This is a genomic window from Kribbella sp. C-35, assembly GCF_046549195.1.
In the GTDB taxonomy this organism is placed as follows: domain Bacteria; phylum Actinomycetota; class Actinomycetes; order Propionibacteriales; family Kribbellaceae; genus Kribbella.
Genome location: NZ_JAJPWG010000002.1, coordinates 1,428,001 through 1,483,545 on the forward strand (window position 1 = coordinate 1,428,001; position 55,545 = coordinate 1,483,545).

General features: G+C 68.0%; 57 protein-coding genes and 2 tRNA genes (2 of these 59 cut by a window edge). 34 read left to right on the forward strand and 25 right to left on the reverse strand.

The genetic code is table 11. The features are described 5' to 3' along the window. Positions 1-146, forward strand: the 3' portion of a protein-coding gene (locus ACLJOO_RS19360; protein WP_410788564.1) for a TetR/AcrR family transcriptional regulator. 454 nt of this gene lie to the left of the window's left edge; the window shows 146 of its 600 coding nt (coding positions 455-600); its start codon lies beyond the left edge, outside the window; its stop codon occupies positions 144-146. A 47-nt stretch (positions 147-193) separates the two neighbouring features. Here the strand turns inward: ACLJOO_RS19360 and ACLJOO_RS19365 are convergent, their stop codons facing one another. After that, complete coding sequence (locus ACLJOO_RS19365; protein WP_410788565.1) at positions 194-763, reverse strand: YceI family protein; 570 nt, start codon at positions 761-763, stop codon at positions 194-196. A gap of 150 nt (positions 764-913) precedes the next feature. On the opposite strand from ACLJOO_RS19365, the gene ACLJOO_RS19370 reads away from it, so the two are divergent. Further along, positions 914-1,372: a MarR family winged helix-turn-helix transcriptional regulator gene (locus ACLJOO_RS19370; protein WP_410788694.1), complete on the forward strand. Its 459-nt coding sequence runs from the start codon at positions 914-916 to the stop codon at positions 1,370-1,372. Here ACLJOO_RS19370 and ACLJOO_RS19375 read toward each other — a convergent pair whose 3' ends face one another. After that, entirely contained in the window at positions 1,373-2,737 is a 1,365-nt protein-coding gene (locus ACLJOO_RS19375) for an FAD-dependent oxidoreductase (protein WP_410788566.1), read from the reverse strand. 83 nt (positions 2,738-2,820) lie between these two features. On the opposite strand from ACLJOO_RS19375, the gene ACLJOO_RS19380 reads away from it, so the two are divergent. The 3 genes from ACLJOO_RS19380 to ACLJOO_RS19390 are packed head-to-tail and all read left to right on the forward strand — an operon-like array spanning position 2,821 to position 4,961. Beyond that, positions 2,821-3,261 (forward strand): MarR family winged helix-turn-helix transcriptional regulator, encoded by a 441-nt coding sequence (locus tag ACLJOO_RS19380; protein ID WP_410788567.1) that lies wholly within the window; start codon positions 2,821-2,823, stop codon positions 3,259-3,261. A gap of 41 nt (positions 3,262-3,302) precedes the next feature. Further along, complete coding sequence (locus ACLJOO_RS19385) at positions 3,303-4,175, forward strand: aminoglycoside phosphotransferase family protein (protein ID WP_410788568.1); 873 nt, start codon at positions 3,303-3,305, stop codon at positions 4,173-4,175. Between the two features lie 39 nt (positions 4,176-4,214). Beyond that, positions 4,215-4,961 carry a hypothetical protein gene (locus ACLJOO_RS19390; protein ID WP_410788569.1) on the forward strand — a complete coding sequence of 249 codons (747 nt, stop codon included), beginning with the start codon at positions 4,215-4,217 and terminating at the stop codon, positions 4,959-4,961. Position 4,962: 1 nt separating this feature from the next. Here ACLJOO_RS19390 and ACLJOO_RS19395 read toward each other — a convergent pair whose 3' ends face one another. The 4 genes from ACLJOO_RS19395 to ettA all read right to left on the reverse strand — a co-directional run bounded on the left by ACLJOO_RS19395 (position 4,963) and on the right by ettA (position 8,194). Next, positions 4,963-5,583, reverse strand: a complete 621-nt coding sequence (locus ACLJOO_RS19395; RefSeq protein ID WP_410788570.1) for a dihydrofolate reductase family protein — start codon at positions 5,581-5,583, stop codon at positions 4,963-4,965. Then, the gene (locus ACLJOO_RS19400) at positions 5,580-6,059 is read right to left on the reverse strand and encodes an SRPBCC domain-containing protein (protein ID WP_410788571.1); all 480 of its coding nucleotides are present in this window, start codon (positions 6,057-6,059) and stop codon (positions 5,580-5,582) included. Before ACLJOO_RS19400 ends, ACLJOO_RS19395 begins: the two co-directional genes overlap by 4 nt. Next, on the reverse strand, positions 6,056-6,397 hold the full coding sequence (locus ACLJOO_RS19405) for an ArsR/SmtB family transcription factor (RefSeq protein ID WP_410788572.1): 342 nt from the start codon (positions 6,395-6,397) through the stop codon (positions 6,056-6,058). The genes ACLJOO_RS19400 and ACLJOO_RS19405 overlap by 4 nt, the downstream gene beginning before the upstream one ends. 114 nt (positions 6,398-6,511) lie before the next feature. Continuing rightward, positions 6,512-8,194, reverse strand: a complete 1,683-nt coding sequence (ettA, locus tag ACLJOO_RS19410; RefSeq protein ID WP_410788573.1) for an energy-dependent translational throttle protein EttA — start codon at positions 8,192-8,194, stop codon at positions 6,512-6,514. Positions 8,195-8,342: 148 nt separating this feature from the next. On the opposite strand from ettA, the gene ACLJOO_RS19415 reads away from it, so the two are divergent. Both ACLJOO_RS19415 and ACLJOO_RS19420 read left to right on the forward strand, forming a co-directional pair. Continuing rightward, complete coding sequence (locus tag ACLJOO_RS19415) at positions 8,343-8,837, forward strand: single-stranded DNA-binding protein (RefSeq protein WP_410788574.1); 495 nt, start codon at positions 8,343-8,345, stop codon at positions 8,835-8,837. 81 nt (positions 8,838-8,918) lie between these two features. Next, positions 8,919-9,536: an SRPBCC family protein gene (locus ACLJOO_RS19420; protein WP_410788575.1), complete on the forward strand. Its 618-nt coding sequence runs from the start codon at positions 8,919-8,921 to the stop codon at positions 9,534-9,536. Between the two features lie 50 nt (positions 9,537-9,586). Here the strand turns inward: ACLJOO_RS19420 and ACLJOO_RS19425 are convergent, their stop codons facing one another. The 3 genes from ACLJOO_RS19425 to ACLJOO_RS19435 all read right to left on the reverse strand — a co-directional run bounded on the left by ACLJOO_RS19425 (position 9,587) and on the right by ACLJOO_RS19435 (position 16,308). Next, complete coding sequence (locus ACLJOO_RS19425) at positions 9,587-11,266, reverse strand: GTPase (RefSeq protein WP_410788576.1); 1,680 nt, start codon at positions 11,264-11,266, stop codon at positions 9,587-9,589. Beyond that, positions 11,263-14,661 (reverse strand): AAA family ATPase, encoded by a 3,399-nt coding sequence (locus ACLJOO_RS19430; RefSeq protein WP_410788577.1) that lies wholly within the window; start codon positions 14,659-14,661, stop codon positions 11,263-11,265. Before ACLJOO_RS19430 ends, ACLJOO_RS19425 begins: the two co-directional genes overlap by 4 nt. Before the next feature lie 90 nt (positions 14,662-14,751). Continuing rightward, positions 14,752-16,308, reverse strand: a complete 1,557-nt coding sequence (locus tag ACLJOO_RS19435) for a PrsW family intramembrane metalloprotease (RefSeq protein WP_410788578.1) — start codon at positions 16,306-16,308, stop codon at positions 14,752-14,754. Between the two features lie 162 nt (positions 16,309-16,470). Between ACLJOO_RS19435 and ACLJOO_RS19440 the strand changes: the two genes are divergently transcribed. The 7 genes from ACLJOO_RS19440 to ACLJOO_RS19470 all read left to right on the forward strand — a co-directional run bounded on the left by ACLJOO_RS19440 (position 16,471) and on the right by ACLJOO_RS19470 (position 21,988). After that, a tRNA-Arg gene (locus ACLJOO_RS19440) sits at positions 16,471-16,544 on the forward strand. Between the two features lie 143 nt (positions 16,545-16,687). Further along, positions 16,688-17,302 carry an AAA family ATPase gene (locus ACLJOO_RS19445; RefSeq protein WP_410788579.1) on the forward strand — a complete coding sequence of 205 codons (615 nt, stop codon included), beginning with the start codon at positions 16,688-16,690 and terminating at the stop codon, positions 17,300-17,302. A gap of 72 nt (positions 17,303-17,374) precedes the next feature. Then, positions 17,375-18,217, forward strand: coding sequence for a S1 family peptidase (locus tag ACLJOO_RS19450; RefSeq protein ID WP_410788580.1), 843 nt, complete (start codon positions 17,375-17,377; stop codon positions 18,215-18,217). 109 nt (positions 18,218-18,326) lie between these two features. Further along, complete coding sequence (dnaN, locus tag ACLJOO_RS19455; protein WP_410788581.1) at positions 18,327-19,460, forward strand: DNA polymerase III subunit beta; 1,134 nt, start codon at positions 18,327-18,329, stop codon at positions 19,458-19,460. A gap of 59 nt (positions 19,461-19,519) precedes the next feature. Further along, positions 19,520-20,293: a maleylpyruvate isomerase family mycothiol-dependent enzyme gene (locus tag ACLJOO_RS19460; protein WP_410788582.1), complete on the forward strand. Its 774-nt coding sequence runs from the start codon at positions 19,520-19,522 to the stop codon at positions 20,291-20,293. A 4-nt stretch (positions 20,294-20,297) separates the two neighbouring features. After that, a complete protein-coding gene (locus ACLJOO_RS19465; RefSeq protein WP_410788583.1) occupies positions 20,298-20,996 on the forward strand; it encodes a YdcF family protein in 699 nt (232 codons plus the stop codon). Then, positions 20,969-21,988 carry an acyltransferase family protein gene (locus ACLJOO_RS19470; RefSeq protein WP_410788584.1) on the forward strand — a complete coding sequence of 340 codons (1,020 nt, stop codon included), beginning with the start codon at positions 20,969-20,971 and terminating at the stop codon, positions 21,986-21,988. Before ACLJOO_RS19465 ends, ACLJOO_RS19470 begins: the two co-directional genes overlap by 28 nt. On the opposite strand, the gene ACLJOO_RS19475 is transcribed toward ACLJOO_RS19470, so the two are convergent. After that, complete coding sequence (locus tag ACLJOO_RS19475; RefSeq protein ID WP_410788585.1) at positions 21,970-22,737, reverse strand: alpha/beta fold hydrolase; 768 nt, start codon at positions 22,735-22,737, stop codon at positions 21,970-21,972. The two genes, ACLJOO_RS19470 and ACLJOO_RS19475, sit on opposite strands and share 19 nt — an antisense overlap. Before the next feature lie 125 nt (positions 22,738-22,862). On the opposite strand from ACLJOO_RS19475, the gene ACLJOO_RS19480 reads away from it, so the two are divergent. The 4 genes from ACLJOO_RS19480 (at position 22,863) to ACLJOO_RS19495 (ending at position 26,217) form a co-directional block, all read left to right on the forward strand. Next, positions 22,863-23,879, forward strand: coding sequence for a LysR substrate-binding domain-containing protein (locus ACLJOO_RS19480; RefSeq protein ID WP_410788586.1), 1,017 nt, complete (start codon positions 22,863-22,865; stop codon positions 23,877-23,879). A 44-nt stretch (positions 23,880-23,923) separates the two neighbouring features. Then, positions 23,924-25,075, forward strand: coding sequence for an NAD-dependent formate dehydrogenase (locus ACLJOO_RS19485; protein ID WP_410788587.1), 1,152 nt, complete (start codon positions 23,924-23,926; stop codon positions 25,073-25,075). Between the two features lie 105 nt (positions 25,076-25,180). Further along, entirely contained in the window at positions 25,181-25,360 is a 180-nt protein-coding gene (locus ACLJOO_RS19490) for a hypothetical protein (RefSeq protein WP_410788588.1), read from the forward strand. Positions 25,361-25,461: 101 nt separating this feature from the next. Beyond that, entirely contained in the window at positions 25,462-26,217 is a 756-nt protein-coding gene (locus ACLJOO_RS19495) for a GntR family transcriptional regulator (RefSeq protein ID WP_410788589.1), read from the forward strand. Here the strand turns inward: ACLJOO_RS19495 and ACLJOO_RS19500 are convergent. From ACLJOO_RS19500 to ACLJOO_RS19525, 6 genes are all read right to left on the reverse strand, one after another. Then, the gene (locus ACLJOO_RS19500; RefSeq protein ID WP_410788590.1) at positions 26,210-27,040 is read right to left on the reverse strand and encodes a GNAT family N-acetyltransferase; all 831 of its coding nucleotides are present in this window, start codon (positions 27,038-27,040) and stop codon (positions 26,210-26,212) included. The two genes, ACLJOO_RS19495 and ACLJOO_RS19500, sit on opposite strands and share 8 nt — an antisense overlap. 376 nt (positions 27,041-27,416) lie before the next feature. Next, positions 27,417-27,935 carry a hypothetical protein gene (locus ACLJOO_RS19505; RefSeq protein WP_410788591.1) on the reverse strand — a complete coding sequence of 173 codons (519 nt, stop codon included), beginning with the start codon at positions 27,933-27,935 and terminating at the stop codon, positions 27,417-27,419. Position 27,936: 1 nt separating this feature from the next. Beyond that, a complete protein-coding gene (locus ACLJOO_RS19510) occupies positions 27,937-29,436 on the reverse strand; it encodes an Nramp family divalent metal transporter (RefSeq protein ID WP_410788592.1) in 1,500 nt (499 codons plus the stop codon). A 63-nt stretch (positions 29,437-29,499) separates the two neighbouring features. Next, a complete protein-coding gene (locus ACLJOO_RS19515; protein ID WP_410788593.1) occupies positions 29,500-31,647 on the reverse strand; it encodes an acetate--CoA ligase family protein in 2,148 nt (715 codons plus the stop codon). A 25-nt stretch (positions 31,648-31,672) separates the two neighbouring features. After that, positions 31,673-32,899, reverse strand: a complete 1,227-nt coding sequence (frc, locus tag ACLJOO_RS19520) for a formyl-CoA transferase (RefSeq protein WP_410788594.1) — start codon at positions 32,897-32,899, stop codon at positions 31,673-31,675. A 10-nt stretch (positions 32,900-32,909) separates the two neighbouring features. Next, positions 32,910-34,619, reverse strand: a complete 1,710-nt coding sequence (locus ACLJOO_RS19525) for a thiamine pyrophosphate-binding protein (protein WP_410788595.1) — start codon at positions 34,617-34,619, stop codon at positions 32,910-32,912. 138 nt (positions 34,620-34,757) lie between these two features. On the opposite strand from ACLJOO_RS19525, the gene ACLJOO_RS19530 reads away from it, so the two are divergent. After that, entirely contained in the window at positions 34,758-35,015 is a 258-nt protein-coding gene (locus tag ACLJOO_RS19530) for a hypothetical protein (protein WP_410788596.1), read from the forward strand. Here the strand turns inward: ACLJOO_RS19530 and ACLJOO_RS19535 are convergent. Then, positions 34,967-35,533, reverse strand: a complete 567-nt coding sequence (locus ACLJOO_RS19535; RefSeq protein ID WP_410788597.1) for a hypothetical protein — start codon at positions 35,531-35,533, stop codon at positions 34,967-34,969. The two genes, ACLJOO_RS19530 and ACLJOO_RS19535, sit on opposite strands and share 49 nt — an antisense overlap. Next, a complete protein-coding gene (locus ACLJOO_RS19540; RefSeq protein WP_410788598.1) occupies positions 35,530-36,879 on the reverse strand; it encodes an MFS transporter in 1,350 nt (449 codons plus the stop codon). The genes ACLJOO_RS19535 and ACLJOO_RS19540 overlap by 4 nt, the downstream gene beginning before the upstream one ends. Before the next feature lie 144 nt (positions 36,880-37,023). On the opposite strand from ACLJOO_RS19540, the gene sucC reads away from it, so the two are divergent. Both sucC and sucD read left to right on the forward strand, forming a co-directional pair. Next, complete coding sequence (gene sucC, locus ACLJOO_RS19545; RefSeq protein ID WP_410788599.1) at positions 37,024-38,169, forward strand: ADP-forming succinate--CoA ligase subunit beta; 1,146 nt, start codon at positions 37,024-37,026, stop codon at positions 38,167-38,169. Positions 38,170-38,184: 15 nt separating this feature from the next. Further along, a complete protein-coding gene (gene sucD, locus ACLJOO_RS19550) occupies positions 38,185-39,072 on the forward strand; it encodes a succinate--CoA ligase subunit alpha (protein ID WP_410788600.1) in 888 nt (295 codons plus the stop codon). A 1-nt stretch (position 39,073) separates the two neighbouring features. Here the strand turns inward: sucD and ACLJOO_RS19555 are convergent, their stop codons facing one another. After that, positions 39,074-40,108 carry a LacI family DNA-binding transcriptional regulator gene (locus tag ACLJOO_RS19555; RefSeq protein WP_410788601.1) on the reverse strand — a complete coding sequence of 345 codons (1,035 nt, stop codon included), beginning with the start codon at positions 40,106-40,108 and terminating at the stop codon, positions 39,074-39,076. A 133-nt stretch (positions 40,109-40,241) separates the two neighbouring features. Here ACLJOO_RS19555 and ACLJOO_RS19560 point away from each other — a divergent pair, with 133 nt between their 5' ends. The 3 genes from ACLJOO_RS19560 to ACLJOO_RS19570 are packed head-to-tail and all read left to right on the forward strand — an operon-like array spanning position 40,242 to position 43,413. Beyond that, complete coding sequence (locus ACLJOO_RS19560) at positions 40,242-41,174, forward strand: carbohydrate ABC transporter permease (RefSeq protein ID WP_410788602.1); 933 nt, start codon at positions 40,242-40,244, stop codon at positions 41,172-41,174. Then, positions 41,171-42,034 (forward strand): carbohydrate ABC transporter permease, encoded by an 864-nt coding sequence (locus ACLJOO_RS19565; RefSeq protein ID WP_410788603.1) that lies wholly within the window; start codon positions 41,171-41,173, stop codon positions 42,032-42,034. Before ACLJOO_RS19560 ends, ACLJOO_RS19565 begins: the two co-directional genes overlap by 4 nt. A gap of 26 nt (positions 42,035-42,060) precedes the next feature. Beyond that, positions 42,061-43,413, forward strand: a complete 1,353-nt coding sequence (locus ACLJOO_RS19570) for an ABC transporter substrate-binding protein (protein ID WP_410788604.1) — start codon at positions 42,061-42,063, stop codon at positions 43,411-43,413. 48 nt (positions 43,414-43,461) lie between these two features. Here ACLJOO_RS19570 and ACLJOO_RS19575 read toward each other — a convergent pair whose 3' ends face one another. Further along, positions 43,462-44,433, reverse strand: a complete 972-nt coding sequence (locus tag ACLJOO_RS19575; RefSeq protein ID WP_410788605.1) for a 2-dehydropantoate 2-reductase — start codon at positions 44,431-44,433, stop codon at positions 43,462-43,464. A 177-nt stretch (positions 44,434-44,610) separates the two neighbouring features. Between ACLJOO_RS19575 and ACLJOO_RS19580 the strand changes: the two genes are divergently transcribed. Beyond that, on the forward strand, positions 44,611-45,165 hold the full coding sequence (locus tag ACLJOO_RS19580) for a dihydrofolate reductase family protein (protein ID WP_410788606.1): 555 nt from the start codon (positions 44,611-44,613) through the stop codon (positions 45,163-45,165). Positions 45,166-45,352: 187 nt separating this feature from the next. Next, positions 45,353-45,556, forward strand: a complete 204-nt coding sequence (locus ACLJOO_RS19585; protein WP_130381366.1) for a cold-shock protein — start codon at positions 45,353-45,355, stop codon at positions 45,554-45,556. A 22-nt stretch (positions 45,557-45,578) separates the two neighbouring features. Here ACLJOO_RS19585 and ACLJOO_RS19590 read toward each other — a convergent pair whose 3' ends face one another. Beyond that, entirely contained in the window at positions 45,579-46,058 is a 480-nt protein-coding gene (locus ACLJOO_RS19590) for a GNAT family N-acetyltransferase (RefSeq protein WP_410788607.1), read from the reverse strand. A gap of 77 nt (positions 46,059-46,135) precedes the next feature. Between ACLJOO_RS19590 and ACLJOO_RS19595 the strand changes: the two genes are divergently transcribed. The 5 genes from ACLJOO_RS19595 (at position 46,136) to ACLJOO_RS19615 (ending at position 49,516) form a co-directional block, all read left to right on the forward strand. Further along, positions 46,136-47,047: a class I SAM-dependent methyltransferase gene (locus ACLJOO_RS19595; protein ID WP_410788608.1), complete on the forward strand. Its 912-nt coding sequence runs from the start codon at positions 46,136-46,138 to the stop codon at positions 47,045-47,047. A gap of 51 nt (positions 47,048-47,098) precedes the next feature. Then, positions 47,099-47,719 (forward strand): oligoribonuclease, encoded by a 621-nt coding sequence (gene orn, locus ACLJOO_RS19600; protein ID WP_410788609.1) that lies wholly within the window; start codon positions 47,099-47,101, stop codon positions 47,717-47,719. A gap of 79 nt (positions 47,720-47,798) precedes the next feature. Further along, positions 47,799-47,871, forward strand: a tRNA-His gene (locus tag ACLJOO_RS19605). 381 nt (positions 47,872-48,252) lie between these two features. Continuing rightward, on the forward strand, positions 48,253-48,741 hold the full coding sequence (locus ACLJOO_RS19610) for a SigE family RNA polymerase sigma factor (protein WP_410788610.1): 489 nt from the start codon (positions 48,253-48,255) through the stop codon (positions 48,739-48,741). 13 nt (positions 48,742-48,754) lie between these two features. Then, positions 48,755-49,516, forward strand: a complete 762-nt coding sequence (locus ACLJOO_RS19615) for a hypothetical protein (protein ID WP_410788611.1) — start codon at positions 48,755-48,757, stop codon at positions 49,514-49,516. A 50-nt stretch (positions 49,517-49,566) separates the two neighbouring features. Here ACLJOO_RS19615 and ACLJOO_RS19620 read toward each other — a convergent pair whose 3' ends face one another. Further along, a complete protein-coding gene (locus ACLJOO_RS19620) occupies positions 49,567-50,178 on the reverse strand; it encodes a MarC family protein (protein ID WP_410788612.1) in 612 nt (203 codons plus the stop codon). Between the two features lie 35 nt (positions 50,179-50,213). On the opposite strand from ACLJOO_RS19620, the gene ACLJOO_RS19625 reads away from it, so the two are divergent. Further along, a complete protein-coding gene (locus tag ACLJOO_RS19625; RefSeq protein ID WP_410788613.1) occupies positions 50,214-50,564 on the forward strand; it encodes a thioesterase family protein in 351 nt (116 codons plus the stop codon). On the opposite strand, the gene ACLJOO_RS19630 is transcribed toward ACLJOO_RS19625, so the two are convergent. Genes ACLJOO_RS19630 through ACLJOO_RS19640 form a run of 3 tightly spaced genes read right to left on the reverse strand, consistent with a single transcriptional unit; the run spans position 50,561 to position 53,386 of the window. After that, positions 50,561-51,553, reverse strand: coding sequence for a cation diffusion facilitator family transporter (locus ACLJOO_RS19630; RefSeq protein ID WP_410788614.1), 993 nt, complete (start codon positions 51,551-51,553; stop codon positions 50,561-50,563). The genes ACLJOO_RS19625 and ACLJOO_RS19630 overlap by 4 nt on opposite strands. Positions 51,554-51,566: 13 nt before the next feature. Next, positions 51,567-52,187, reverse strand: a complete 621-nt coding sequence (locus tag ACLJOO_RS19635) for a response regulator (protein ID WP_410788615.1) — start codon at positions 52,185-52,187, stop codon at positions 51,567-51,569. Then, positions 52,184-53,386: a sensor histidine kinase gene (locus tag ACLJOO_RS19640; protein WP_410788616.1), complete on the reverse strand. Its 1,203-nt coding sequence runs from the start codon at positions 53,384-53,386 to the stop codon at positions 52,184-52,186. Before ACLJOO_RS19640 ends, ACLJOO_RS19635 begins: the two co-directional genes overlap by 4 nt. Before the next feature lie 143 nt (positions 53,387-53,529). Here ACLJOO_RS19640 and ACLJOO_RS19645 point away from each other — a divergent pair, with 143 nt between their 5' ends. Both ACLJOO_RS19645 and ACLJOO_RS19650 read left to right on the forward strand, forming a co-directional pair. Beyond that, positions 53,530-54,483, forward strand: coding sequence for an SMP-30/gluconolactonase/LRE family protein (locus ACLJOO_RS19645; protein ID WP_410788617.1), 954 nt, complete (start codon positions 53,530-53,532; stop codon positions 54,481-54,483). A 119-nt stretch (positions 54,484-54,602) separates the two neighbouring features. Next, a protein-coding gene (locus ACLJOO_RS19650) for an ankyrin repeat domain-containing protein (protein ID WP_410788618.1) crosses the window boundary here: on the forward strand, positions 54,603-55,545 show its 5' portion. It continues 167 nt past the right edge of the window; only the first 943 of its 1,110 coding nucleotides appear in the window; its start codon is at positions 54,603-54,605; the stop codon falls past the right edge of the window.

Genomic DNA, 55,545 nt, shown 5'->3' on the forward strand with positions numbered 1-55,545 from the left:
TCGCGGTCGACGACCTCCCCGGTACGACGCTCGCCGTACTGTCACTGTCCATCGACGTCGCTCGCTGGTACACACCACACCGCGGCGACCCGGCGGCCCTGGGCAAGCTCTACGCGGACCTCGCCGAGCGCATGGTGCAGGCATAGCAAAGACCCCGCACCACCTGGGTGCGGGGTCTTTCGGTTGCTGGAGATCAGGCCTGCAGTGCGGCCTGGACGTCGAGGTGGATGTCCACCTTGTCGCCGATCAGCAGCTTGCCGCCCTCGAGCGGCACGTTGAAGTCGATGCCCCACTCCTTGCGGCTGATCGACGCGGAGGCCTCGAAACCGATGATGGTCTGGCCGTACGCGTTCTGGTCGACACCGAGGAACTCGACCGCGAGCTCGATCGGCTTGGTGACGTTCTTGATGGTCAGCTCGCCGGCCAGGACGTAGTCGTCGCCCTCGGGCTTGATCGCGGTGCTGACGAAGGTCATCTTCGGGCTGTTCTCGGCGTCGAAGAAGTCGCCGGAGCGCAGGTGCCCGTCGCGCTGCTCGCTGCGGGTGTGCACCGACGCCAGCTCGATCGCGACGTTGGTGGTGGACTCCTCGATCGAGTCCTTGACGACGATCTCGCCGCCGAACTCCTGGAAGGTACCGCGGACCTTGGTCATCAGGTGCCGGACGGTGAAGCCGACCTCGCTGTGCGCGGTGTCGAGGGCGTACGTGCCGGTGACCAGGCCGGGGATGGTGCTGGTCGGGGTGCCGGTGGTGGTGTCGCTCATGGGGTCCTCTCGGGAAGGGGGGTCGTACTGGTCGGGGGCGACGCAGCCGTTATAGTTAAAACTTCAACCGATGACTACGACAGTAGGCATCAACGGTTTAAATGTCAACTACATTCCCGCTACACTGTTCCCGTGACGATGGAGACTGAGATGGACCGGGGGACTCGGTGGCTCAACGCCGAGCAGCAGGTCGCGTGGCGTGCGTACCTGCTGGGCACCGCACGCCTGATGGCCAAACTCGACGACGACCTGCGCCAGTTCGGCCTCGGTATCAACGACTACGAGATCCTGGTCCGGCTCTCCGAGGCGCCTGACCGGCGACTCCGGATGGCCGACCTGGCCGACCGGCTGCACCAGAGCAGGTCCCGTCTGACGCACACCGTCGGCCGCCTCGAGGCCGCCGAACTGGTCCGCCGTACGTCGTGCACGAGCGACAAGCGCGGCGTCTGGGCCGAGCTGACCGACGCCGGCTTCACGCTGCTCGAGCAGGCCGCGCCGTACCACGTCGACGGCGTCCGGGAGAACCTGGTCGACCTCGCGAGCCCCGAGGACTTCGCCGCGGTCGGGCGCGTGTTCGACTCCGTGTCCGAACACATCGGCCAGCGCTAGTCAGCGCTGCCGGGCGGGTGTGATCTCCAGAGTCAGCTCATCGCGGTTGGCGCCGCGGTAGGCCATCATCTGGTCGCGCATCCGCCGCTTGGCCGGCGGCAGGTGATTGACCGTGCGCATCGCCGTACGCATGCCTGCCAGCGCCAGCCGGCCGATGCCCGGCTTGTGCACCGAACCGTCGGACGTCATCTGCGCGCGCGACTTGAGCACCGCGTCGAAGCCGTACTCGATCATCCGGGCCTCGTAGTCGCGCACGGCCGGAACGAGTTCCTGCTTGCCGTCACGGACGTCGATCAGCTTCCGGCAGAGGTTCACCGCGTCGCGCAGGGCAGTGTTCGCGCCGACGCCACGACCCGGCGTCATGGTGTGGATCGCGTCACCGAGCAGCGTGACGTTACTGCTCTGCCAGGGGTCGAGCGGGACCGAGGTCCAGATGTTCACCGGGAAGCAGGTGCCCGGATCGGTCAGCTCGAACAGCCGGCGCAGGTTCGGATGCCAACCGGGCGTCACATCCAGCGCCGTCTTGACCAGATCCGCGCCGCGGAGCTCCATGATGTTCGCGGGCAGCTTGTCCTTGGCCGCCGACAGTCCCCAGTTGATGTAGTCGCGGGTGTTGTCGAACTGCAGCCCCGGCCAGCGCCGAATCAGTTCCTCGGTGTTGCCGCCGATCCCTTCCTTCAGGTTCCCGTCGTGGTCCCACTGGAACTCCATCACGTGGATGATGCAGCCGAACCCGCGCGGCGCGTTGACCAGCGAGATCCCCTCGAACACCTTCGGCGGCACGAGTTTCGCGCTCTCCGCGGTGATCGGGAGCTTGCCGGCGATCGCCACGATCCCGGTCTCCTCGGTCTTCGCCTGCGGCAGGTACTGACGGCGTACCCGGGATCCCGAACCGTCGGCAGCGACCAGGAGATCGCCGGTGGCACTCGTACCGTCGGCGAAGTACGCCGTCACGTGGTCGTCGTACTGCTCGAAGCGGGTGAACTCCTTGCCGAACTCCACGACGCCGTCCAGGCCGGTCAACAACACCTGACGCAGGGTCATCCGGCTGATCGACTTCTCGCTCTCGACCGGGTCGGTGGACTCCGGCAGCTCCAGCGAGAGCAGCTCCTTCAGATCCTCGGTCAGCATGTTGAAGTACTTCGGGTCGCGCGCCTTCGTGGCCACGAACGTGTCGTAGAGCTCCTTCGGCAGCAGCGCATGCAGCGCCCGGCTGCCGTCCGGGTCGATACCGACCCGGTAGCCGTGCAGACCGTCCGTCCGCAGCGCGTCGCGCTCGAACACGGACACCTCGATCCCGGCTCGCCGCAGGCCGTGCGCCAACGCGAGTCCGCCGGTCCCGCCGCCGATTACCAGCACCTTCATGATCCCTCGCCTCTTCAAGTATCTTGGTAGTCCGAGTATCTTGGAGATCCGAGAGAAATGCAAGCCCTATGCTGAGGCGGACCATGACCAGTACTCGTGAAGAGCTCACCGGCGAGATCCAGCAGCGGCTGATCCGATTCATCGCCGAGGTGGTGCTGTACAACCACGCCGTCTCGGGGCAGGTCGGACTCGGCGCGAGCGACTCCCAGTTCATGACCCTCCTGCAGACCTACGGCCCGCTGACGCCGCGCCAACTCGCCGAACACACCGGCCTGACGTCGGGCACGGTCACCGGCGTCATCGACCGGCTCGAGTCGCACGGCTTCGTCACCCGCCGGCCCGATCCCCGGGACCGGCGCAAGGTGGTCGTCACGCCGTCGATGGAAGCGATCCAGGACAAGCTCGTCCCGCTGTACGCCGAACAGGGCGAGCGGATGCACGCCGTACTGGCGACCCGCTCCGTCGAGGAGCTGAAGACGATCTCGGCGTTCCTCGCCGACTCGGTCGCTGAAGCCGGCGGCTAAAGCGTTTGAAGCCGCGGCCGCGCTCCGGGAACCTTCTGGGCGTGACGGATTTTCACCAGGACGGCCGGGCCGGCATCGACGCAGATCTGGTCCGGCGATTGATCGCACAGCAGTTCCCGCAGTGGGCCGACCTGCCGGTGACGCCGGTCAAGATCGACGGCTGGGACAACCGGACGTACCGGCTCGGCTCCGGGCTGACCGCGCGACTGCCGACGCATTCGAACTACGTGGCCGCTGTCGACAAGGAACACCAGTGGCTGCCGGTTCTCGGCCCGCACCTGCCGGTCGAGATTCCCGAGGCGGTGGCCAAGGGCGCGCCCGGTGAGGGGTATCCGCATCCGTGGGCGATCCGGCGGTGGATCCCGGGTCAGACCGCGTCGGCCGAAACCATCGCCGATCTGGACGAGTTCGCGCGGTCGATCGCGGCGTTCATCCTGGCCTTGCAGGACGTCGACGCGACCGGTGGACCACTCGCCGGTGCGCACAGCTTCCATCGCGGCGCGCCACCGGAGTACTACCACGACGAGACGCTCGAGGCCCTCGCCGTACTCAAGGGCCGGATCGACACCGATCTCGCGCGTGAGGTGTGGGACGCGGCGCTGGCGACGTCCTGGGATCGGCCGCCGGTGTGGTTCCACGGCGACATCGCCAACGGTAACCTCCTGGTCCAGGACGGTCACCTGTCCGCCGTGATCGACTTCGGTACGTCGGGTGTCGGCGACCCCGCCTGCGACCTGGTCATCGCCTACACGTTCTTCTCCGGCTCGTCCCGCGCCGCGTTCCGGGAGGCTGTCGATCACGACCCGGGCACATGGGCACGCGCCCGCGGGTGGGCCCTCTGGAAGGCCCTCATCACCGAGGACCTCCGAGTCGTCGACAACGTTTTGACCGACTACCAGACTCATACGGGCTAGCACGCTGACGAGGGCGCTCGTCGGCGCTACCGTCGGAAGATGTGGTGGTTGCTGACCGCCTTGGGGGGCGGAGGGCTGGCACTCGCGGGCAGGTACCTCTGGGACCGGCGAGCCGCACAGCGCGGTGAAGCCGAGGAACTGGAGGAGATCCGCAAGCTGGCCGACGAGGACGTGACGCTGCTCGGCGAGGAGCTGCGGCGGCTGGACACGCAGGTCGCAGGACACCCGCTCGATCCGGACGCGCGGTCGGACTACCAGGTCGCGCTCGACGCGTACGAGGCTGCGCAGCGGGCCGTCAATGGCATCCGAAAGGCCGACGGGATCAGCTCGGTCACCGACACCTTGGCGACCGGGCGCTACGCGATCACCTGCGTCCAGGCGCGCCTGCAGGGCGTACCCGTGCCGGAGCGGCGGGTGCCGTGCTTCTTCAACCCGCAGCACGGGCCGTCGGCGATCGACATCGTCTGGACCCAGCCGAAGGTCGGCACCCGGACCGTACCGGCGTGTGCACAGGACGCCGCCCGCATCCGCGCCGGTGACCAGCCGGAGGTCCGGTACGTCCGGTACGGCAGCCGCCGCGTCCCGTACTGGGAGGCCGGCGCCGCGATCACGCCGTACGGCATGGGGTACTTCGCCGCCGGCGCGGGCGCGAGCTACATCGCGCTCGCCAGTTTCCAGGCGCAGAGTGGCACGTGGGGAGACAGCGGCGGACACGGCTTCGGTGGCTTCGACGGGGGCGGTTTCGACGGGGGTGGCTTCGACGGCGGAGGGGGCGGCGACGGCTGACTCAGAGGTACGCCGTCACGCCTTCGTACTCCGCCACCGGTGCAGCGCCGACCGTCTCGTACTCGAGCAGTAGCAGACCGCTCGGTGTCGCCTCCTGCGTCGTGAGCCGCAGACCCGTCGCGTCACCGGGATGCTCGAACAACCGCCTCCCGCTGCCGACCACGGTCGGCGCGACGACCAAGCGCACCAGGTCGACCACGCCTGCCTTCAGCAGTGCATTGCCGAGTCGCGCACTGCCGTGGATCTGCAGCTCACCGTCCGCCTGTCGCTTCAGCTCCTCGACATCGTCGACGCTGCGCAGGACGGTCGTCGGATGCCACGTGCCTGCAGTGAGCGTGCTGCTCACCACATACTTCGGCAGCGAGTTCATCCGCTCGGTGTACGGGTCGTCGGGGTCGGTGATCTGCGGCCAGTCCCGCGCGAAGGCGTCATACGTGCGTCGCCCGAGGAGCAGGCCGTCGGCGCGTTCCAGCCACTCGGCGGTCCGCCGTACGAACAGGTCGTCGATGTGCGGCACGAGCCAGCCGCCGCGGGTGAAACCGTCGCTCGTGTCCTCGGTCGGCGAGCCTGGACCCTGGCTGACGCCGTCGAGGCTGACGAACTCCGTCAGCACGAGCCTCATCGCTCGACCACCGCAGCGAGCTGCTCGATGACGGTGCCCCAACCGTCGGCGAACCCGAGCTCCGCGTGCCGTTTGCGACTCGTGGGATCGCCGTGCCGGGCCACCATCCGGTACGCCGTACCGTCGGGGTGATCGCCCAGGAACACGTCGCCGGTCACCGCGATCGGCTGCGGATCCGCCGGACGCCACGTGCTGTCGATCGCGTTCGTGAACGCGATCCGCTCGAGCTCGTCGGCCACCAGGATCGCCGCATCGAGATGCGGGACGAACTCGCCGCCGTCCTCGCTGAGCCGCGTGACGATCGCCCCGCCCGGCCGCACGTCCAGCCGCTCGACGCGGCAGACCGCCGGCGCCGGCACCCACCACTGCTCGAACCGCTTCGGATCGGTCCACGCCCGCCACACGGCCTCCCGGGGCGCACGGATCACCCGCTCCACCAGCAGGTCCAGCTCCGGATCGAACTGCTGACCACTCACGATTCCTCCACCGGTTCCTCCGTTGTGACGAAATGCTCCAGCCGGTCGGTGCGCTCCTCCCAGATCCGCCGCTGTTCGGCGAGCCAGTCGTCCACCAGATCCAGCCGCTCACGGTTGAGCACACAGGTCCGCACCCGCCCGGTCTTCACCGTGCGGATCAGGCCGTTCGACTCGAGCGTCCGGACGTGCTTCATGAACGACGGCAACGTGATCGGGAACTCGGCCGCGAGCTCCCCCACGCTCGTCGGTCCCCGTCCCAGCTGCCGGATCACGCTCCGCCGCGTCGGGTCGGCCAGCGCCACGAACACACCGTCGACCTCCGCCGAATACTGTGCCATGAGGCTAAGTATTGTCATGACTCGATAGTTAGCGCAAGGGCTAAGTGTCGGATAGCACGAAGGACCCCGGCTCCTGGGTGGAGGCGGGGTCCTTGTACGGCGTGCTCAGAAGGCTCAGTCGCGTGTGAGCTTGCGGTACGTGACGCGGTGCGGGCGCGCCGCCTCCGGGCCGAGGCGCTCGACCTTGTTCGCCTCGTACGACGCGAAGTTGCCCTCGAACCAGAACCACTTCGCCGGTTCGTCGGCGGTGCCCTCCCAGGCCAGGATGTGGGTCGCCACGCGGTCCAGGAACCACCGGTCGTGGGACACGACTACCGCACAGCCCGGGAACTCCAGCAAGGCGTCCTCGAGCGACTGCAGAGTCTCGACGTCCAGGTCGTTGGTCGGCTCATCGAGGAGCAGCAGGTTGCCGCCCATCTTCAGCGTCAGCGCCAGGTTCAGCCGGTTCCGCTCACCGCCGGACAGGACGCCGGTCGGCTTCTGCTGGTCCGGCCCCTTGAAGCCGAAGGAGGCGACGTACGCCCGGCTCGGCATCTCGAAGTTCGCGACCTTGATGTAGTCGAGCTCGTCGGACACCTGCTGCCAGACGGTCTTCTTCGGGTCCAGGCCGCCGCGCGACTGGTCGACGTACGAGATCTTGACCGTCTCGCCGAGCTTCAGCGAGCCCGCGTCCGGCTGCTCCTCGCCGACGATCATCCGGAACAGCGTCGACTTGCCGACGCCGTTCGGGCCGACGATGCCGACGATGCCGGCCCGCGGCAGGCTGAAGCTCAGGCCGTCGATCAGCGTGCGGTCGCCGAAACCCTTCTCCAGCTTCGAGACCTCGAGCACGGTGCTGCCCAGTCGCGGACCCCCCGGGATGTTGATCTCGTCGATGTCCAGCTTCCGGGACCGCTCGGCCTCGGCCGCGAGCTCCTCGTAGCGGGCCAGCCGGGACTTGCTCTTGGTCTGCCGGGCCTTCGCGTTCGACCGGACCCACTCGAGCTCGCGCTCCAGGATCTTCTGCCGCTTGGCGTCCTTCTGCCCCTCGACGACCAGCCGCTGCTGCTTGGTCTCCAGGTACTTCGAGTAGTTGCCCTCGTAGCCGTACGTCCGGCCGCGGTCGAGCTCGAGGATCCACTCGGCGACGTTGTCCAGGAAGTACCGGTCGTGGGTGATCGCCATGACGGCGCCGGGGTACTTCTGCAGGTGCTGCTCGAGCCACAGCACGGACTCGGCGTCCAGGTGGTTGGTGGGCTCGTCGAGCAGCAGCAGGTCGGGCTGCTGCAGCAGCAACTTGCACAGCGCGACCCGGCGGCGCTCACCACCGGACAGGTTGTCCACCAGTACGTCGGCCGGCGGGCAGCGCAGCGCGTCCATCGCCTGCTCCAGCTGGGCGTCGACATCCCAGGCGTTGCGGTGGTCCAGCTCAGTCTGCAGGTCACCCATCTCGGCCAGCAGCGTGTCGTAGTCGGCGTCCGGATCGGCCAACTCGGCGGAGATCTCGTTGAAACGGTCCAGCTTCTGCTTGGTGTCGCCGACCCCTTCCTCGACGTTCTCCAGCACGGTCTTACCCTCGGTCAGCGGCGGTTCCTGCAGCAGGATCCCGACCGTCGCACCCTCGGCCAGCCGAGCCTCGCCGTTGGAGGGCTGATCGAGCCCCGCCATGATCTTGAACAGCGAGGACTTACCGGTGCCGTTCGGCCCGACCACGCCGATCTTCGCGCCGGTGAGGAAGTTCAGCGTGACATTGTCGAGAACGACCTTGTCGCCGTGCGCCTTCCGGACGTTGCGAAGCGTGTAGATGAATTCCGCCATACCCCAGAGCCTATGTGCTCGGGTGGCCCGTTTCCCAACCAGCCCTTCGCGCCCGTCCACAGGCTGGAAGTTCATCCGCCCGGTCCGGTGCGGATCGGTGCACCTTCTCCGGTGACCGCACACCCCTCCGGACGGAAGGCACCCCACCATGAGCCTCGGCGACACCTATCTCACAGTTCTGGGCTGGATCGGCAGCGACCCCGATTTCAAGGAGATCCGCCAGACCCCGCAAACAAGCTTCCGCCTCGGCTCGACCCCCCGCCAGTTCGACAAGGCTCTGAACACCTACGTCGACAAACCCACGACTTGGTACACCGTCCAGTGCTGGCGAGGCCTGGCCCAGAACGCCTTCGAATCCATCCGTATCGGCCAGCCCGTCATCGTCACCGGCCGACTCCGCACCCACGAATGGACCGACGACTCCGGCGAACAACACAGCCGCGTCATCCTCGAAGCCTTCTCCCTGGGCCACGACCTCAGCCGCGGTACGACGACCTTCGCGAAGAACGCGCCGCGCGCGGACTCGGTCCGCACGCCTGTCGAGTCCGCGGACCGCCCGACCGAGACGACCGCGGCGCCGTACCCGCCGGACGAGTACTCCGTCACACCCCTCCCGCTGTCCGCGACGGCGGAGGCGGCATGACCACATCAGTCTTGACTTATATAAGCCCTGACCGGCATTCTGAGGAACATCTCAGCAGCCGAGCAGGAGAGGGAACCATCCGTGATCGACATTCTCGAGCACATCAACGCGGTCCAGCGCGAGGTCAGCCGCACCGGCGAGACCGTGACAGTGCTGATGCGCCGCTCCTACCAAGCCGAGCCGGCGGAGGTGTGGGACGCCCTGACGGACCCGGAGCGGATGCGGCGCTGGTTCATGCCGGTCACCGGGGACCTCAAGGTCGGCGGCTCGTTCCAGCTGGAGGGCAACGCCGGCGGCGACATCCTGGAGTGCGACCCGCCGAAGAGCTTCAAGGTGACCTTCGGCGGCCCGAACAGCCTGCTCGAGCTGCGGCTGCTGCCCGGCGCGGGGTCCTCCACCGAGCTCGAACTCGAACACTCGATGGGCGAGGCCCCGGCCCCCGGTGGCTCCGGCGCGCTGTGGGTCGGTCCGGGTTGGGACGGCGCCCTGCTCGGCCTGGCCCTGTACGTCACCGGCGAACTCCCGGCCGACGCCGACCCGGTGCAGATGGCCGACTCCCCCGAGGTCATCGACTACAACGAGCAGTCCGTCCGCGCCTGGATCGAAGCCATCCGGGCGTCCGGCACCACCACGGAGGAGGACCTCCTCAGCGCCGCCAAGATCTCCCTGTCGCAGTACGCGCCAGACGCCGAGCTCTGAGTCTCACCTGGGACGTGCGGCGGTCGAGTGTCGCCTGCCCGCCGGTAGGACTACTGGCGGGCAGTGGCGACGCTGTCGCGGCACTTGGTGTAGGCCGCAAGCTCCTCGCGGGCCGGTGCAACCACGTGGCTGTCGGCGACGTTCACCAGCTCGGCCCGCAGCGCCGTCGCCACCTGCCGGGAGCGCCGCACCGCTCCGTTCGTGGCGGCCAGCCGGCAGACGAAGGACAGCGCCAGGCCCAGGACGCCACCACCGACCAGCATGATCCAGGCGTAGGGGATGCCGTTCCACTCCGGCAGCGGCGGATCGTTCAGATCAGCGATCCGCGCCACCAGCAAGGCGATCAGCCAGGCGGCGCCGCCGAGCGTCACGAGGAACAGCAACCACTGCACCACCCGGGCGAAACCCCACCATCCGGGATTGCTGGACACACCGAGGTCCGTCCGCGCGACGGCCTGGTCGAGCTCGTCGCCGAGCGACTCCTCGCGCCGCCGGATCGCCGACCGCACCGAGTCCGCCCACGGACGCGACAGCCCTTCGGCGGCCTTGTTCGTGATCGTGCGGACCGCGGCATCCATCCGCGCCCGCTGCACCGGAGTTGCCGCAGGCAACGAAGAGCGGGCGATCGCCACCTCGCTCGCCGCGGACTTGCGCAACGCCTTGCCTTGCTCGCGCGACACCTGGTCGCCATGCAGCCGCCGCAACGGATCCGGACGGAACCGCCCCAGCCACTTGGTCAGCGGCCATCCCGTCGCCGCCCGGGCGCGCTGCAGGTAGGACCGCCGTACGGCGTCCGACACCACGGTCAACCCACTCGCGTCCGCGAGCGAGTCGACGAGTTCGGTGACATCGGCCTCGGCGATCTCCGGCGTCTTGGCGTTGCCGCACTGGCTCGCCATCCGGTCCGCGACCCGGTCGACATCTGCCGCGAGCCGCACGCGCGCAGAGCGCTTGTTGCTGACCCGCTTGACGAGCAGCGAGCGAACCTCTTCCAGGCCGTCTCCGCTGACCGCGGACGTGGCAACGACCGTCGGCGACTTGAGACCGTCCGACTTGAGCAGCTTGTCCAGGTCGTCGAGGCAGCTCTTCCGCTGCTCCGGAGTCAGCTTGTCCATGTGGTTCAGCGCGAACACCATCACCCCGGAATGCGAGGCGAACGGCTTGATGTACCGATTGTGCAGTGCCGCATCGGCGTACTTCTGCGGATCCACCACCCACACCAGCATGTCGACCAGCTCCACCAGCCGGTCGACGATCAAGCGGTGCTCCACCTCGGTCGAGTCATGGTCGGGCAGGTCCAGCAGGACCAGACCGTCCAGGTCCTCGGACCGGGCGTCCTCGAGCGAGCTGCGGTGCTGCACCTGGTGCCGGCGCGGGATGCCCAGCCAGGTCAGCACCTCACCGGCCGGTTCGTCACCCCAGACACAGGCGAGCGGCATCGAGCTGGTCGGCCGGCGCGTTCCGATCGCGGCCAGGTCGAGCCCGGTCAGCGCGTTGAACAGCGACGACTTCCCCGAGCCCGTCGCGCCCGCGAGCGCGACCACCGTCAGGTCACCCGACATCCGCAGGCGCTGCCCGGCACGGTCGACGATCTGCGTGGCCTCGGTCAGCACCACCGGGTCCAGCCGGCCGTCGCCGGCCTCCGCGGCCGCCTTGAGCGCGTCGATCTTCTTCAGGACATCGGTCTCGGCCCGCGTCGGGGTCTCGACCGTATCCACTGTTTCCGTCACGTGCAGTCCTCCACCGCGCGCGCGGCCTCCGTCAGTTGCCTGGCCGTCTCGGCGTCGACCGGATGCTGGTCAAGGACAGCCAGATAGCGGGCGAATTCGGCATCCATCAGGGCATGAACCTTACCGTCAAGATCCTCGCGTGCCCTATCGACCATGCCCTGAACTGGCTTGTCGCCGAAAACTGCTTCCAGCAGCCGCTTCCCGACGACCGCACTGCCCGCTCCGGCACTGGCCTGAGCACCCTTCGGGATGCCGGCCCCACTGGCGAACACCACCACCATGAGCGAGAGGCCGAGCCCGTTGACGCCGTACTCCAGAATGCGTGCCGTCGACTTCTTGTCCGCGCCTTCGCTGCGGACCAGGTCGAGGACGAATGTCTGCCATTCCCGCACCGTGCGGCTCGCCGCGGCCGGGAACTCTTCCGACATCGCACCGAGCGACCGTCCGTCGTTGCCCTCGGCACCGTTAGCGGCCTGGTCGGCCTCAGCGGAGGCCAAGAGCTGGCGCCCCGGAGCGGTTGCCTGCCACACCTTCTCGGCGCGCTCCGCGGCAGCAGCCGCGTGCTCACGCAGCAGCGACTCCAAGCCGGACTGGATCGCGTCGCTGACGTCGCGCGTCTCCGCCGGCTTGTTGCCGAGCGAGGTCTTCAAACGATCCCGCAACCGGCCCGCGTTGGACTGCAGCCCCTTCAGCAGTTCGCCGGTCCCGACGAACTCCTGCCACCGCGCCAGCACCTCGCCGCGCAGAAGCGTCCCGTCCTGGCACGCCTTCGCAATGTCCTTGACGCCCTGGTCGTACGCCGACTCCACCGACGTCCGCAGCTCGATAGCAGTCTCGGCCTGCGCCTTGACCGCGGCCGCGAACGGCGGGGCCTTCTTCACCATCGCGCTGACCGCGCCCTGCAGGGTACGGCGGACGACGGACGCCCGCGCCTCCGCGTCAGCAGCCAGGTCGATCAGCCAGTCCTTGATCGAGGCAACGGACTGCTGCGGCAGCATTCCGTTGCCGTCGACAACCGTCTCCTGGATCGAGAACAGCGGCGAGTCGCCGAGCCCGCGCTCGAGCAGCATCTGCGCGAGGTGCCCGGTGATGTCGTCGATCGTCTCGCTCGGCGCCCGGTCGAGCACCACCGCGACCGCCGTACTGCGATCTGAGGCACTCTGCAGGAACTCCCACGGCACTGCGTCGGAGTACCTGGCCGCCGTCGTCACGAACAGCCAGAGATCGGCCGCCGCGAGCAGTTGGGTCGCAAGATCACGGTTCGCCTCGACGACGGAGTCGATGTCCGGCGCATCCAGAATCGCCAGCCCGCGCGGAACACTGTCGGCCGCAACCAGCCGCAACTGTCCCGCGTCCTCCATCCCACCAGGCTCGTCCGAACTCGTCCGCGCCATCCCCGGCAGCACCCGGTCCCCCACGAACCAGTCGGCATCCGCCGGATGATGGATCAGCACCGGGGACCGCGTCGTCGGCCGCAGTACACCCGGCTCGCTCACGACCTTGCCGATCACCGTATTGACCAGTGTCGACTTCCCAGCCCCGGTAGACCCACCGACGACAGCCAGAATCGGCGCCTCAAGCTGCACCAACCGAGGCAGCAGGTAGTCGTCGAGCTGGTCCAGCATCGCCTTCTGCTGCTGCCGAGCCTCGTCAGCCCCCACAACCTCCAACGGCAACTGGCTCCCCGCCAGCACCCCCCGCAACTTCATCAAAGCAGTAATCAAAGCCATAGCAGCCTGCTCAGCCGCCAACCGCTCCGCCAACTGCTCCGCCGTCAACTCCGGCTCATCCGCAGCTGCTTCTCCCGCCGAGTCCTCGCCGGAACCATCCACTGCAGCGTCACCCGGCGACTCCTCGCCAGCCTCATCAGCCGACACATCCGCAGCACCATCAGCCTGGCCTACAGTCCCGCCGACATCCTCAGCCTCGTCAGCACTGTCGCCCGCTCCAGTACCCTCGCCGCCGTCCGCCGCCTCGTCCGCACCAGCACCCTCAGCGTCGCCCTCGGCCCCACCCACCGAGTCGTTGCCCGCAGCACCATCCGCGGCCGGGCTTTCGTCAGCAACACCCACCGCAGCCCCACCCGGGTCGTCCCCGGCAGCGTCCTCCTCCGTGCCACCCACTGAAGCGTCCCCAGCCGCCTCAGCAGCCGACTCACCCGCAGCCTCCGCCGCACCACCCTCCGCGGCCTCACCTGCTCCAGCACCCTCAGCATCGCCCTCGGCCCCACCCACCGAGTCGTTGCCCGCAGCACCCGCCGCAGCCTCCTCGTCAGCAGCGTCACCCGCGCCCTGGTTCTCGTCAGCGGCGTCCGACCCAGCAGATTCATCCGCCGACTCATCCACAGCCGCGCCCTCGTCCGCGCCCGCGTCGCCTGCTACTGCGGCTTCAGCATCCGCGCCGGTGTCGCCATCCGTCGCCGAATCAGTTGCCGACTCAGCCGAGACATCCTCTCCGTCCGCGGAATCTGCCTCTTCGGAATCTGCCTCTTGGGAATCCGCGTCTGCGGAATCCGCCTCTGCGAGATCCGCGTCCGCCGTGTTGTCCTGGGTCTGATCAGCCGCCTCGACAGCACTCTCGTCAGACGCCTCGGCCGACTCGTCCGCCGTCTGAGCGGACTCGCTTCCGTCCGTCACGTCCGAACCGTCGACCGCGTCGACCGGGTCGGCCGATGCTCCGGACTTCTCCGGCTGCTTGGGAAGACCGACGATGATGTTGCCGTACTCGAGAGGAAAGCCATCAGGAGACTCGTCAGGCTCGTACACGACGCCAACAGCTGACGGCGGCCGATCGCCCGGGTCCTTCGAAGGCGCGCCGCCGCGCTCAACCTCCGACGTACCAGTCGAGCCCTCAGCCTGACCGTCTGCCCCAGCACCCTCGCTCGAGGAACTGTCGGTCTCGTTGCCCGCCGGCTCAGAGGTCGCCGCCGCAGAAGAGTCACCCGCACCCGACTCACCCGAAGAACCGTCCTCCGCCGCACCACCCTGCCCGGGACCATCCTCGGCCGCGCTCTCGTCCGCAGCCGTCTCCACAGCACTGTCCCCAGCCGGAGCACCTGCCCCACCTTCACCTGCCCCGGTAACTGAACCCTCGTCGCCTGTGGCGGAGGCGTCGGCCGAGCTGGTGCCTGCGTTCGCCGTCGCCTCAGTGGATGCGGGCGCCTCCTCGACCGAGGTGTCCGCGTCCTCTGACTCGGCGGCGTCCGCAGGCGGGGGCGTGGGCTGGCTGGCCGGGGCTGGTTCTTCGGGGGTGGACTTGCGGCGCCGGCGGCGCCAGAAGCCTCGGGGCTTGGGGGTCGACTGGGCGATGAGGTTCGCCAGCTCCTGGGCAGGCTGATCCTGGTTCGGAACCCGCGGTTCCGAGCCTTCACCAGCTGCTGACCTGATGTCAGCCACGGTGTCCGCCCACGAGCACAGAGTGCCCGGTCGGACAGCGCAGAAGCAAAGTCATCGTCATCCCCGTTTGGCGGCGTGGACGGGTGGCAGTCACTGCGGTGGTGGATACGGACCGTATCCTCCCGGCGGTCCTTGTTGACCAGGGGGTCCCGGTGGGTAACTGGGCTGACCGGCTGCGTGACCGGGTTGCCCAGAGGGATACCCGGGCTGAGGGGCCGGATAACCATCCTGAGGCCGCGGATACGGCCCCTGCCCACCAGGTCCCGGCACCGCCCCGCCGGCTGTCGGCCCACCCGGCGCCAGCGGCACCCCGGGCCCACCCGGTACGCCCGGTGCACCCGGCCCGAACGGCACGCCGCCCGGTGCGCCCGGTACGGGCATCCCGGCGTACTGCGGGGCAGCCTGGGCGAACGCCGGCATCGGGGGGAACGGGACGCTCGCGCGCCGTTCCCGGAGCTCGTCGAGGAGCGCCTTCTCGGTCTCCAGCGCCTCGGGCCCGATCACCTGGCGGACGATCTTGTCTCGCAGGTACGCCAGCTCGGTGGCGTTGTGCTGGAACGCCTTCGCGGCCACCTCCGCCTGGGAGCCGTACCGCCGCGCGTTCTGCCGCAGCGCCTTGCGCCCGCGGAGCGTCGCGATCAGCGGTACGTCCTGCGGCACCAGCCAGCCGAACCGCACATAGTCGTACAGCCGGGACGCGATCATCTGCCCCTCCCGGGACCGCATCACCAGCGCGAAGACCACGAGGCAGATGAAGAGCGGCACCATCAGGCACAGGTACGCGAGGATGAAGCCTCCGCCGCCGGCCCAGCTCGCGGACGCGTTCCACGCCGCATGCGCCAGTACCGCGGCCAGATACCCGACCACCGGGGCCAGATACCGTACGACGGTACTTCGGTGCCGGATCGCGACGCCGATGCCGATCGCGGTGAACGACGTGAAGAGTGGATGCGCGAATGGCGAGATCACGCCGCGGATGATGAACAGTGCGAACGCGCCGCGCAGACCGGCGTCGCTGCCGGCCTCCTCGGAGAGCGTGTTGAAGACGCGGCCGTAGTACAGGATGTTCTCGGTGAAGGCGAAGCCGACGCCTACCATCCCGGCGTACACGAGGCCGTCGATGATGCCGTCGAACTCCTTGCGCCGGACGAGCGCCAGCAGCAGGATCACGGAGCCCTTGGCGAACTCCTCCACGGGTGGCGCGACGAACACGGCGGACCGGTCGCCGCCGACGCCGGTCTCGGCCAGCCGGTGCGACACCTCGGTGTTGATGAAGATCGCGGCCAGTGTGGCGATGAAGGCGCCCCAGCAGAGCGCGAAGACGATGTACTTCGTCGGCTCGGGCTCGTACCGGTCCAGCCAGAGGTAGAGCGCGATCACCGGGATGACCGGGACGAACGCGAACACCAGGCCCCAGGTGAAGCCGCCGGCGCCGGTGGACTTGGCCACGATTCCGAAGATCACCAGGCCCGCGATCGCGAAGACCACCGCGATCACGATGCCGATCAGCACGCCGCGGTTCCGGCGCTGCCCGGGCACGGGATGTTTCCCGAGCACGTTGGGCTGCGGGTACGGTCCGCCGGGCGAGTACGCCGACCCCGCCGCGGGTTGCGGCGCGCCGGACTGGCCTGGTGAGGGGTAACTCATGCCCCGCAGCCTAGTTGGGGTGCAGATCCAGCGGCAGGACCACCCACTCAGCGTTACCGGGATGGAACGACAGCCCTGTACTTCGCCGCACCCGGAACCATCACGATCGGGAACCCAGAGGCGAGATCGCCCGGGGATCTGAGAGACTCTTCCCTGCTATACGCCCCCGTAGCTCAGCTGGATAGAGCGTCGGACTTCTAATCCGTTGGTCGCAGGTTCGAGTCCTGCCGGGGGCGCCGTCTGCAGCCGCGCTTGTGATCGCCATCACATGAAGCCAGGCCTGAGGCTCTCAGGGAGTTCCTAGCGACTTCTCAGTCCCTTCTCGGGGCGATTCGCGCGCTCCGTTCGTCCTACCAGTACGCGTGGGAAGGATGGACTGATGCATGCAGGAGTCATCGAAGGAGTACTACGGGGCCGGGAGCTGCGGTACGCCGTTGACGCTGTCGTCGTACTGGCCGGCATACCCGGTGCCGGAAAGAGCACGTTCCTCCGCCGGGTGTTCGCCGACGCTGACAACAACACGGTGCGAGTGCTCGACTCCGCACACATCCGCGAGCGCTGGATGCCAGTCCTCGGAGCGATCCCGTACGCCCTGTGGCGACCACTAGTCCATCTCGTGTACTACGTGACCCTCCTGAACGCGATGCGCCCCGGCCGCGGTCCCCTGGTGATCCACGACTGCGCAACCCGCCCCTGGGCACGACACCTCATCGGCTGGCGTGCCCGCCAAGCAGGCCTACCGCTGCACCTCATCCTCCTCGACGTACCAGGAGACGTAGCCCGCTCCGGCCAGTGGGCCCGCGGACGGGTCGTGCGGTCGACCAGCATGGAGACCCACTGCAGACGGTGGCCGGACGTGGTCGCGAAGGCCGCGAATGACCCGGGCAGCGTAGTCCCGGGGGCACTGTCGGCGGTCGTCCTGTCACGGCGCGAAGCCGATCAGGTGGAACAGGTCGCGTTCGGTGACCACCACGCGATGTCCGATTGCCACTGACGCCACGCGGGAACATGTTTGGGTGTCCAGGGACCCCGCCCACTCGGTCCCGTGATGCCTCAGGAGGAACCCGTGAGGATCGAACGTACGTCACGCGTGCGCCGTACTGCGCAACTCCTTGCCGTCGTCAGTGCGGTCGCAGCATCGCTGTACGCCGTACCGGCCGAGGCGAGGGCTCCCTCTCCGGCTGCGCAACTGTCCGCGGCGCAGTCCGCTGTGGAGCAGTCCGCAGTACGAGGGGTCGCCTGGTACACCGACGCGGCCGCGGGCAAGGTTGTCGTGACAGCCGACAGCACTGTGTCTGCCAAAGACCTTTCGTCGCTGCAGCGCGACGGTGTGCAGGTGAAGCGCACCAACGGTGTCTTCAAGCCACTCCTGGCAGCTGGTGACGCGATCTACGGCGGGCAGTACCGCTGCTCGCTCGGCTTCAACGTGCAGAAGGGCGGCAGCTACTACTTCCTGACCGCCGGCCACTGCGGCAAGGTCGCCAAGACCTGGTACACCAACTCCAACCACAGCACGCTGATCGGCCCGACCTCCGGCTACAGCTTCCCTGGCAACGACTACGCGCTGGTGCAGTACACGAACACCTCGCTGAGCCACCCGGGCGGCTACACGGCGGCGAACGCCTTTGTCGGTGAGACCGTCACCCGCAAGGGCTCGACGACCGGCGTCCACAGCGGCAAGGTGACAGCCCTCAACGTCACGGTGCGGTACTCCGGCGGCGGCAAGGTCGGCGGCCTGATCCAGACCACCGTGTGCGCCGAGCCGGGCGACTCCGGCGGTCCGCTGTACGACGGCTCGAAGGCGCTCGGTATCACGTCGGGCGGCAGCGGCAACTGCAGCAGCGGAGGTACGACGTTCTTCCAGCCCGTCACCGAAGCCGCGTCGGCGTACGGCGTGACTGTCTACTGACGTTCACTCGTTGACGATCCGGCCGCGCCTGGTGCGGCCGGATCGTTCGCGTTCAGAAACTGTCGGTGGCGGCTGATTGGGTTGGGCCTGTCGATGGGGAGGAGCTGGGATGAAGGTTCGGGTCGCGCGTGAGGTGCTGGCCGAGGCTGTCGGGTGGGTTGCGCGTGGGCTGCCGAGCCGGCCGAGTGTGCCGATTCTGGCCGGGATGGTGGTCGAGGCGGCGGACGGGCAGGTGACGTTGTCCGGGTTCGACTACGAGAGCTCGGGGCAGGTCAGTGTGCCGGCCGAAGTGGCCGACGAGGGGCGGGTGCTGGTGTCCGGACGGTTGCTCTCGGACATCTGCCGGAGTATGCCCCGGGACTCGGTGGATCTGAGCGGTGAGGCGGCTCGGGTCCAGGTGAGCAGCGGGGCCGCCCGATTCGTCCTCCACACCTTGCCGATCGACGAGTATCCGGCGTTGCCGGAGATGCCCGCGGTGAGTGGTGTGGTCGACGGAGACGTCTTCGCGCACGCAGTCGCGCAGGTCGCGAGCGCGGCGGGCAGGGACGACACGCTCCCGGTCTTCACCGGGATCCGGCTGGAGCTCCGCGGGTCGGCCATTTCACTGCTCGCCACCGACCGGTACCGGCTGGCCGTCCGGACGTTCCCGTGGGAGCCGGCCGACCCCGGCGTCGAGGCGAACGTGCTGGTTCCGGCCAAACTGCTCGCGAACGTCGCGAAGGCGATGTCCGGTCACGACCTGACGCTTGCGCTCGGTTCGACCCGCACTGGGGACGGGTTGATCGGGTTCGAGGGTGGTGGCCGCCGGGCGACGAGCCGGCTGATCGACGGCGAGTTCCCGAAGGTTCGCGGCCTGATCCCGGCCGAGAGCGCGATCACCAGCACCGTCACCGTCGAGACGGCCGCGCTGGTCGAGGTCGTCAAGCGCGTGGCACTGGTGGCGGAGCGGTCGGCGCCGGTGCGACTCACGTTCGCAGACGGTACGGCGACGCTCGACGCGGGTAGCGGTGAAGAGGCCCAGGCCTCGGAGGCCGTCGAGGTCAAGCTCACCGGCGACCCGGTCGTGACCGGCTTCAACGCCGGCTACCTGCTCGATGGCCTGGCGTCGCTGGGCACCCCGATCGCGCATTTCGCCTTCACCCAACCCACCAAACCGGCCAACCTGACCGGCCTGCAGTCCCCCGACGACGCACCGACGGCAGACTCCGCCTACATCCTGATGCCGATGCGCCTGCCGACCTGATGTCAAGCTGCCGGCTACGGCTCCGACCAGAAGGCAAAGACCTAACGGAGGAGTAGCAGATGGAGTTCGAGCGGCACTGCGCACTGATCGTCGAGCAGGCCGAGCTGCTGGCCGGCCACCTGAGCGAGGGCAAGGAGCTGGGTACGGCGGTCCCATCGTGTCCCGGGTGGAACGTCGGGCAGCTCGTCCGTCACGTCGGCGGGGCGCACCGCGAGGCGACCGCTATCGCCAGGACCGGCGAGGCACCGCCGGACGACGAGTTTCGCGACCCGACGCACTGGTACGCCGACGCGGCCGGCTGCACCGACGAAGCAGTCCGCGATCTCGCCGAGTGGATCGTCGACGGAGCACGTGAGCTGGCCGAGGCGCTGCGCACCGCCGGCCCCGACGTACCGATCCGGATGCCGATCGACGAGCCGACGACCCGATTCACGGCGCGGCGGATGGCGCACGAGACCGTGATGCATCGGGCCGACACGGCACTGGCGCTCGGGGTGCCGTACGAGCTGGATCCCGAGGTCGCGACCGACGGGATCGACGAGTGGATGGAGCTCGGGGCGCTTCCGCTCCACTTCGAGGTGCACCCGTGGATGCGCGAACTGCTCGCGCCGGGCCGCACGCTGAGGTTCGCCGCACCGGAGCAGTCGTGGGTCGTCGACCTGACCGGCGACGCGATCCGCTGGCGCCACAGCGCCGAGCCGGCCGCCGTGACCGTCCGCGGCGCGGTCACCGACCTGCTGCTGCATTTGTACAAACGCCGTGACGAGATGATCGAGGTGGACGGCGACAAGGATCTCCTCGAGTACTACCGGGAGCGCGTCAGCTTTGGATGAGGATGTGATCGCGAGGTACCTCGCGCGACGCGACCCGATCGATCGGCCGGTCGATCGGGTCGTGTTGATGGGCTCGGCGGTCCTGGAGTCGGTCGACGCAGCCGCCACGGCGCATCGTGTGTACGGCGTCCCGATCCTGGTGACTGGCGGGATCGGGCACTCGACGAGCTTCCTCGAGGAGGCCCTGCGCCGACGGGATGTGGAGTCAGCGACCGGCCGGCCGGAGTCGCACGTGTTCGGCGACCTCCTGATCAGCGCCGGCGTCGCACCCGAGGACATCGCCGTCGAGGATCGATCGACGAACTGCGGCGAGAACGCGGCGTTCACCCGGGATCTGATCAGTACGCCGCAAACGCTGCTGCTGATCCAGGACCCGACGATGCAACGCCGTACGCATGCCTGCTTCGAGCGATCCTTCGCCGACCTCCCCGGTACGACGCTGATCAGCCGCGCGACCACATCGACATCCCCACCGAAGTACTTGCCGCCCACAACCGTCTCGTTGCCGCGTACCCCGCGTCCGGCCGTCATCCGTAGGTCGCACCTCGGGATCGTGCTCAGGGCTGACGATCAGCCGGCTTTCCGCCAGGACACTGGTTCGCGATCGCGGAGGAGAGGACGGCTGTGGAACCCATCAGACACACCCTCGGGGGCAGGCTTCACGAGGTTGATCTGTTGCGGATTCTCGCGGCGGTGTCGGTGATGGCTTATCACTATCTGTTCTCCGCGTACGCCGGTGGGCTCAGCGAGCTGCGCTTCCCGCACGTGGACGTGGTCGCGCGGTACGGGTACCTCGGCGTCGACCTGTTCTTCACCATCAGCGGGTTCGTGGTCCTGCTCAGCGCGTGGGATCGCAGCCCGCGGTCGTTCCTCGTCTCGCGGGCGGTCCGCCTCTATCCTGCGTACTGGATCGCCGTCACGCTCACCACGATCGTCTCCGTCGGCTTCAGCCAAGGGCGGTTCCCGGTCTCGCTTCCGCAGTACCTGGCGAACCTGACGATGTTCAACTCGCTGCCGAACATCGAGAACGTCGACGTCGTCTACTGGACGCTGTGGGCCGAGCTGCGGTTCTACGCGATGATCCTGGTCCTCACCTGGATCGGCATCACCGCGCGCCGGGTCACGAACTTCTGCTGGGCGTGGCTGGCCGCGACCTTCGTCTTCCAGGCCGGGCTGTTGCCGCACGCAACGGACCTGATCCTGAACACGCAGTTCGCGCACTACTTCATCGCCGGGATGGCGCTCTGCCTGATCCACCGGTACGGCGCGACGCCGCAGACGATCGCCATCGTCGCGATCTCGCTCGGCAACGCGATCTACCGGGGCATCGGGTTCGCCGACCGGGTCGGGATCCGGTACCACACCGAGCTGCATCGCCCGGTCGTCGTCGCGGTCATCGTCGCGATCTTCGCAATCATGCTCGCGGTCGCACTCCGGCTGACCCACCGCCTCGGTCGGCCGTGGTTCGCGGTCCTCGGAGCGCTCACCTACCCGCTGTACCTGGTCCACGCGCACATCGGCTTCATCATCTTCGAGCGCCTCGGCGACCAGGTGAACCACGTCCTCCTCGTCGCCGCGACGATGCTCCTGATGACCGGTGTCGCGGCCGCCCTGCACTACGGCGTAGAGCGGCCGCTAGCGCCACGCCTCAAGCGCCTCCTCGACCGGCGGCCGGTTCACGCACTCAGGAAATAGCTCGCCAGCACCCGCGCCAGCGTCTTGGACTCGATCGTGTGGAACGTGCCCTCGTGGCCCTCCGCCGTACTGTTCGGCAATGCGGCCGCAGTCTGCCGGACCGAGTTCTTCAGCCAGTCCGGACTGGCGTTGCTGTAGAGCGCCAGCGTCGGAACGTCGATCGTCGCCAGCAGCTCGACGGGTACGGCGCTGTCCCCTAGTTGCAGCGCGTCGTACACAAGGGTGTGCGCGATCGCCTCGAAACTGCTCCACATCGGCGACTGCCGCAGTTGGTCGACCGCCTCCTTCGGCTGCCCGACCGCCTCGACCATGAAGAGCTCGGCCGCCCCACCCGGGTTCCCGGCGGCGACGAACTCCTGGAGCCGCTCGAGGTAGCGCTCCGGCGCCGGCGGTGCGCCGTCGACCCGGAACGGCGGCTCCATGACCGCCTGCTTCTCGAACGGCAGTCTGGCCTGCAGCAGCACCATCGACCCGGACGAGTACGCACACGCGAACCGCGCGCCGGTCGCCGTGCGCACTGCGTCGAGGTCCTCCCACTCACGCTCCACGGCGTACGGCAGCGTGTCGCCGGAATCGCCACGGCCGCGCCGGTCGTAGTTCACGACGGTGAACTCCGCGGAGAGCGCCGTGGCGTCCTCGACGTACCGGGAGCGGTCGGTGAAGCCGCCGGCCACGAGCACCAGGACCGGGCCGCTGCCGTAGGTGTCGTACGCGAGCTCGGTGCCGTCCTTCGAGACAACCTTCTCCATCACAAAACTCCTTTTGCCGAACAGGTCTCTGCTCAACCGTCGAGCGGTCTGTCACCAGACAGACATAGTGTGACCCACCTCACAGGACGACGAACCCTTCCGGGCCGCCGGAAGCATCACTACAGTTGGATTATGTATACAGGCGACTGCACACCGATCCGGACGCGCTGATGCTGCTCCGGCAGCTGGAGTACCTCGTCGCCCTCGCCCGCGAGAAGCACTTCGCCCGCGCGGCGGATGCCTGTTACGTGTCCCAGCCGTCGCTGTCCGCCGCGATCCGCAAGCTCGAGCAGGAACTCGACGTACCGATCGTGCGCCGCGGTCGTCGCTTCGAGGGCCTGACCCCCGAGGGCGAGCGGGTGCTGCTCTGGGCGCAACGGATCCTCGCGGAGCAGGACGCGCTCCGGCACGAGCTGTCGATGATGCGCGGCGGCCTCAACGGCACTCTCCGGCTCGGCGCGATCCCGACCGCGATGCCGGTCGTATCGCTGCTGACGACACCGTTCTGCGAGCGCCATACGAACACACGCGTCACGCTCGAGTCACTGTCGTCGCGGGACATCACGCAGAAGCTGGCCGAGTTCGAGCTGGACGTTGCGATGACGTACCTCGACGACGACACACTCGGTCAGGTGCGCAAGACCCCGCTGTACGAGGAGCGGTACCTGCTGCTCACGCCGAAGCACAGCGAGCTCGCCGACCTGCCGGTGGCGACGTGGGCGCAGGTCGCCGAGTTGCCGCTCTGTCTGTTGTCCCCCGACATGCGCAACCGCCGGATCATGAACGAGTACTTCACCGACGACGGCGCGATCGCGACACCGTCGATCGAGAGCGACACGGTCTCCGGTCTCTACAGTCATCTGCACGGCAACCATTGGTCGACGGTGATCTCGCACGCGTGGCTGCACATGTTCGGCGTACCGGACGGGATGCGCGTCGTACCGCTCAAGCGCCCGGCGCACGGGCCGCGGGTCGGCCTGGTGATCGCCGCGCGGAGCCCCGAACCCGTCCTCGCCCGCGCACTGCTCGACGTCGCCCGGCAAGCCGGCGTACACAAGGCCCTGGACAGCCTGCTCGATGTGCACTTGATGGGTTCGGGCTATCTCGACATAGCGAGCAAGTCTTTGACCGTCGGTCCTTAACGCGGCGATGGTGGAAATCCCTTCAGAACAAGGAGATTCCCACCGTGGCGAAGATTGTGTGCGTGCTGTACGACGACCCCGCCGGCGGCTACCCGGCGTCGTACGCGCGCGACGACATCCCGATCATTGCGAGCTATCCCGGCGGTCAGACCGCCCCGTCGCCGAAGGCCGTCGACTTCACCCCCGGCACCCTGCTCGGCAGCGTGTCCGGCGAACTCGGGCTGCGACGATTCCTGGAGGAGCAAGGACACACGCTCGTCGTCATCGCTGACAAGGAGGCCGCGCTCGACCGCGAGCTTCCCGACGCCGATGTGGTGATCTCGCAACCGTTCTGGCCGGCGTACCTGACGGCCGAGCGGATCGCGAAGGCACCCAAGCTCAAGCTCGCGATCACCGCCGGCATCGGGTCCGACCATGTCGACCTGGACGCGGCGATCGGCGCCGGCATGACAGTTGCCGAGGTCACCTACTCCAACAGCATCAGCGTCGCCGAGCACGTGGTGATGATGATCCTCGGGCTGGTGCGGAACTACCTCCCGTCGTACCAGGTGGTGGTCGACGGCGGCTGGAACATCGCGGACTGCGTCGCGCGTTCGTACGACCTCGAAGGGATGAAGGTCGGTACGGTCGCGGCCGGCCGGATCGGAACCGCCGTACTGCGGCGCCTCGCCCCGTTCGACGTCAAGCTGCACTACACCGACCGGCACCGGCTACCGGAGTCGGTCGAGCGGGAACTGGGGCTGACCTTCCACCCGAGCGCCGCCGACATGGTGCCGCACTGCGACGTGGTCACGATCAACGCGCCGCTGCACCCGGAGACCGAGGGGCTGTTCGGCGACGAACTGCTCAGCACCATGAAGCGCGGCACCTACCTCATCAACACCGCCCGGGCGAAGATCGCCGACCGGGACGCGATCGTGCGGGCACTGGAGAGCGGACAGTTGGCCGGGTACGCCGGTGACGTCTGGTACCCGCAGCCGGCGCCGGCCGACCACCCGTGGCGCACCATGCCCCACCACGGGATGACGCCGCACATCTCCGGCTCGTCGCTGTCCGCGCAGACCCGGTACGCCGCGGGGACACGGGAGATCCTGGAGTCCTGGTTGAGCGGTACGCCGATCCGCGACGAGTACCTGATTGTCGACGGCGGGCGACTGGCCGGTGCCGGAGCGCACGCGTACTCCACCACGGTGTAAGCCGGATCACGGCGTACGTAACCGGGATCACGTGAGACGCGGGCATAACCGGTCAATACACCTGGTTGAATGTATACAGAAGCCAGAATTCAAGGAAGGGTAGAAATGATCTTCACACGTAGGTTCGGTGCTCTGGCGGCGCGGCCGCAGTTCCCGGATGCCCCGGAGCTGCAGGAGCTGAACAAGCCGGTCGACCTCGACGCCGAGCTCGCCGAGCTGACCGCCCAGGATGCCCGTGGCGCACACGACGACGGCCGCCGGAACGCGGACGAGTCCGCGGCCTGACCCCGGCGTACCGGGCAACCGGTGCCGGAGGTATATGTCAAGGCATGGCACTTGGTAGACTGTCTACCAAGTGCCATCGCTGTAGGACCGGAAGGGACCTCATGACGACGATCAGTGCGGGGCCAGGGGCGGGTGCGGAACCGGCCGGTGTGCGGCACGTCAAGCGGCCGCAGCCGTTGCGGGAGTCGGTGTACGAGGCCCTCACCGAGATGATCATCGACGGCACCCTCGAGCGCGGCCGGCACCTCGTCGAGGTCGAGCTCGCCGGGATCCTGGGCGTCTCCCGGCAGCCGGTGCGCGAGGCCCTGCAGCGCTTGAACAACGAGGGCTGGGTCGACCTGCGACCCGGGTTCGGCGCGATGGTCCACGTCCCGGCCGAGGACGAGGTCGACCAGTTGCTGGCGGCCCGTGCGGCGCTCGAATCGGAGTCCGCGCGCCTCGCGGCCCGGCACGCGTCGAAGGACGACGTCGCCAAGTTGCGCGAGCTCTGCAAGGTCGGCACGACGTACCAGGAAGCCGGCGACATCGACGGCACGGTCCGGACGAACGCCGAGCTCCACAGCCTGATCACCCAGATGTCCGGCAACCGTTTCCTGGTCGACTTCGCCGCCCAGGTCGACCGCCGCGTCCGCTGGTACTACACCCCCGTGGCCCCCGTCCGCGGCGCAGCCTCCTGGCGCGAACACAACCGCCTGGTGAAAGCCATCAGCGAAGGCGACGAAGACAAAGCCGCCCAAATCATGCGAGAACACACCGAACACACCCGCAAGGCCTACCACGACCTCCAAGCAACCACAGCCGCCGTCGAAACCCCCGACGCAGACCCGACCCCGCGCAGGCGCCGTCGTACTAGCTGACCGGCAGCCGCACCTGGTACGCGACGAGACGCTCGGTGATCCGAAACCCGTGTCTCAGGTAGATGTCCTGAGCTCGTGTCGGGCTGTCGCCGTCGACTGTGAGTGTGACGGGGCCTAGCTCGAACTCTCGGCAGGTCTTCAGCACCGACGCCAGGAGTGCGGAGGAGACACCGCGGCGTCTCCACGACGGGATCGTGCCGATCGGACCGAGCTCGACACCGCCGTGATCCTGGGTGAAGCCGAGGACGAATCCGGCCACTCGGCCGTCTGGACCGACGGCCAGTGCGCTGACGTCTGCGGGACGTTCTCCGATGGAGGATTCGTGTGGTTCGACGACCCGTTGGTCGCGATAGGCCTGCTCGTAGGCGGACCGGAACTCGCGCGGGACCACATCCGACCATTGAGCGTGGCGGAGAGAAGTCGGCAGTCCTGATGGTGGCTGCGGCCAGGTGGCGCCGTCGTGGATCATCGTCCACAGCGGGTAGACGGGTTCGAAGCGCGGATCGCCGACCGTTTCGTCGGCAGGCCGGGAGACTTGCAGAATGCTCAGCCCGGGTGTCGCGCCCGCCAACTGCACCAAGCGGTCTGTGATCTGCCTGCCCCGGTCCGAGCCCCCGCTCACCCACCAGGCGCCGTAGCCTTTGCCACGGCCGTCGGCCGGCGGAAGTACGGCCACCGCGGCGGCGTCCTGCTCGGCGATCTCGACTCGCCAGTTCCGCAGGAAAGCCGACGCCTGGTCAGCACTGAACTCGCGGTCCGAAACCGCACTGGCCAACTCAGCCAGAAACACCGCATCGCCGGCAGTCGCAGGACGCCACTCCATCGTCATCACCGCCAACCATCTCCCGGCCGAACGGCGTTGTCCACAACAGCCTCCGCGCAGACGGGGTCGCCGTCACAACAAGACGGGCAGCCCGCCCAGGAGGCGACCGCGCGGGCTGGTCGGGACCTGGGGCAGGCTGTGTTTCCGGAACATAATTGTCGAGGAGCGGCAAGAATGTTCCGGAAAGCCGCGGCATCCCCGACGGGTAGTACGAGCAGCCGCAACACGTCGTTGTTTCAACCCACCCCAGCACTTGGCGCCGGTTGCAGTCGTCAGCACGAGCCGCGCACCCGCCGAAGGCGGCAACAAACAGCCACCGCGCAGCGGTGACCTTTCGGTCGCCCGCAACTGGTGGGGTTGCGGGCGACTGGTGGGGTTAGCGGTTGCGGCCGGTGGCGGCTTTTCGGGCTGCTAGGGCGGTGGCTAGGTGGGTGTATTGCTCGACCACGCGGCGCGCGTACATGTTGCGGTCGAGGATGTGCGGCCACCAGACGCGGCCTATTTGTTCTTGCATCCAGAGGAAGCCGATCGCGAATCCCATGCTCACCAGTGCACGGAAGGCGAGGAACTTCCACGGTTCGGGTGGCAGGCCCGGTGAACCGGTGATCACCCAGGCGGTGACCACCGAGTGCACCAGGAGCGCCAGCGGGAACGCGATCACCCAGTAGACCGCCGCCGGCGCGAACACGCCGGCGGGAACCTTGCCCAGCGCAACCAGTACGGCGTACCCCGCTCCGAACAGCATCAGAGGTACGCCGAGGCCGAGCCCGGTGACGATCGCCCAGCCGGCGGGCTGGCCCACGAACGCGGCCAGTCCACCGGCGATCAACCCTGCCGCGGCACCGACCGAAACGGCCGGGACCGAGTACTCCGCCAACTGCTTGAAGGATGCCATGTCAGCCCACAGCCACGCCGAAGCGGAACAGGCAGTAGAACAGCATCCCGAGGTAGAACACCGCTCCGAACCCGATGATCACGTTCCGCACCGGGCCGGGACGGATCTTCTTCGGCAGCAGCATGTTGTTGGTCAGCAGCAACACGATGCAGTACGCGCCCATCGCGAACGTGGACAGGAACGCGAGCGTGTCCAGGATCCCCGCCGGACCGTCGGCCGGCCCGAACAGCAGGATCAGGATCCCGAACAGGATCACGCCCCACAGGAACCCGGCGTACAGCCGCGACATCGAGAACCGTTTGGCGCCCGGCACGAAGTAGTACGTCATGTCCGCCTGGCCGCGGGAGAACGAGTCGAACAGACCGAGGGTCGCGTTCAATCCGATCAGCGCGATGAAGGCGAAGAACAACTTGCCGAGGATCGGCGAACCGGCCGACGCGAACGCGTCCGACATCGCCTTCAGCGCCGCTTCGCGGTCACCGCCCTCGATCAGCGAAGCGACGTTCGGATTCTCCCGAGCCGCCGACATCGCCAGCACGGTGAACGAGACCGTAACCAGCATGGTGATGCCCCAGAAGAGCAGCAGCGCGTCGAACGTGACCCACTTGCGCCAGCCCTTCCACTTCGCCATCTCGGCCGGGTCCTCGGTGTCGAACATGAACCCGCGCGACGGCATCGACTCCGCCTCGTTCGCGGCCCGCAGCCCGCGGATCTTCGGGATGTGGGCGCCCATGCCGGCGCCGCTGTCCCGGAGCTGCAACGTGTACCACATCTGCTGCATCCCGGACGGCCCGGCGAACGCGATCGAACCGACCACGACCGGGAACCAGGCCGACGTCATCGCGTCGTCCGGGAAGTACCCGAACGCGAACATCCCGGACAGGGTGCGGCCGAGGTCGTCGAAGTTGCCGACGATCGCCGCGATCACCGACGTACCGACGACCAGCAGCCCGATCAGCAGACCGAGCAGCTTCTCGAGGAAGTTGTAGATCACCGACAGCAGACTGAACAGCACACCGACGAACACCAGAGCCACGCACGCGGTGACCTGCCAGGGTATGCCGCTGATCTCCTCGAACGCGGCCGCGCCGGCAGACAGATGGCCCGGCCACATGTAGATCAGGATCGCCGCCGCGTAGAAGAACCACATCAGCGGTTTGAAGATCCGGGCCGCGCCGAAGAAGATGCTCTCCCCGGTGGCCATCGCGTACCGCGCCATCTCCAGCAGCACGAACGCCTGCAGCGTGACACCGACCATGAACAACCAGCGGATGTCCGGCCCGAACACCAGGACGAGCCGGGGCCACATGTACGACTCCCCCATACCCACACCCAGCGCGACCAGGAAGACGGTCGGGCCGAGGATGTGCAAGGAGGGCGGTGCGTCCGGAAGTTTCCGGATCGGCATCGGTTCGAGCCTGCCCGCTTTCCAGACCTTCTCGGTCACGGCTGCCGCGGCCGGCTCTTCGGGAACTTCTGAGGTCTTGCTCGTGACGTCCAAGGCGGACTCCTTAGTTCGACGCCAACTAGCGGATCAACTTCCCCCGCGTGCTCCTTCCTCCAATCAACTGATGCCGAGCGGCCCGGCGTTGCGGGCCCAGCGGTACTTGGCACCGAGGACCTGGACCGGGGTCTCGGTGGTGTACGGGTAGGCGACCACACCGTGGTCGAACAGGTACTGCGACGCTTCCTCGACCTCGACGTCACCGGACAGCGAGGCGACCACGGGCTTGTCGATGCCCTTGGCCCGGAACTCCTCGACCACCTCGGCGACCAGCTTCGCGAACACCATCGGCGGTGTCACGATCGTGTGCCAGTAACCGAGAATCAGCGAGTGGATCCGCTCGTCGGACAGCCCGAGCGCGATCGTGTTCCGGTACGTCGACGGCGGCTCGCCGCCGGTGATGTCGACCGGGTTCCCGGCCGCGCCGAACGGCGGGATGAACTTCCGGAACGCCTCGTCCAGGTCGGACGGGATGTCCATCAGCGTCAGCCCGGCGTCCACACACGCGTCCGACAGCAGTACGCCGGAACCGCCGGCGCCGGTGATGATGACGACGTTCTCGCCCTTCGGCGTCGGCAGCAGCGGGATGCCGCGGGCGTACTGGAGCATCTCGTTCAGCCCCGGCGCCCGGACCACCCCGCTCTGCCGCAGGATGTCGTCGTACACCTTGTCGTTGCCGGCCAGGGCGCCGGTGTGCGAGCTGGCCGCCCGCGCGCCCATGGAGGTACGCCCGGCCTTCAGGACGACGACCGGCTTCTTCTTCGACACCCGGGCCGCCGTCTCGGCGAACGCCCGGCCGTCCTTCAAATCCTCAAGATGCATGGCGATCAGGTTGGTGTTGTCGTCGCTCTCGAAGAACGTCAGGAGGTCATCCTCGTCGATGTCGGCCTTGTTGCCTACCCCAACGATCGCGGAAACTCCCATCCGGCTGGAGCGGCTGAAGCCGAGGATCGCCATCCCGATGCCTCCGCTCTGTGACGACAGGGCGACGGACCCGCGCACGTCGTACGGCGTGCAGAACGTCGCGCAGAGGCTCTCCGGCAGGTAGTAGTAGCCGTAGATGTTCGGTCCCAGAATGCGGACGTTGTGTTTGCGGGCGATCGCGACGACCTCGTCCTGCAGCGCCTGTTCACCGGTCTCCGCGAACCCGGACGGGATCAGGATCGCGCCCGCGACCCCCTTCTGCCCGCACTGCTCGAGCGCCCCGCCGACGAACTTGGCCGGTACGGCGAACACCGCGACGTCGACGTCTCCCGGCACCTCCAAAATGCTGGGGAAAGCCTTCAGCCCGAGGATCTCGTCGGCCTTGGGGTTGATCGGGTAGATGTCCCCGGCGTACCCGCCGTTGACCAGGTTCTTCATCACCGAGTTGCCGATCTTGCCGTCCTCGTTGGACGCCCCGATCACCGCCACCGCGCGTGGCTTCATGATCCGGGTCATCGCGGTCAGGATCTCCTCCTGGCTGTACCGCTCGACCGGTTTCCCGGCCTCGGCGTCCACGATGATCCGGAAGTCCACCGCGGTGGCGCCGTCCGGCCCGGCCAGCACCGGGTTCAGGTCGACCTCCGCGAACTGCGGGAAGTCCGTGACCAGGTCGGACACCCGCTTGATCAGATTGCCGACAATCTCCTTGTCGACCGGTCGCGCACCACGAACGCCCTCGAGCATCTCGCGCGCACCGATCCCGTCGACCATCGCCCGCGCCTCGTCGTCACTCAGCGGAGCCAGCCGGAAGGTGACGTCCTTGAGCACCTCGACGAGTACGCCGCCCAGCCCGAACGCGACCACCTTGCCGAACGTCGGGTCGGTGACCGCACCGACGATGACCTCCTGCACGTCACTGCCGGTGACCAGCATCTTCTGCACCTGCACGCCCACAATGTCGGCATCTGGTTTGTAGGCTGTTGCGTTGTCGACAATCTGCTTGTAGGCCGCCAGCACGGCATCCTCGGTGTCGACGCCGACCACCACGCCGCCGGCGTCGGTCTTGTGCAGGATGTCCGGCGAGACGATCTTCAGCACGACCGGGAAGCCGATCTCGGCCGCGAGGCCGGCGGCCCCCTCGGCAGTCGTGGCCAGCCCCTCGCCCGGCGCCGGGATGCCGTACGCGTCGGCGACCAGCTTGGCCTCCGGCGCGCTCAGCGAGGTGCGGCCGTCCGCCAGAGCCTGGTCGAGGATGGTCCGGACTGCTGCCTTGTCATAAGTCATGCGGATGCACTCCAATTCGCGAGGGTCAGATCACGCCGGCGGCTTTGAGTTCGGAGAGCTCGGCGGTGTCGATGCCGAGCGAGCCGTAGATGACGGAGTTGTGTTCACCGAGGCCCGGTGAGGTCTGCACGTCGACCGGGGAGTCGGACAGCTTGATCGGGCAGCCGACGGTCTTGAACGTGCCGCGCTGCGGGTGCTCGACCTCGACCACCGCGCCGAGGTCGGCGAGCGTCTCGTCCGCGATCAGCTCGGCCGTGGACATGATCGGCCCGCACGGCACGTTCAGCGCGTTGAGCTTGTCCATCACCTCGAACTTGGTGTGCTGCTCGGTCCACTGCTCGATCAGCGCGAACATCTTGTCGAGCTTGTCGAGGCGCGCGGCCGGCGTCGCCCAGTCCGGATCCTCGGCCAGCTCGGGCTTCCCGATCAACTGAGCGATCGGAGCCCAGCCCGGCGGCTGGACGATCACGTAGATGTAGTCGTTCGGTCCGCCGGGTGCGCAGCGCAGCGCCCAGCCGGGCTGCCCGCCGCCGGACGCGTTCCCGGACCGCGGCACCTCGCCGTTGAAGTTGTCGTTCGGGTACTCGCGCAGCGGGCCGTGCGTCAGCCGCTGCTGGTCGCGCAGCTTGACCCGCGTCAGGTTCAGGACGGCTTCCTGCATGGCCACGGTGACCCGCTGGCCCTTACCGGTGTGCGTCCGCTGGAGCAGCGCGGCGAGGATGCCGGCCACCAGGTGGATGCCCGTGCCGGAGTCGCCGATCTGCGCGCCGGTCGCGGTGGGCGGTCCGTCCTCGAACCCCGTCGTACTCATCGCGCCGCCCATCGCCTGGGCGACGACCTCGTACGCCTTGAAGTTCTCATACCGGCCGGGGCCGAAGCCCTTGATCGACGCGAACACGAGACCGGGGTTGAGCTCCTGGAGGCGTTCCCAGGTGAAGCCCATCCGGTCGATCGCGCCGGGGGCGAAGTTCTCCACCAGGACGTCGGAGTTCTTCACCAGGTCGACGAAGATCTCCTTGCCGCGGTCGGACTTCATGTTCAGCGTGATGCTGCGCTTGTTGCAGTTCAGCATCGTGAAGTACAGGCTGTCGACGTCCGGCAGGTCGCGCAGCTGCTGGCGGGTGATGTCGCCGGTCGGTGCCTCGAGCTTGATCACATCGGCGCCGAGCCAGGCGAGGAGCTGGGTGCAGGACGGTCCGGACTGCACGTGGGTCATGTCGAGAACACGGACACCCTCGAGGGCCTTGGTCATGCTGGTCCTCCTACTTGTACATGGTCTGGTTCATGGTTCCGGGGGCGTAGGCGTCCGGGTCGACCCAGACGTTGATCAGCGACGGCAGCCCCGACTCGCGGGCCCGGAGCAGCGCCGGCCCGATGTCCTTCGGGTCGCGAACCTCTTCGCCGTACCCGCCGAGCATCCGGGCGAACTCGTCGTACTTCACGTCGCCCAGGGTGTTGCCGATCCGGCCGCGGTCCTTGCCGTACTTGGCCTCCTGGCCGTAGCGGATCTGGTTCATCGACGAGTTGTTGCCGACGACACCGACGAACGGGAGCTTGTAGCGGACCAGCGTCTCGAAGTCCCAGCCGGTCAGCGAGAACGCACCGTCGCCGAACAGTGCGACGACTTCCTTGTCCGGCCGCGCGTACTTCGCCGCGAGCACGAACGGGATGCCGACGCCCAGCGTGCCGAGCGGGCCCGGGTCCATCCAGTGGCCGGGCGACTTCGGCTGTACGACGCCACCGGAGAACGTCACGATGTCGCCGCCGTCGCCGATGTAGATCGAGTCCTCGGTGAGGAACTCGTTGATCTCGTGCGCGAGCCGCAGCGGGTGGATCGGGTTCGCGTCGGACAGCTGCCGCGGCAGCCGTTTCTGGTACGCCGCGTCCTCCTCGGCGCGCAGCTCCGCGAACCAGGCCTTGCGATCCGTCTTCTGCAGCCGGCCCGACGCCGCCTGCGTGACGGCCGCCAGGATCGCGCCCGGGTCACCCACGAGGCCGAGGTCGATGTCGCGGTTCTTGCCGACGGTGCGGTAGTCCATGTCGATCTGTACGACGGTGGCGCTCTTCGGGAGCCGTCGCCCGTACCCCATCCGGAAGTCGAACGGCGTGCCGACGATCAGGATCAGGTCGGCGTTGTTGAAGCCGTACCGCCGCGACAGGTGGAAGTGGTGCGGGTCGCCGGGCGGCAGCGTGCCGCGGGCCGACCCGTTCATGAACGCCGGGATGTCGAGCGTGCGGGCGAACTCGACCGCCGCGTCGCTGCCGCGGGATGTCCAGACCTGCGAGCCGAGCAGTACGACGGGCTTCTCGGCCCGGACCAGCAAGTCGGCCAGCGCCTCGATGTTCGCCGGATCGCCGATGCTCTTCGTCGAGGCCCGGTAGTGCCCGGCCTCGGGGACGGTCGCGGACTCGACCGGGACCGAGTTGTCGAGGATGTCGCGCGGGATCTCCAGGAACGACGGGCCGGGCGCGCCGTTGTAGCACTCGCGGAACGCCATCGACACCATGTCCGCAGCCCGCGCGGTGTGCGGAACGGTCGCGGCGAACTTGGTGATCGGCGTCATCATGTCGACGTGCGGCAGGTCCTGCAAGGACCCCATCTTGTGCTGGTTCAGGGCGCCCTGGCCGCCGATCAGCAGCATCGGGCTCTCGGCGCGGAACGCGTTCGCGACGCCGGTGACCGCGTCCGTCGTACCAGGGCCGGCGGTGACGACCGCGCAGCCGGGCTTGCCGGTGACTCGTGCATACCCGTCGGCGGCGTGCGCCGCGACCTGCTCGTGCCGTACGTCGACCACCGCGATGCCCTCGTCCACGCAGCCGTCGTAGATGTCGATGATGTGACCGCCACAGAGCGTGAAGATCACGTCGATCCCCTCGGCCTTCAAGGCCTTCGCGACGAGGTGACCGCCGGAGATCGTCTCCGGCTCTTTGACAACCGCGGCGGGTTGGGTCTCCGACACTGTCTGCGCCATCTGCAGTCAACTCCTCGGAAGGGCCTGAGTAAGGCATGTCCTTGATTAGGCACTGTGTAGATTGCATACCGTATGGTGTAGTCGTAGTCTTATCCCAGGGCGTAGCGGTTGTCCAGAGTTCGCACCCAGGAGGCTGTGATGACGATTTCCGACGAACTCGACCGGACCCGCGCCGCCCTCCTCGCGCTCGAGAAGTCCCTTATGGCGTTGAGGAATCGCGTCGGCCCGCATCTCGACGTACTGCGGCTGCTCGACGATCTGGAGCGGTGTACGGCGGACCTTCGGCGCCTCGAGCAGCAGGTTCGCGCCCCTCGCCGGCACGAACTGGTGGCGATCCCGGACGACGACTACGACCACGATTTCTGGGCGGACGCCGAACACGAAGGTTTGGGCTGAGTCGCGAGGCACAGCTTCAGCAGGCTCCGCAGGCGTACGTCGGGATTGGCCGCGCGGGCGGTGATCGCCACCGCTTCGGCCACATGTTCTGTCGCGACACATGTGCGGTAGAACGGCTCGCTCCAATTCAGCCGCGAAAGCACCGGCAACCACCACCGCGCCGCTCCCCCGGGACCGTCCTGAGTACCGAGCAGGTGCTGGGCCGTCTGGTTGGCCGCAGTTAGTCTGTGGCGCTCGTCGGTGGTGAGTTCGCCGTTCGTCAGTGCCGTCGACACGCACAGTGCGACCAGCCGGGCGGACGGCTCGAAGCCCACCCGGTTGGTGTCGAGGAAGCGTGGCGCGAGCGGCAGCAACTCGCGGCGACCGGCTGACGTGCTGTGATCGTGCGCCGCCCGTGCGACTGCACCTAGTACTGGGTGTACGCAGGCGGGACGATCCGTCCAGGGCTCTCGCGCCAGACGGGAGACCAGTTCCAGCACGCACGGATCCGCGCGCTGGATCTTCGCGTAGCCGTTCACTCGCCCGCCACCGGCGTACCGAGCTGGGGCCGCACGGGCAACGCCGGCCTACCGGGTTGTTTGAGGAGACGCACACTCAGCGCAGTCAGTACGCCGAGCAGCCCGGCGCCGAGGAACAGCGGCCGGTAGCCGACTGCGGCGATCACGGACGCGGCGACACCGATGCCGACGACGCCGCCGACCGCCTTCGCGGAGTACAGGATGGCCTGGTTCTGCAGCAGGCTGTTCTCGCCGAAGAACTCCAGTACGAGGTTGGCCATGATCGCGTAGAACGCGCCGCCACCGAGGCCCGCGAACATCGCGCACACCACGAAGGCCCAGCCGACGTCAGCGGCCACCAGACCGACATGGGCGAAACCTTCGATCATCAGTACGGCGGCCAGCACCCGACGGCGACCGAATCGATCTGACAAGTGACCTGCCAGCGATCGGCCGAGACCGTTGACGGCGGCAAGCATCCCAGCCGCCGTCGCAGCCACCGTCAGACCGAGGTCGGCGCTCACGCCATAGCTCACCACGAAGCCGATGCCGAGTAACGACAACGCCGTACTGATTGCCAGCAGCAACCACATCAGCGGCAGCGCGCCGGTCCGCATCGCCTCACCTGGACGGTATTGCCGGACCGCGGGCGCGTTGTGCGGGATGCTGCGGTTCAGCTTCCGGTCGATCGCCCACACCTGCGCGTCGATGTCCGCGGGCCACCAGTGCCGCGGCGGATCCTTCAGCAGACCACCGGCGACCAGAACGACCAGCACCGCCACCAGAGCGGTCAGATCGAACACGATCGATTGGTCCACCCGCGTCAGCAGGAAGATGCTCGGTACGGCGCCGACCGCGAATCCACCGGTGACGAAGCCGATGGTCGCCGTACGCCGGTCCGGGAACCAGCGCGCCGACGTGGTGATGCAGGCGGCGTACACGAGGCCCGCCCCGGTGCCGCCGAGAAGCGAGTAGCCGACGAGGACCGCGCCGTAGCTGTCCACGTGGGCGAGTGTGACGAGGCCGATCGCCGCGAGCATCCCGCCGCCGACGACGAGCTGTGTCGGCGTTGCCCGCCGTACCCGATGGGCCCAGGCGGCTGGGATCGCGACGAGTGCTTGGCAGGCGACGAAGACCGCGAGCAGCCACAGGGTTTGGGCTGCGCCCCAGCCACGATCCGACGCCAGGCCGAGGGCTGCGGTGCCGAACGAGTACTGCAACGGACTGATCGCCACCATGCAGGCCCAGGCCGCCCAGAGTTGCCAGCGGCGCGAGTGGCCGGTCAGTTCACGGGCATCCTCGCCGATCCGGTACCGCCGGCCGTAGACGTCACGCACGTCCCGGGGCGTGGGCATCACGTGATTCATATCGCCTCCTGACTACTGCATACCGTATGAAGTCTGTGGTACTCCTCCACGCCGGAGCTGTCCAGACCTGAGGCGTTGCAACAAGCCTCTTGTGACCAGATTGCATACCGCATACAGTCGTCACCACACATTCTTGGAGGCGACGTGGACCTCATGGAGTACCAAGCCAAGGAGCTGTTCGCTCGGCACGGCGTTCCGGTGACGCTGGGGCGGGTGATCGAGGATGCGGCCGACGCCGCGGACGCGGCCCGTGAGCTCGGCGGGCGCGTGGTGGTGAAGGCTCAGGTGAAGACCGGTGGGCGCGGCAAGGCCGGCGGTGTGAAGCTGGCCGCCACCCCCGACGAGGCGGAGGCGAAGGCGGTCGAGATCCTCGGGATGGACATCAAGGGTCACACCGTGCAGCGCGTGCTGCTGGCGCCGGCCGCGGACATCGCCGAGGAGTACTACTTCTCGTTCCTGGTCGACCGGGCGAACCGCGAGTACCTCTGTATCGCCAGCACCGAAGGCGGTGTGGAGATCGAGGAGGTCGCGCACACGAACCCGGACGCGATCGCGAAGGTGGCGATCGACCCCGCGACCGGCGTCGACGAGGCGAAGGCCGCGGAGATCGTGACCGCCGCCGGGTTCCCGGCCGAGGCGTCCACCATCGTGCAGCGGCTGTGGGACGTGTTCATCGCGGAGGACGCGTCGCTGGTCGAGGTGAATCCGCTGGTGAAGCTCGGCGACGGGTCATTGGAGGCGCTCGACGGGAAGGTCACGCTCGACGACAACGCGGCGTACCGGCACCCGGATCACGCCGGCTTCGACGACAAGGCGGCCGCCGACCCGCTCGAGGCCGAGGCGCACGCCAAGGGCCTGAACTACGTGAAGCTGGACGGCTCGGTCGGGATCATCGGCAACGGCGCGGGCCTGGTGATGTCGACGCTCGACGTGGTCGCGTACGCGGGATCGCCGTACGACGTGAAACCGGCCAACTTCCTCGACATCGGCGGCGGCGCCTCGGCCGAGGTGATGGCGAACGGGCTCGGGATCATCCTGTCCGACCCGCAGGTGCGCAGCGTCTTCGTGAACGTGTTCGGCGGGATCACCGCGTGCGACGCGGTCTCGAACGGCATCGTGCAGGCGCTCGCCGTGCTTGGCGACCGGGCTGACAAGCCGCTCGTCGTCCGGCTCGACGGCAACAACGTCGAGGAGGGCCGCAAGATCCTCGCCAAGGCCAACCATCCGCTGGTGACCGTGGTCGACACGATGGACGGCGCCGCGGCGCGCGCCGCCGAACTCGCCGCCTAGAAGGGACTGTTCGAGATGGCCGTATTCCTGACCGAGAAGAGCCGGGTCGTCGTGCAGGGCATGACCGGGTCCGAGGGGCAGAAGCACACCAGCCGGATGCTTGCCGCCGGCACCAATGTGGTCGGCGGTGTGACGCCCGGCAAGGGCGGGCAGTCGGTGGATTTCGCGCGGCGCTCGATCCCGGTGTACGGGTCGTGCGCGGACGCGGTGAAGGCCGCGGACGCGGACGTGTCGGTGGTGTTCGTCCCGCCACGCTTCACAAAAGCTGCAGTTCTTGAAGCAGTCGATGCCGGGATCCCGCTCGTGGTGGTGATCACGGAGGGCGTTCCCGTCCACGACACTGCCGCGTTCTTCGCGCACGCACAGGCCAACGGGACGCGCGTCATCGGTCCGAACTGTCCGGGGATCATCAGCCCGGGGCGCGCCAATGCGGGGATCATCCCGGCGGACATCGCGGGGCCGGGCCGGCTCGGGCTAGTCAGCAAGTCGGGCACGCTGACCTACCAGATGATGTACGAGCTGCGGGACTTCGGGTTCTCGACCGCGATCGGGATCGGCGGCGACCCGATCATCGGGACCACGCACATCGACGCGCTGCGGGCGTTCCAGGACGACCCGGACACCGACGCGATCGTGATGATCGGTGAGATCGGCGGTGACGCGGAGGAGCGGGCGGCCGCGTTCATCAAGGAGAACGTGACCAAGCCGGTCGTCGGGTACGTCGCGGGCTTCACCGCGCCGGAGGGCAAGACGATGGGCCACGCCGGCGCGATCGTCTCCGGCTCGTCCGGTACGGCGGCCGCGAAGCAGGAAGCTCTGGAAGCAGCCGGCGTACGTGTCGGCAAGACCCCGACGGAGACTGCCGCCCTGATGCGCACGATCCTCGCCGGAGCCGCGGTGTAAGTCAGGGGCGTGGTGGGGGTGCGGTGCTGCTGCGGTGGACGAGTTTGGCGGCGACGGCGACCGGTTCGTGGTGGTGCTCGCCGGAGTTGATCTCGTTGATCAGCGCGTCGACGCTCAACCGGCCGACGTCGACGAAGTTCTGGCGGATCGTGGTCAGCGGCGGCCAGAAGTGCGCCGCCTCCTCCATGTCGTCGAAACCGACCACGCTGACGTCGCCAGGCACCGCGCGGCCCCGCTCGTGGAGCGCGCGCAGCAGGCCGAGCGCCATCTGGTCGTTCGCGGCGAACACGGCGGTGACCTCGGCGTTGGCGGCCAGCTGCAGGCCCGCAACGTAGCCCGATCCCGGCGTCCAGTCGCCGTCGTACACCGGCGGCACCTCCCGGCCGTGGTCGATCAGCGTCTGCTCCCAGGACTGTCGTCGCCGGTCCGCGGCGAACGACGTCGGCGGCCCGCCGAGGTGCCACACCGTCGCGTGGCCCAGGTTCAGGAGGTGTTCCGTCGCCAGCCGGGCGCCCTGCCGCTGGTCGGTGTCGACGATCGGGAAGTCGTAGTGCGCACTCGAGTCGACCACCACGACCGGCAGCCCGTCCGGGAGCCGTACGCCGGCCTCGTCCAGGGTGTGCGCCTCGATCAGGATGATCACGCCGTCCACCGCCTGCTCGCCGAGGCGACTGAAGGCATTCGTCACCGCACTCTGGGTGACGTCCAGCACGGGAACCAGGTTGATCGCGTACCCGCGGATGGTGGCGGCGGTCGCGATCGCGTCGAGCGTGCGCGTCGTACCGAAGCTGTGCAGTTCGAAGACGATCACGCCGATGCTGCGGTACTCACCGTTCCGCAGCGCGCGGGCAGCGCTGTTCGGGCGGTAGCCGAGCTGGCGCATCGCGGCCCGCACCCGGTCCCGGGTGACCGCGTCGACGTTGAGCCGCTCGTTCGCGACCCGCGAGACCGTCTGTCCGGACACGCCGGCCACCCGCGCCACGTCCGCCATCGACGGCCCGCGTCGCCGGCGGCCCGCTGAATCCTCCCCTGTCATCGCGCCTCCTCGTTTGAGTCCGGAGTGTAGACATGTTGACGTAAACACGCTAGCGTCGCGCCGTCGATGTTGACGTCAACATCGCGTGTCGCGTCCCCACCTCGGGGCCGGAAGCGAGAGGAGGTCCCGGACAATGGCGGAGTCCGTGGCCCAGCAGCAGGTAGCGCGGGTCGGTACCACCGGCCGGCGCCGCCGGCGGGTGTTCAAGGACGGCAAGGGATGGCTGTTCGTCGGGCCGTTCCTGACCGTCTTCGCGCTCACCTTCCTGGCCCCGATCGGGTACGCGATCTACCTCAGCCTGTATCGCGATCAGGCGTTCTTCGGCGGCACGGTGTTCGTCGGGTTGGACAACTACACCGAGGCGCTGCGGGACCCGAAGTTCTGGGAGGCGTTCGGCCGGGTGGCGGTCTTCCTGGTCGTCCAGGTGCCGATCATGCTCGTCCTGGCGCTGCTCGCGGCGCTCGCGATCGACAGCGCGCGGCTGCACGCGGCGGGCTTCTTCCGGATCGTGATCTTCCTGCCGTACGCCGTACCGGGCGTGGTCGCCGTACTGATGTGGGGCTACATCTACGGCGACAACTTCGGCCTGGCCGCGAATCTCAACGACCTGCTCGGGACGACCGCGATCCAGCCGCTCAGCGGGAGCTGGATGCTGCCGTCGATCGCGAACATCGTCACCTGGGAGTTCGTCGGCTACAACATGCTGATCTTCTACTCGGCACTGCGTACGGTGCCGGGCGAGCTGTACGAGGCGGCCGCGATCGACGGCGCCGGCACGTTCCGGACGATCCTGGCGGTCAAGCTGCCCGCGCTGCGCGGCGCGATCGTGATCGCGACGATCTTCTCGATCATCGGCAGCTTCCAGCTGTTCAACGAGCCGAACATCCTGCGCACGCTCGCGCCGAACGTGATCACGACCTTCTACACGCCCAACATGTACGCCTACAACCTGTCCTTCGCCGGCCAGCAGTTCAACTACTCGGCCACGATCGCGATCGTGATGGGGATCATCACCGCGATCATCGCGTACGTCGTCCAGCTCCGCGGATCCCGGGAGTCGCTGTGAGTGCCCTGTCTTCATCCCTGCGCCCGAAGCGGTCCAAGCTGCTCACCGGCGTGATGGTGCTGTATCTGCTGTACACGATCGTTCCGCTCGCCTGGTTGTTGCTCAGCACAACCAAGACGCAGGACGACCTGCTCTCGACGCCGGGACTGTGGTTCGGGAAGAGCTTCGCGTTCTTCACCAACATCAAGGACACGCTCACCTACAACGACGGCATCTTCCTCCGCTGGCTCGGCAACACGGTGCTGTACGTCGTCGTCGGCGCGGGCGGCGCGACGCTGCTCGCCACCGCGGCCGGCTACGGACTGGCGAAGTACAAGTTCACCGGGCGCCGGGCCGTCTTCGCCGTACTGCTCGGCGCGGTCGCGGTGCCGGGTACCGCGCTCGCCGTACCGACGTTCCTGATGTTCTCCAACCTCGGGCTGACCAACACGGTGTGGGCCATCATCATCCCCTCGCTGGTGAGCCCGTTCGGGCTGTACCTGATGTGGGTCTACGCGACCGACGCCGTACCGGGAGAGCTGCTCGAGGCGGCGCGGATCGACGGCGCCGGTGAGGTCCGCACGTTCTTCACCGTCGCCCTGCGACTGCTTGCCCCGGGCATCGTCACGACGCTGCTGTTCGCGATGGTGTCGACCTGGAACAACTACTTCCTGCCGCTGATCATGCTCAGCAAACCCAACCTCTACCCACTCACGGTCGGGCTCACCCAGTGGAGCAACCAGGCGACCGGCGTGGGTGCCCGCCCCATCTACAACCTGGTGGTCACCGGATCGTTGCTGACGATCGTTCCGCTGGTGGTCGCCTTCCTCCTTCTCCAGCGGTTCTGGCAGTCCGGCCTGTCCGCCGGCTCTGTCAAATAGTTCTGGGTCAAATGAAAGGGAACAGGATGAAGTCACATCGGTGGGGGATCCGGCAGCTGGTGGTTGCCGGAGCCGCTCTCACAGCCCTCGCGGTGGTGGCCGCGTGCGGCGGCGGCTCGAAGACCGACAGCGCGAGCGGCGGTACGACGACCGGCTCGGTCGACGCGGTCGACGCCGCGCTCAAGGCGGGCGGCGAGATCACCTACTGGAGCTGGACGCCGTCGGCGCAGGCCCAGGTCACCGCGTTCATGAAGCAGTACCCGAACGTCAAGGTGAACTACGTCAACGCCGGTACCGGCAACGACCACTACACGAAGCTGCAGAACGCGATCAAGGCCGGCTCCGGTGCGCCGGACGTCGCCCAGATCGAGTACCAGGCGCTCCCCCAGTTCGCCCTGCCCGGCTCGCTCGTCGACCTGAACCAGTACGGGTTCTCGCAGTACGAGTCGGCGTACACCGCCTCGACCTGGGCCGCCGTGCACGCCGGCAGCGGCCTGTTCGGGCTGCCGCAGGACTCCGGACCGATGGCGCTGTTCTACAACAAGCAGGTCTTCGACAAGTACGGCATCGCCGTGCCGAAGACCTGGGACGAGTACGTCGCAGCCGGGAAGAAGCTGCACGCGGCGAACCCGAAGGCCTACATCACGAACGACTCCGGTGACGCCGGCTTCACCACGAGCATGATCTGGCAGGCGGGCGGCCAGCCGTTCAAGACCGACGGCAAGAACGTCACGATCAACTTGCAGGACGACGGATCCAAGAAGTGGACCGGCCTGTGGAACCAGCTCGTCGGCGGCGGCCTGGTCTCGAACATCCCGGGCTGGACCGACGAGTGGTTCAAGGCTCTCGGCGATGGCACGATCGCGACGCTGCCGACCGGTGCGTGGATGCCCGGCGTGATGGAGTCCTCGGTCAAGGCGGGCGCCGGCAAGTGGGCGGTCGCCCCGATGCCGACGTACGACGGCCAGCCGGCCACCGCGGAGAACGGCGGCAGCACCGAGTCTGTGCTCAAGCAGAGCAAGAACCCGGCCCTCGCTGCGGCGTTCGTGCGCTGGCTGAACCACGACGAGGGCGTGAAGCCGTTCCTCGCCAGCGGTGGGTTCCCGGCGACCACCGCCGACCTGAAGGACCCGGCGTTCGTCGACAAGGCGAGTGCGTACTTCGGCGGCCAGAAGATCAACCAGGTCCTTACCGAGGCGGCCGGCTCGGTCGTCAAGGGCTGGAGCTACCTGCCGTACGAGCTGTACGCGAACAGCATCTACGGCGACACCGTCGGCAAGGCGTACCAGTCGAAGTCCGACCTGAACGGAGGCCTCAAGTCCTGGCAGGACGCACTCGTGAAGTACGGCAACGAGCAGGGCTTCCAGGTCAACAGCTAGTGCTGGAACAGGTGGGTCCGACGTCGCTGTGGTCGGACCCACCTGGCTTTATACGCCGACCTTGGAAGCCAGAAGGTCGGCTACCGCGTGAACCGCGCGCAGGGTGGGCGCCTTGACGCCGGTGAGGTCGGCCAGTTCGACGACCGCCGCGAGGATGACGTCGAGTTCGAGCGGCTTGTCCTTTTCCAGGTCCTGCAGCATCGAGGTCTTGTGCTCGCCGACGCGTTCGGCGCCGTTTAGCCGTTTGTCCACGGAGATGTCCGGGTGGCAGCCGAGCGCGGCGGCGATCTCCAGCGACTCCTCCATCATCATCCGGACCATCTGCCGGGTGCCCTGATGCGTCGCGATCTCCACCATCGTCGCCCGGGCCAGCGCGCTGATCGGGTTGAACGCCGCGTTCCCGAGCAGCTTGATCCAGATGTCGTTGCGGATGTCGTCCTCGACCGGGCACTTCAGCCCGCCCGCGATCATCGCCGTACTGAAGGCCGCGCAGCGTTCCGACTGCCCGCCGCCGGGTTCGCCGATCGAGAAGCGGGTGCCTTCCAGGTGCCGTACGACGCCTGGGCCTTCGAGCTCGGTGGAGCAGTACACGACGCAGCCGATCGCGCGGTCGAGGTCGAGCACCTGGGTGACAGCGCCACCGGGGTCGACCGATTCGATCCGGCGGCCCTCGTACGGTCCTTTCAGCCCGTGGAAGTACCACCAGGGGATGCCGTTCTGCGCCGCCACCACGACCGTGCGGTCGTGCAGCAGAGGCTCGATGAGCGGGCCGGCGTTCGCGTACGAGTTCGCCTTGAGCCCGAGAAAGACATAGTCGACCGGGCCGATCGCGACCGGGTCGTCCGTGGCCGGTGTCCGGGCCGTGAAGTCACCGCGTGGGCTGAGCACCGTGACACCGTCCGACCGGATCGCTTCCAGATGCGCGCCGCGGGCGACCAGGTGGACCTCGGTCCCACCACGGTGTAGCGCCGCGCCTACGTACGCACCGATCGCACCGGCGCCGAGAACCGCAACTCTCATAAGGTCCCTGCCTTCCGGGGGGCTTGTATACCGCATACAGTAGGCTGGAGGCCGAATGCGGTCAAGATCACACTTCCCGGCAAGCGCTCGCCAAAATAGTTCGGTGCGCAGCGATGAATCGGGGCCTGCTCGCCGGTATGTACCGGCATGAATCACTCGACACAAGGAGCAGGAACCATGGGCCACGTCATCTTCACCGGATTCGTCAGCCTCGACGGCACCATCACCGACCCGGACGGCTCCGAGGGCACCCCGGCCGGCGGCTGGGCGTTCCGCCACGGCCGCGAAACCGTCGACGGCGACAAGTTCCGGCTCGGCGAACTCATGGACACCGGCGTACTGCTGCTCGGCCGGACCACCTGGGAGATCTTCAGCCGGCTCTGGCCGAACCGCACCGACGACTTCTCGACCCGGATGAACAAGATGGCCAAGGTGGTCGTGTCGCACTCGCTGACCGACCTGTCGGCCTTCCCCAACTCCACCCTGCTGGAGGGCTCGCTCACGGACTATGTGCGGAACGAGTCGCGGACCATTGCGGTCACCGGCAGCCTCGGTGTGATCCGGGAGCTGCAGGCAGCCGACCTGGTCGACGAGTACCGGCTGATGACCTTCCCGTCGATCGTCGGCAGCGGCGAGAAGCTGTTCGGTCCGTCCGACACACCCGCTCACTTCCAGCTCGCCTCGGTCATCCGGACCGGCGCGGCATCGCTGGCGACGTACGTGCGGCCCTAGCAAGATGAGGCGGTCAGGTGGCCGGGTATGCCGGACGAGTACGACGTACGGCGTGGCGAGGGGTGGCTGACGGCTCATCCAGCGTGCTAGGGTTTTGGCTCGATAGCAGTTTTGCAGTTCCACGTTCGTGTCGAAGCGCCCGCGGATTTGTGATCCGCCGGGCGTTTTGTCGTATCAGGAGAAAATCATGGCTTTGGGAACAGTGAAGTGGTTCAACGGCGAGAAGGGCTTCGGCTTCATCTCCCAGGAGGACGGCGGCGCCGACGTATTCGTGCACTACTCGGCGATTCAGACGCAGGGCTTCCGCTCCCTGGACGAGAACCAGCGGGTTGAGTTCGAGATCGCGCAGGGCCCGAAGGGCCTGCAGGCGGAGAACGTCCGCCCGGTCTGATTCTGTAAGCGGCAGACCCGGTTCACGCCGGGTCTGCCGTGTTCCACAGGTACTCGCCGTCTTCCAGTACGTCGGTGCGAGCGAGACCTATCGCGGCGGCGACAGCGGCCGATGCGGTGTGGTCCGGATGTACGTGCGCGATGATCCGGCCGATTCTCTGAGCCCGTAGCCAGGTGACCAGTCCCTGGGCGGCCTCCTTCGCGAAACCGCGGCCCTGCCAAGCGCTGCCGATCACCCACGCGATCTCCGCCGTACCGGCGATGACGGTCGCCTGGACGTATCCGATCAGCGTGTCGTCGTACTTGATCACCCAGTTGAGCCACTGCTCGTCCGGACGTCCCGGACCGGCCAGTTGGCGGCGGTAGCGTGCCTCCAGAGCCACTACGGACGGCGGTTCGCCTCCCGTGAAAGTGTAGAGGGCCGGGTCGGACAGCACCTCTGCCATCGGTTCGGCGTACTCGACCTCGAGCGGCAGCAGCGTCAGGCGGTCCGTGGCGATCACCCGCGCAACGGTAACCCCATTTGCCAGACCGGCAACGTGAGGTGGGCTGCGTCGGCGGCGGGGACCAGACTGTCGTCATGATCGAGATCGATTGGGCTGGAGAGGCCGGCCGGCTGCGCGCGTCGGCGGAGGGCGAGACCGACTGGAACGCGGCAGTGGCTCGCAGTCTGGTGCGGGACGGCGACAGGGTCGTCGCGGACGTCGGCTGCGGCGGTGGCGGGATGGCCAAGGCGCTCGCTGAGGCGTTGCCCGGTGCGACGGTGGTGGCGATCGACGCGGACCCCGACGTACTGGAGCAGGCACGCGAGCATACAGCCGGTCTGGTGCGGTGCGAGCTGGCGTCGATGGACGACGGGGCGGAGCCGTTGCGTCGGGCAATCGGCGCTCCGGCCGACCTGATCTGGGCATCGGCCTCCGTTCACCACGCTGCCGACCAGCAGGCCGCGGTGGAGGCGCTCGCCTCGCTGCTCGCGCCCGGTGGGCGGCTGGCGCTCGCGGAAGGCGGCCTGCCCGCGCGACACCTGCCATGGGATCTCGGAATCGGCGAGCCCGGGCTGGAGCTGCGGCTCGACCTGGCGCAGGACCGGTGGTTCAAGGTGATGCGGGAGTCGCTGCCAGGATCGGTGCCCATGCCGTACGGGTGGACCGAGGCGCTGACCCGGGCCGGGCTGACCGAGGCGACCACGCGGAGCGTGCTGACCGAGACGCCGCCGCCGTTGCCGCCGGAGCGGCTCGAAGCCGTCGTACGCGCGTTCCAGACGCGGATCGAGCGACTCACCGGGGCCGGCGAGGGACACGGCCATGGTCACGGGCAGTCGCACGGGCATGGTCACGGTCATGTTGTTCCGGACCAGGAATGGTTGACTTCGGAGGATCTGGACACCTGGCGGCAGCTGCTGGACCCGGACGGACCGCACTACCTCGGGCGGCGTTCCGACCTCGCCGTACTGTCCGTCCGCAGCATCCACCTGGGGCACGCGCCGCGCTGACAGGGCACGCCGTCACCGCACTGTCGGCCCGTCACCGTAAGGTGGGTCCTCATGAACGACCGGCTGGTGTGGATCGACTGCGAGATGACCGGCCTCGACCTGGCGAACGACGCCCTGATCGAGGTTGCGGTTCTGGTCACCGACTACGAACTGAACGTGCTCGGTGACGGGATCGACCTGGTGATCGCGCCGCCACCGGCCGCGCTCGACCAGATGGGCGACTTCGTCCGCGACATGCACACCGCATCCGGACTGCTCGAAGAGCTCGCCAGCGGCATCCCGCTCGCCGACGCCGAGGAGCAGGTGCTCGACTTCATCACGTCGTACGTCAAAGAGCCGCGCAAGGCCGCCCTCGCCGGCAACTCGGTCGGCACCGACCGCACCTTCCTCGTCCGCGACATGCCCCGCGTCGAATCCCACCTGCACTACCGCAACGTCGACGTCAGCTCGATCAAAGAGCTGGTACGGCGCTGGTACCCGCGCGTGTACTACGCGACGCCGGCCAAGACCGGCAACCACCGCGCCCTCGCCGACATCACCGAAAGCATCTCCGAACTGCGGTACTACCGGGAAACCGTCTTCGTACCCCAGCCCGGCCCCGACTCCAGCACCGCCCGGGCCGCCGCCAACCTCGTCGCAGCACCCACCGAAGACAGCACAACCGGCGCCTGACCTGCGGATCCGCCCTCGATTTCAGGTCCGGACAGTTCGTCGCTATGATTGCTCAGCCGTCGCGCTTCAGACGGCAATGGTGGGTGTAGCTCAGCTGGTAGAGCACCTGGTTGTGGTCCAGGTGGTCGCGGGTTCGAGTCCCGTCACTCACCCGATGGCCGGCCATGCCTGCGGAGAGCGCAGGTTTGGTCGGCTTCGTCATTTGTGCGGCTGCGCTTCGCTTGCCGCGGGCGGGGGCTCCGCCACCCGCACCCCCTTTTGCCTTCGCTTCGCTCGGCTTCCGTGGCTGGGTTGGGCGGTTCGCTCGGCTTCGGTGGTTCGGTTCGTCTGTTGGTGATTGCCCTCGTGGGAGGATGTGCTGGTGAAGTTGAGTGGGAGCGCTTGGTTTGGGTATGGCGTTGTGGTGCTGGTGACGTTTGTGGTGGGGGTTTTGGCGTTCTCGGTTTGGGTTCTTTCGAAAGTGTTCTGAGTTGGGTGTGATCTGACCGCCTCCTCAGTGCGTCTCTTGTGGCAGAGGCCTACAGGAGGTGTGGATGGGTACGACTGAGGACTTCGAGGAGTTTGCGCGGGTGCAGATACCGCGGCTGTACCGGACTGCTTGGTTGCTGGCTGGGGATCGGCATCATGCTGAGGATCTGGTGCAGGAGACGTTGGCGAATCTGCTCAAGGTTTGGCAGCGGATCGATAGTCCTGCGGCTTATGCGCGGACTGTTCTGGTGCGGACGTTTGTGTCGCAGCGGCGGCGTCGTAGTTGGTCTGAGCGGCCTACTGCTGAGGTGCCGGAGAGTGCGGAGCGGGTTGGGGATCCGGAGTTGCGGATGGCTTTGCAGAGTGCTTTGGCGGAGCTGGCGCCGTTGGATCGGGCCGTGTTGGTGCTGCGGTTCTTCGAAGATCGCAGCGTCGAGCAGGTGGCGCTCGATCTTGGCAAGAAGACCAGTGCGATCACTACTCGCACTGCCCGCGCCTTGGACCGTCTGCGGGCGGTTCTGGGTGAGGGTGCCGACCAGTTGATCGCGCTCTGAACTGAGGAGAACCATGAACACCCAACTCACCGATTTGATGCACCGCGCCACCGAGAACCTCGAGCCCGTCACACCAGATCTGCTCGAACGCAGCGTTGCGCAGGGGCTGCGGCTGCGCCGCCGGCGTACGGCGATCGCCACGGCGTCCGGTGCTGGGGCCGTGCTGGCTACCGCGGGGCTGATCGCCGGCGGGATTCATCTGGCCGGCTCCCCCACGAACGCCGCCGTCGCCGGCTCGCCCGTGCCGATCGCCAAACCCTCGGTCAAGACCACTCCGACGGCCAAGCCTGTTGCGGTGAACCCCAAGCAGACGCTGGCGACGCTCAAGACGCTGGTCGCGGCGCCCGGCCGGACCTTCTCGAACCCCGAGACGTGGGGCGGTGGCGACTACGCCGGTGCGGCGTACGTCGTCAACGACGGTCACGGCGCCGCCCGGGTCGACGTACTGCTCTCCGGCGGCGGCGAGGGAAACCCGTGCGTGCCCAAGCGCGCGGGGTGCAGCACCCTGCCTGACGGGTCGGTCCTGTACGCCTCCAAGGAGTCGCCTGAGTACACCGACGGCCGCCAGGCGGAGTACGGCGTCGTCAGCAACTACGTGGTCCTGTTCCGTCGCGACGGCCGCAACATCAACGTGACCAGCTACAACACCCCGGCGGAGAAGGGCAAGCAACACACCCGCCCCAAGCCGCTCCTCTCGGTCGAGGACCTCTCGACCCTCGCCAAGAGCAAGGCCTGGAAGCTCCCCCCGGTCTCCCCCTCCAAGGTCACGAAGTAGAGGTGGAGTGAGCCCATCGCGTCGCCTCGTTGGAGGACGCGATGGGCTCGCTACTTCGCTGCGAGTACGCCGTGGGTTACCAGTTCGACGCCGATTGCCAGGGTGAGGAAGCCGATGATGCGGCTGAGGGCGCCCAGGCCCGTGGGGCCGAGCTTGTCGACCAGCGGCGTACCGAAGCGCAGCAGGGCCGCGACGAGAGCGGCCATCACGACCGACGCCACGATCACGCTCAGCCGGTTGGTGATCCCGGGGTGCCGTGCGGTCAGAGCGATCACCACGCCGATCGCGCCCGGTCCGGCGATCAACGGCAGCGCCATCGGCGAGAACGACACGTCCGGCTTGATCGCCCCGTGCGTCTTCTCGTCCTCGGTCAGGGTCTCCCGGGCCACGATCATCCCGAAGCCGGAGTGCGCGACGACCAGACCGCCGGCGATCTGCAACGCGGGTAAACCGATCCCCAGGCCTTCCAGCACGAGCGTGCCGAGCAGGGCGAAAACGGTCAGGATCGCCAGGACGTAGACGCCGGTCATCACCGCCTGGCGTTTCATCGCGGCGCGGTCGACGCCGTCCGTCAGGCCTGCGAAGGTGGCCAGCGCGCCGATCGGGTTCATGATCGGCAACAATGCAGCCAACGCCGAAACCGCAACGTGTACGGGCTCCACGGTCGGGAGCGTACACGGCTCAGAGAGGACCTGCCGTGCGCCACGAGGTGACCGCCGCCGACACCGCACTCGCCGTGGGCAGCGGCGACGTCGAGGTCCTCGCGACTCCCCGCTTGATCACCTGGCTGGAGTACACGACCGCCCAGCTCGCCCTGGGCGCGCTCGATCCCGGCCAGACCTCGGTCGGTACGTCGGTTCGCATCCGACACCGGCTGCCGACCCGGGTCGGCGACACCGTGGACATCGCCGCGGACGGCCCTGAGGTGGACGGTCGCCACCTGCGCTTCCAGGTCCGCGCCACCAACTCGGCCGGCCAACTGATCGCGGACGGCGAGCTCGAGCGCGTCGTGGTCGACCGCGAACGCTTCCTCGCGAACCTGCCCTAGATGGGCCGTTCGACGTACCAAGAGGGAAGTTTGCCGGGCTGGAGACTGGTTGCGTCGCCGGGACGGGAGAGAGTGAGGATCGCCTGCTGGATCTCCGGGCGGGCGTTCAGCGCGTCCTCGATCGCGTAGAGGCGGGCGGCGACCTCGGACTCGACGTCGTTGCCGACGACGTCGACCGCGGCGACCAGGAAGATCCGGTCGGCGCCGACCCACTCCATGTGCAGGAAGCTGATCCGCTCGATGTCCTGGTGCGCGAGCAGCGCGCGGAGTACCCGGTTCCGGGCCAGCGGCGTCACCGCCTCACCGGTCAGGAAGTCCATGTTCCGGCTGATCAGGAACAGCGCGACACAGCCGAGCAGGATCCCGACCACGATCGAGCCGATCGCGTCCCAGACCGCGTTGCCGGTCAGTTGATGCAGCAGGATCGCGAGGGCCGCGATCAGGATTCCGATCAGCGCGGACAGGTCCTCGACGAACACCGCCCGGAGCACCGGGTTCGACGTCAGCCGCACATACCGCCACGGGCGCAGCATCCGCTCCAGCGCACCGGCCTTGGTCTGCCGCAGCGCCTGCGTGAACGAGATCCCCTCGAGGACGAACGAGACCCCGAGCACGGCGTACGCCCAGCCGTACGACGTACCTTCGGCCTCACCGTGCTGCAGCGACTGGATGCCGTGCCACACCGAGACCGCGGCGCCGACCGTGAACAGCCCGAACGCGGCGAACATCGACCAGATGTACCCGACCCGCCCGTACCCGAGCGGATGCGACTGGTCGGCCGGCTTCCGCGCCCGCCGCTCCCCCACCAGCAGGAACACCTCGTTGCCGGTGTCGGCCCAGGAGTGCGCCGCCTCCGCCGTCATCGAGGCAGACCCGGTGATCACCGCGACCACCGTCTTGGCGAGTGCGATCAACAGGTTCGCGGCGAGCGCGACCAGCACTGTCAGGAGGCTCTCGCCACCGGACGTGTCGTCCTCCGAGCTGCTCACAGTCAGACCTTACTCAGCTGACTGCGCGGATGATGCGCTGTTCGATCGCGCGTGCCACGGCCGCTGCCCTGTTGTCCACCTCCAGCTTCGAGTAGATGTGCGCCAGGTGGGACTTGATCGTCGCCTCACTGACATAGAGCTTCTTGGCCAGGTCGCGGTTCGACTTGCCGGTGGCGAGCAGGCCGAGGATCTCCACCTCGCGCTCGGTGAGCGTCGGGCCGGAGCGTCGTACCAGTCGTGCGGCGACGGCCGGGGCCAGCACTGTTTCGCCGCGGGCGGTGCCGCGGATCGCGCGGAAGAGATCCTCCGGCGGCGCGTCCTTCAGCAGGTAGCCGGAGGCCCCCGCGTCGATCGCGCTCATGATGTCGGCCTCGGTGTCGTACGTCGTCAGCACCAGCACGTACGGCGGTTCGGCCAGGGCGCGCAGGCGCGCGGTGACCTCGGCCCCGCCGGCTCCGGCGCCGAGGTTGAGGTCCATCAGTACGACGTCCGGGTGCAGGGCCGCGACGAGTTGCTCCGCGCTGTGCGCATCGGACGCCTCGCCGACGACGGTCAGGTCTTCCTGCCCTTCGAGCAGCGCCCGGACGCCAGCGCGCACCACGGGATGATCGTCCACCAGAGCCACCCTGATCACGGGCGGTCCGATGCCGTTGGCGGTGCCATCGTTGGCGGTGACATCGTTGATAGGGGGATCGATGCGGCCAGCGCCGTACCGTCTCCCGGTTCACTCTCCAGCACCAGCGTTCCTCCCAGTTGTCTCAGTCGTTCGCGGATTCCGGCCAGTCCATGGCCGCGGTCGGAATCGATCTTGACATGAGATCGCGGAAGGCCTCGGCCGTTATCCACAACGTCGAGAACCGCCGCGTCCGGGTGGTAGGTGAGCGTGACCACGGCCGCTTTCGCGTGCGCGTGTTCGAGGACATTGGCGAGTGCGCCGCGGGCTGTGCGGAGCAGTGCTGTCTCCACCTCCGAGTCGAGCGTGACCGGCGTTCCGTGCACCTGCACGCTGACGTTGAGGTCGGCGTGGGCCGCCAAACGCTCACAGGTCTTGCGGAGTGCTTCCGGTAGACCAGCAGCGAGCTCAGCGGGCGCCAGGTCGCGGACCACTCTCCTGGCCTCGTCCAGTCCGTCGCGTGCAGTGGCGGCTGCCTGGGCTGCGTGCTCGCGTGCGGCGGCCGGTCTGTCGTCCCACTCGCGTTCTGCGGCTTGGAGCAGCAGGTTGATGCTCGACAGGCCTTGCGCCACGCTGTCGTGGATCTCCCGCGACAGCCGCGCCCGCTCGGCTATGACGCCGGCCTGGTGCTGTGCGTCGGCCAGATCGCCTTGTGCTGCGTGCAGCTCGTCCAGCAGCGCCTGTCTGGCTAGTGCGTCCCGCTCCAGCGCCCGATAGGCGCCTACGGCAAGCACTGCGACGCACACCGGTCCCAGCACGATGGTCGGGTCCAGTCGGTCGGTCATCCGGGTCCATTGCACCACGGTGACCACCACCATGCCCGCAACGACCAGACAGGCCGGCCGGAACGACAGGATGCGCAGGGCAACAAAAGACAGCGGCACCGCGCACCAGGCGAACGACGGCGCCAGAAGCACCAGCACACACCACTCCAGGACCAGCAACGCCAGCCAGACCCGACTGGGCAGCACTCGGTAGGCGGCGTACGTCGCCAGCAGCACGACTGCGCCGACCAGCACCCACGGTCCACGGTCGTCGAACCCGTGACCGGTGAGGTACCGGATCGCCGACGCCAGCACGAGAACCACCAGTGCCGCGTGCAGTGCGGTCACCAGCCGGGTCGCGTGACTCAGGATCGACGGGGTGTGTGCAGTAGACATGTTCAGTTGATCGTAGGCCGCGCAGACCCGGTTCCGAATCATCCGTTCGGCTATCGATTGGTAGCCGAACACCCGTCGTACGGCGAGCCCGGCGGACAGAGGCTGGAGGCAGCTCGAAATCCACCGACCGTTGAGGGGTCCAGATGTCTGTCCGTTCGCTGTCCGCCACTCTCGCGCTGTCCGCCACCCTGCTCGGCGCCGGGGCTTCGACGGCCTTCGCCGCCCGGCCGACCACTTACGAGCTGCCCGGTGACGCCGGCGGCTCGAAGTTCGAGGGCATCGGATACGACGCGCGTACCAAGAACTACTACGTGTCCGAGACCACCGGCGGTGAGATCCACCGCGGCCGGCTCCGCAGCGGCGACGCCGTCGAGTGGCAGAAGGGCGACGGCACCGACGGCCGCTGGACGGCCCGCGGCGTGAACGTCGACTCCCAGGGCCGGGTGTACGTCGCCGGCGGGCCGAACGGGATCGACCACCCGGGGGCGCCGGACCTGTGGGTCTACGACCGCGACGGGCGGCTGCTCGCCGCACTGCGGACCGGTGTGCCGAACGCGTTCCTGAACGATCTGGTGATCGGGCCGGACGGCGCGGCGTACTTCACCAACTCGAACGCCCCACAGATCTTCCGGATCGCCGAGCAGCACGGCCGGTGGACCGTCACGACCTGGGCCGACGCGACCGGGACCATCGAGACGGCGACCGGCTTCAACCTCGGCGGGATCGTGCTCTCGCCGGATCGCAGGGCGCTGGTCGTGGCCCAGGGCAACGTCGGCAAGCTGTGGCGGTTCGACCTGCGGACGGCGAAGGTCACCGCGATCGACACCGCCGGTGCGGATCTCGTGAACGCCGACGGCCTCGTCCAGCAGGGCAACAGGCTCTGGGTCGTGCGCAACTTCTCCAAGGTGCTGAGCACGCTGCGCCTGTCTGCCGACGGCCCGACCGCACGGCTGGTGTCCGCGACACCGACCGATCCGGACCGGGTACTGACCACCGCGAAGCTCGCCCAGGGCCGGCTGCTGGTGGTCGACAGCAAGTTCGACGAGGCGACCGCGGTCCCGCCGTACCAGGTCATCACCCTCGACCCGCGCCGATGAAGCGCCGTCCGATCGCCGTGGTCGCCGTCCTGCTGATGGCGGTGACCACCGCGTGTTCCACTGAGGCCAGCAGCGCACCAACTGCATCACCTACTAGCTCGCCCTCCAGGAGCACCGCCGTGCCGTCCACCCTCGACAGTCAGCTGATCGCCGCCGCCTGGAAGAACGACGTGGCCGAGGCCAAGCGCCTGATCACCGCGGATGCGAACGTCAACGCGGTCAACGACACCGTCCAGAGCGCGTTCCTGATCGCCGCGAGCGAGGGCTACCTCGAGCTCCTCGACCTGACCCTCGCTCACGGCGCCGACGTCCGCAGCCTCGACAGCTACGACGGTACGGCGCTGATCCGGGCGGCCGAGCGTGGTCACGCCGCCGTGGTCGGCCGGCTGCTCAAAGCCGGCGTAGCGGTCAATCACGTCAACAACCTCGGCTGGACCGCCCTGCACGAGGCAGTCATCTTGGGCAAAGGCACACCGGCCTACGTCGACACGGTCCGGCTCCTGATCGCCGGCGGGGCCGACCGCACGAAGCCGGCGGTCAACGACGGCGCCACACCGGTGCAGGCCGCGAAGGATCGCGGCCAGACAGCGGTCAGCGCCGTACTCGACACAGCCGGTGAGCTCCGTGACACCCGCGCCGCGACCGAAGCACTGCTGGCCGCGTCCACCTCGGGCGACGCCAACAAGGTCGCCGCAGCATTGGCTGCCGGTGCACCGATCGAGTCACGCGACGACCACCGCCGTACGGCGTTGTTGCTGGCCTCGCTCAATGACCGGGTCGAGGTGGCCAGGCTGCTCGTCGCGCTCGGTGCCGACCCCGATGCACAGGACGACCGGCAGGACTCTGCCTGGTTGGTCACCGGCGTCACCGGGAGCGTGGCGATGCTGGAGACCCTGCTGCCCGCGAAACCGGACCTGACGCTGCGGAACCGCTTTGGTGGCATTTCGGTCATCCCGGCCAGCGAGCGCGGCCACGTCGACTACGTCCGGCGGGTCGTGAAGACGAAGATCAACGTCAACCACGTCAACAACCTCGGCTGGACGGCTCTGCTCGAGGCGATCA

Bases quoted from the DNA above. Each gene is read 5' to 3' on its own strand.
- ACLJOO_RS19575 (WP_410788605.1), bottom strand. From the start codon at position 44,433: ATGAGAGTTGCGGTTCTCGGCGCCGGTGCGATCGGTGCGTACGTAGGC.
- ACLJOO_RS19495 (WP_410788589.1), top strand. From the start codon at position 25,462: ATGACGACGATCAGTGCGGGGCCAGGGGCGGGTGCGGAACCGGCCGGT.
- ACLJOO_RS19390 (WP_410788569.1), top strand. From the start codon at position 4,215: ATGTGGTGGTTGCTGACCGCCTTGGGGGGCGGAGGGCTGGCACTCGCG.
- ACLJOO_RS19505 (WP_410788591.1), bottom strand. From the start codon at position 27,935: ATGGCATCCTTCAAGCAGTTGGCGGAGTACTCGGTCCCGGCCGTTTCG.
- ACLJOO_RS19530 (WP_410788596.1), top strand. From the start codon at position 34,758: ATGACGATTTCCGACGAACTCGACCGGACCCGCGCCGCCCTCCTCGCG.
- ettA (WP_410788573.1), bottom strand. From the start codon at position 8,194: ATGGCGGAATTCATCTACACGCTTCGCAACGTCCGGAAGGCGCACGGC.
- ACLJOO_RS19380 (WP_410788567.1), top strand. From the start codon at position 2,821: ATGACCAGTACTCGTGAAGAGCTCACCGGCGAGATCCAGCAGCGGCTG.
- dnaN (WP_410788581.1), top strand. From the start codon at position 18,327: ATGAAGGTTCGGGTCGCGCGTGAGGTGCTGGCCGAGGCTGTCGGGTGG.
- sucD (WP_410788600.1), top strand. From the start codon at position 38,185: ATGGCCGTATTCCTGACCGAGAAGAGCCGGGTCGTCGTGCAGGGCATG.
- ACLJOO_RS19375 (WP_410788566.1), bottom strand. From the start codon at position 2,737: ATGAAGGTGCTGGTAATCGGCGGCGGGACCGGCGGACTCGCGTTGGCG.
- ACLJOO_RS19490 (WP_410788588.1), top strand. From the start codon at position 25,181: ATGATCTTCACACGTAGGTTCGGTGCTCTGGCGGCGCGGCCGCAGTTC.
- ACLJOO_RS19580 (WP_410788606.1), top strand. From the start codon at position 44,611: ATGGGCCACGTCATCTTCACCGGATTCGTCAGCCTCGACGGCACCATC.
- ACLJOO_RS19540 (WP_410788598.1), bottom strand. From the start codon at position 36,879: ATGAATCACGTGATGCCCACGCCCCGGGACGTGCGTGACGTCTACGGC.
- ACLJOO_RS19415 (WP_410788574.1), top strand. From the start codon at position 8,343: ATGAGCCTCGGCGACACCTATCTCACAGTTCTGGGCTGGATCGGCAGC.
- ACLJOO_RS19595 (WP_410788608.1), top strand. From the start codon at position 46,136: ATGATCGAGATCGATTGGGCTGGAGAGGCCGGCCGGCTGCGCGCGTCG.
- ACLJOO_RS19370 (WP_410788694.1), top strand. From the start codon at position 914: ATGGACCGGGGGACTCGGTGGCTCAACGCCGAGCAGCAGGTCGCGTGG.
- ACLJOO_RS19615 (WP_410788611.1), top strand. From the start codon at position 48,755: ATGAACACCCAACTCACCGATTTGATGCACCGCGCCACCGAGAACCTC.
- orn (WP_410788609.1), top strand. From the start codon at position 47,099: ATGAACGACCGGCTGGTGTGGATCGACTGCGAGATGACCGGCCTCGAC.
- ACLJOO_RS19525 (WP_410788595.1), bottom strand. From the start codon at position 34,619: ATGGCGCAGACAGTGTCGGAGACCCAACCCGCCGCGGTTGTCAAAGAG.
- ACLJOO_RS19640 (WP_410788616.1), bottom strand. From the start codon at position 53,386: ATGTCTACTGCACACACCCCGTCGATCCTGAGTCACGCGACCCGGCTG.
- ACLJOO_RS19395 (WP_410788570.1), bottom strand. From the start codon at position 5,583: ATGAGGCTCGTGCTGACGGAGTTCGTCAGCCTCGACGGCGTCAGCCAG.
- frc (WP_410788594.1), bottom strand. From the start codon at position 32,899: ATGACCAAGGCCCTCGAGGGTGTCCGTGTTCTCGACATGACCCACGTG.
- ACLJOO_RS19500 (WP_410788590.1), bottom strand. From the start codon at position 27,040: ATGGAGTGGCGTCCTGCGACTGCCGGCGATGCGGTGTTTCTGGCTGAG.
- ACLJOO_RS19475 (WP_410788585.1), bottom strand. From the start codon at position 22,737: ATGGAGAAGGTTGTCTCGAAGGACGGCACCGAGCTCGCGTACGACACC.
- ACLJOO_RS19555 (WP_410788601.1), bottom strand. From the start codon at position 40,108: ATGACAGGGGAGGATTCAGCGGGCCGCCGGCGACGCGGGCCGTCGATG.
- ACLJOO_RS19515 (WP_410788593.1), bottom strand. From the start codon at position 31,647: ATGACTTATGACAAGGCAGCAGTCCGGACCATCCTCGACCAGGCTCTG.
- ACLJOO_RS19405 (WP_410788572.1), bottom strand. From the start codon at position 6,397: ATGGCACAGTATTCGGCGGAGGTCGACGGTGTGTTCGTGGCGCTGGCC.
- ACLJOO_RS19560 (WP_410788602.1), top strand. From the start codon at position 40,242: ATGGCGGAGTCCGTGGCCCAGCAGCAGGTAGCGCGGGTCGGTACCACC.
- ACLJOO_RS19585 (WP_130381366.1), top strand. From the start codon at position 45,353: ATGGCTTTGGGAACAGTGAAGTGGTTCAACGGCGAGAAGGGCTTCGGC.
- ACLJOO_RS19610 (WP_410788610.1), top strand. From the start codon at position 48,253: ATGGGTACGACTGAGGACTTCGAGGAGTTTGCGCGGGTGCAGATACCG.
- ACLJOO_RS19460 (WP_410788582.1), top strand. From the start codon at position 19,520: ATGGAGTTCGAGCGGCACTGCGCACTGATCGTCGAGCAGGCCGAGCTG.
- ACLJOO_RS19435 (WP_410788578.1), bottom strand. From the start codon at position 16,308: ATGAGTTACCCCTCACCAGGCCAGTCCGGCGCGCCGCAACCCGCGGCG.
- ACLJOO_RS19445 (WP_410788579.1), top strand. From the start codon at position 16,688: ATGCATGCAGGAGTCATCGAAGGAGTACTACGGGGCCGGGAGCTGCGG.
- ACLJOO_RS19645 (WP_410788617.1), top strand. From the start codon at position 53,530: ATGTCTGTCCGTTCGCTGTCCGCCACTCTCGCGCTGTCCGCCACCCTG.
- ACLJOO_RS19570 (WP_410788604.1), top strand. From the start codon at position 42,061: ATGAAGTCACATCGGTGGGGGATCCGGCAGCTGGTGGTTGCCGGAGCC.
- ACLJOO_RS19365 (WP_410788565.1), bottom strand. From the start codon at position 763: ATGAGCGACACCACCACCGGCACCCCGACCAGCACCATCCCCGGCCTG.